This is a genomic window from Roseofilum sp. SBFL (genome assembly GCF_017746885.1).
Taxonomy (GTDB): domain Bacteria; phylum Cyanobacteriota; class Cyanobacteriia; order Cyanobacteriales; family Desertifilaceae; genus Roseofilum.
The window spans coordinates 1-57,671 of sequence record NZ_JAGHZH010000159.1 but is presented as its reverse complement, the minus strand read 5'-3'; the positions used below and the strand labels follow the sequence as shown (position 1 = coordinate 57,671).

Sequence of the window (57,671 nt, the reverse complement as noted above, 5' to 3'; positions counted from 1 at the left end):
CAATTTTTTCACCAGGGCGAATGGTAAAATCTAGATTTTTAATCACAAATTCATCTTTTTTGTAAGCAAACCAAACTTCTTCAAAGCGAATTTCACCTATTTTTAGCTCCGATAGTTCTGTAGGGGGGGATTGAGCGAGTTTTTCCTTTTCCAAGGCAGATCTGAGTGAATCTACCCCTACTTGTAGATTTTGGCGTTTTTCGACTTCTGGATCGCGAATATCAATGGGTTGACTCATAAGTTCATGAATCCGTTCAATGGCTGTAAATCCCGATTGAAACATGGTGAATTTTTCCGCGAACCGCCGCAGGGGGTCAAAAAAACGAGGCGCAAAGAGGATAAATTCAGAGAGGATACCAAACGTGAGTTGATCTTGTAGAATGAGCATTCCGCCTAAACCGAGAACGCCTGCAACGGCGACAAGGGCAATCCATTCTAAGGTGGCAGAAACTCCAGAATTATAGAAGATGGTTTTATCAATGGCTTCAATAAACCGTTGATTGTTTTTACGAAAGAGTTCTTGATTAAACCGCTCGCGGCGAAAGAGTTGGACGACATCGATGCCGATAATATTTTCTTGGAATTGGGCGTTGAGTTTGGAGAGTTCTTCTCTAGCGATATAGTTAGCAGCTCGATATTGCTGTTGAAAATAAATAATCAGTAAGGTGACTGGAATCAGTAGACTAATTAACAGAAGCGCCAGTTGCCATTGCTGGCGAAACATCACTACACCAATAACCATAATGGAGACAATATCATTGATAATGCCGATCGCTCCCGTGGAAAAGACCTCTCCGAGGGCTTCCACGTCATTGGTTAACCGGGTAATCAAACTACCGACGGGGGTTCGGTCAAAAAATTTAACAGCTAAGGCAGTAACATGGTCAAATAAATCATCGCGGATATCTGCGGTTAACTGTTGTCCCACCTTTTGAATCATAAACCCTTGTACGCCAGCAAATAGGAGGCGAAAGAGAATCGTAACCAGAAGCAAACCCCCTAAGAGATTAATACTGTTAGACACCGATAAGGAATCTAAAATAGCCCAAGTGGGTTCGCTCTTAAGTTTAGAAACGGCTTGTCCAATAATCAAAGGCTGAACTGCGCCAGCCAACGAAAGAGGCAATAAAAGGATTAAGGATGCTGTCAGCAATCTGCCATGGCGACGAGCATAGGGAGCCAGTCGCATTAAAAGCTGCCAGTCGTTTTGTTTACGGTGAGGTTTCTCTCGGGAAGTGGGAGGAGAAGTCATAAGGTTATAGCGCTTCGCCCTGGTAATGGGTAATGGGTAATTGGATACTGCTGGCTATTTTACAAATACTTTAGCCTACCTCCTTAGCTGAGGAAGGGACGGGCTAAAACAAACGCAGAAATGGATTTGGCATCAACTTGTTCCCCGTCTACAATGGCTTGTTCTAATTCTTGCGGAGTCATTAACACCGTTTCTATATCTTCATCTTCGTCTTGCTCGGGAGGGTTAGGCAAGAGTTCGAGATCTTCGGCTAAAAAGGCATAAATAATTTCATCGGAATAGCCAGGAGCCAGAAAAAATTCACCCAGTTTACGCCATTTATGACTTCGATATCCGGTTTCTTCTTCAATTTCCCGTTTAATGGTTTCGGCGGGATCTTCATGCACTTCTACGGTTCCAGCGGGAAATTCAAGCAGTCGTCCCTGTGCTGCAAAGCGGTATTGACGCACCAGGACTAATTTTCCTTCTGGGGTGACGGGTACAGCAAGAGCGCCTCCAGGATGATGAATGCATTCCCAGTCACCGACAACGCCATTGGGAAGGCGCAGGGTTGCGCCCTCGAAGCTGAATTTACGTCCTTGGTAGAAGAAGCGTTGTTGGATTTTTTCTGCGGGTTCCGGTTGCAACGGCATGGTTGGGTGTATGGTTAGAGTCTGTTTCAAACCTTGCCACAGTCTTAGAGGAAGAGCAAGTTAGATCAATATAAAAATTAAAAATGGGTAGGGGTTGGGGGCAATTGCCTCTAAAGGTTGTCTGTTTCATAACAATATGACTTCCCGTTTGACGAACAACTTCAAAACCTAAATGCTCAAGCGCCCGAATTGCTTCTCTACTAGAAATTCGTGGTAACTTAGGCATAGTTAACCTCAATGGTAGTCACAAAGCGAGGTGAAGTTTTCGGGAGGGGAAATTCTTCTAAATAGAGTTGTGTGGCTTGTTTTAAACCGGCGATCGCCTGTTCTATGGTCTCTCCTTGATCTACTGTACCGACTTCTGGACATTCGGCAATATACAGGTTGTTTTCTTTATAGACAATTACAGTTAAGTGACGACTGTTCATAATACTACCTCTTTTAGCCAATCATCGTAGTGGCGATCGCCTCAGCATCAAGTCCCATTGCTACTGAGGCGATCGCCCAAATCCTATCCTTATCGGTTGATACGGTGCAAGATTATCTGTAATCAAACAGTTAATTAGGCTTGCAGCTCGTCCAAACGGGTGAGAACTTCTTGGGAGTGAATGGCAGGACGAACGCTGGTAAACGTGGCGCGGAGAATACCATCGGGATCGATAATAAACGTATGGCGCATGGAGATAAACCGTAACCAGGAACCATAGGCTTTGCTCACTGCCCCAGTGGTATCGGCAAGTAGGGGGAATTTTAACCCTTCACTGTCGCAAAAATCAGCATGGGATTTAATATCATCAGCGCTAATACCTAAAATTTGGGTATTGCGCTCTAAGTATTCTGGTAAATCTTGTTGAAAACGCCGGGCTTCTAGGGTACAGCCCGGGGTAAAGTCAGCAGGGTAGAAGTAAACCACGATCCATTGTCCTTGATAATCAGAAAGGGAAATTTCCCCTTCTCCGGTATTGGTGGGTAGTTGGAAGGAGGGGGCAGGTTGTCCGATTTCGGGGAGTTTACCCCCTAGGGCGAAGGTGGGCGCTCCGAAGGGTAAGGAGAGTGCCAGAAGGAGGAAACTGGTGAGGATCAGCCGTAAGAGCGATCGCCGATTCAATGAATTCATGGGGATGTATGTTGAATTATGTTGAATTAGGAGTTCAATTGCACACTGTAGCAGTTTCTTTCTGAGGACAGGGGGTGTACTCTTAAAAGTGGTGTACCCTAAAGGCAAGTCAATCGTGGCTCAAACCTATCGTGCGAAAATTTTTGTCACCCTGCGCCCTTCCGTTCTCGATCCAGCGGGGGTTGCGGTGGAGTCGGGCTTAAAAGAATTGGGATATGAAACCGTAGAAGGGGTGAGAATTGGTAAATATATTGATTTAAAACTGCAAGCGGAGGGAGAGCAGGAGGCTCAGGAGCAACTCGAGCAAATGTGCGATCGCCTGTTAGCCAATCCCGTGATTGAAAATTATCGTTTTGATTTAATTCCAGAGTAGGGGGGAAAGATCGTGAAGTTTGGGGTGGTGGTTTTTCCTGGTTCTAACTGCGATCGCGATATGGTGTATGTATTGCGCGATGTATTAGGTTGTCCAACCCGGTTAATTTGGCATCAAGAAACGACATTAGATGATGTGGATGTGGTGGTACTACCGGGGGGATTTAGCTATGGAGATTATTTGCGCTGCGGGGCGATCGCCCGATTTTCTCCCATTATGGGGGCGATCGTCGAACATGCCAATCAAGGCAAGCTCGTCTTTGGTATCTGCAACGGGTTTCAGGTGTTAACTGAGGTGGGATTATTACCGGGAGCCTTAACGCGCAATCAAGGACTTCACTTTGTTTGCGATCGTATCACCTTGAAAGTAGAAAACAATCAAACCCCCTTTACCCATTTATACGTCAAAGATCGGAGCGTTACCCTCCCCATTGCCCATGGCGAAGGGCACTATTATGCCGATTCCAAAACGCTTAACCAACTCGAAGAAAATCAGCAAGTTCTCTTCCGCTATGTCGGTGAAAATCCCAATGGTTCCCTCAATGATATTGCTGGAATATGCAATCATAACGGCAATGTCATGGGTATGATGCCCCACCCCGAACGCGCCAGCGATCGAGTTTTAGGAGGAACCGATGGATTAGCTCTGTTTAAGGGACTTTTGGAGAGAATGAATAGTTAAAATCAACAATGAAGATAGAGGTGGGGTGGGAATTCTCCACCTTACAATATGACCCATACTAGACATATTTTTGCAAAATATCTTCAATCCTTTCCACATCAAAATTCGCCGCCATTTCTTCCAATTGCTTAACAAAATCTTGATAACTTGAATCGAGTTGTCGAATTCGGCCTAGCTCCGCTTTTATTCCTTCAATATCGCCAATTTTAGCCGCATAGTGTAATTGTTTTAATTCAGTAGATTCCGGTGTTTTTTGTTCCGTAATCATCGCAGAATCAGCAGCCTCACGTACCTCAGTGTCTGTATCGTGAGTTTCATAAATCCATTCTAGCTGTAAATAATGTTCCAACTTATCTAACAATTCGTCAATTTGAACCGGTTTAGACAAAATATCATTAGCCCCTGACTGTAGAAATCGATCTCGATCGGACGCAAATGCTCGCACCGATGAAATTAAAATAATCGTCTTTTCAAATTGGGGCGAGCGCCGTAAATGACGAATCATCTCTAATCCATCCATTACCGGCATCCCCACATCACTAATAATTAATTCTGGATTCAATTTTTCTACCATATCTAAACCTTGTTGACCATTTTCTGCTTCAGCCAATTCAAATCCCAACGGCGATAATATTTCACAGATAATTCCACGATTTTGCCAGCGATTATCAACGATTAAAATACGAGGTGGTTTGCCTTTAACGTGAATGGGATTGTCTCGGAAATGTTTAGCTTTATGACTAAACTTATTATGGCTTTTTAAGTCAAGGTGAAGCTGGAATTTACTCCCTTGCCCCAGCTTGCTGGTTACTTTTATTTCCCCTCCCATTAAATCAATAATTTGCTGTGTAATTGCTAAACCCAAGCCCGTTCCTTCTGCATTTTGACTTTTACTCCCCACTTGCTCAAAAGGCAAAAAAATAGTATTCAATTGATCGGGAGTCATTCCCACTCCAGTATCTTCAATGGTAAAAGCTAGAGGGTTGATTTTAGAATTAGAATCTAAATCAATTACGGATATCCGGCGATAAACATGAAAAATCACGCCCCCTTGATGGGTAAACTTAATAGCATTACTAATTAAATTAATTAAAACTTGCCTGAGTCGTTTTTCATCGAAAAATAGATTTTCTGGCAATTCATCATCAGTTTTATAGATAAACTCAATATTCTTTTGTTCTGCTTTGATACGGCAAATTTCAGCGACTCCAAGCAAAAAGGATTGAAAATGAACATCCATAGGATTTAAGTCCATTTTGCGGGCTTCAATTTTGGCTAAATCAAGAATATCATTGATTAAGTTGAGTAAATGTGTACCACATTGGTTAATAATCTTGATATTATTAATCTGCTGAGAATTCAAGCTGGAGTCTCGACCTAAAAGCTGACTATAACCGAGAATCCCATTTAAGGGGGTGCGCAGCTCATGACTCATGTTGGCGAGAAATTCACTTTTGGCTTTATTGGCATCATCTGCTGCTAATTTAGCGGCTTGTAATTCTTGGGTACGTTCGGCAACTTTTAATTCTAAAGTGTGTAAATAATCTTGTAGTTGTTGTTGGGATTTTCTCAGATTACTCCAGAGGGTATAGCTGGTTTCAAGCAGTGCCGAGCTAGTTAAGCCTAAAACAGAGGGAATCATCGGTATCCACCAGCCGTAGAGAAAGAGAAGATAGCTGATGCCAATAATACTGGCAGCACTGATGATAAAACAGAGGATAGTTCGCCAAATATAAAGTTTAGCAATACCGTCAATTAACCGCCATTGACTAATGTATTGTGCGCCGATGATTGACCAAGAAAAAATCCACAGATATTCCCAGATATCGGGCAAAATTTTTATGGATAACCGACCGTTCATGGCCTCACTGACGATCTGACTGATTAAATTAGCATTTACTTCTACTCCTGCCATGGCTTGAGGAATACCTCGAATCTCATTGCTATAGGGAGTTAAGACCGATTCTTTTAAGCTTTTAGCGGTTGAACCAATTAAAATAATGCGATCGCGCATTAAATCTTCGGGAATTCGATCTTCTAGGACATCCATCAAGGAAACTGTGGTAAAACTGCCCGGTTTACCGCGATAATTTAAGATAATCTGGTAACCAGCATCGTTGCTGCGAATATAGGCCCCATCATTGCTGGAAAAGGGGTAAAAGCTGGCTTCACCCAGGGTAATCTGAAAGTCTTCGGTAATTGTAGGAGAAATATCGTGGGTTTCTAAGTATAACATGGCCAAACGAAAGCCTAGGCTCAAGATGGTATTGCCTTGAGCATCATCAAGATAGAGGAACCCTCGGCGAATTTTACCATCTACATCCCAGGGGAAGTCATTGGCACTAATTTGACTGAGTTCAGCAAGGACGGGAGAGGGGGCGATCGCCAACCCATCACTTTCTCCCACTACTTTTTCAATCCCAATTAAGTTGGAAGTCTCTCGAAATAGAGCGGTTAAATCCTCATAACCTGGCTCAACGGGCAAGTTACGGTATAAATTTAACCCAATAACGCTAGGATTTTGAGCTTTTACTTTTTGTAATAATGTTGTTAAGATGGCATCCGAAACCGGCCAAGTTCCCACACTTTGCAGATCCGTCTCATTAATGCCAACAATGATAATGCGATCGTCTCTAGCTTCTACAGGACGCAAGCGAAACCCTTGATCGAATGCCGCCAGCTCTAAAGGTTGCAATACCCCTGTAAGCCGCACACCAACGATCGCTACAGTCATGCTAGTAGCAGTGAGCCAGACTTTACCCCGTCGCTTGATTATACTGCTCAACTTTGCCCACATTCCTTCAACCTACCAATTAAGGACTTTTGCCACCATCAGTTTCTCTTGAGGCTCTATAGATGGTTAATCATTTCATGTTGATCGTATCTTCCAGTTTACTGCCAAAAGCCAAATATCACAGTTCTTTTCACATCGAATGCCATAGATTATTGTGGCTTTATGCCTTCGAGTGTTGATTTTCTTTGGCTAAACAATCTATGGAGTGTAAGCCTTATAACCAGTTAAATTTTTTCAAATATTACAGGATCTATTGCTTATACAGTTATACCGTCTCGCTTTTAAGCGTCTTCCCTCTTTTAAGTATTTTTTTATACAATAGCTGCCTTGGCAGTTAGTATATCTTGCAATTTACCAAACCTATTCCCTAGTGAGTAACACTGTATGACCTTGAGTCTATAAATCTGCCCACTCTTCCGGTAGAACATTAGCGATTAACCCTCTTCTGTCACTCTCCGAGAATGAAGATAGAATAAAATAGAGTATCAATAGCTAAAAGCGAGATAGATCAATGGATGTAGAGTTACAGATCTTAAAACATTTGCCCAGATCGCCGGACACTAGGGTGTCAGTTTTTTTCCCGGAGCAACAAGAGCAAATACCCCGGAACTGAGACTTGCAATTGGAATAAATATCCCTGATTCGCTCGTAATTCTTGGGTCGGATTATTCGGTTTACCCACCGCAATACAACGGTCTTCCTGGTTGGGAACTAGCTCCAACCATCCAGGTTTCGAGACGACTTGCTTCTGCTTCTGCAACTTCGTAAACCCCCACCGAGGAAAGGCTTTATCCCAGAGCCAATGATAACACCTTTGCCAGGGCGAAACATCCGGCGCACCCCGTTTTTTGAGCTGCAAACCCTCAAGATTGACCCCATCACGTTCCATTTGTTCGCGAAACGTATTGACGATTTGATCGATAACTGCGCCAAGAGTTCCTCCTATGCCATTGAGATTAAATGTACCGTTTAATTCTTTGTCAATTTGTCTAGCAATGGCTGAATTTTTCTTCTCGAAATTATTCGGATGCAAGAGGAATTGTTCTTGCAAGGTCTGCGGTTGAGAATTGACCATGGTTTTGCCCTACCATTTGGTGTTTGAAGAGAGAATTTTGGTGATTTTTATTTCGTTTTGTTTCTCTATATTTTGATTTATTCTTGTCGATTTTCAATGGATGATGAGAGGATTTTTTTTGTGTTTTTCTAAGGCGCTCTACGAGAGGGAAATAATTTTGTGACGATTTATTTGCCTGTTTTTTCTGAGCAGTTTTTTATAAAAATGGAGAGCTAAAAGGGAAGTATGAGCGTCAGAAATTAATGGTTATGACTTCTCAAAAACGACAACAAAAGATCTTAATTCTAATCTCTGAATTTGTGCTTCCCAATTTGGTTGGGTTCATCCTAGATGCTTCGTTAGGCTTTAGCCTGAGCGCAATCGTTGTGGCGTATCATGTGTGGAAAGAGTGCGATCGCCGCACTCTTGCTGATAACGACGAGCATCCTTGACTTGCGTCAGCCATTCCATTAATTTAGGATTACAAAATCCTAGGGGACTTGAACACCAAACCTAGCGCTCTAAGTCCCATCTTCAACTTAAATCCCATGCTCAAACTCAAACCCCATCGACTTTGGCTGATTGGTTTAATGGCGATCGTTGCCCTAGGGTTAATCCTGGGTAACTCCTATGGGTCTCATTCTCAGGGACAACTGGCCCTAGAGCAACCCGCGATCGCGCAAGTCCCCAGTCCTCCAACCCCAGAAACCTTACCGGAACCGCCTCCTTTACCCTCTCCGGACGCTTCTCCATCGCCTCAAGCTTCTCCAAGTCCAGAAGCGCCTTTGGCTCCCACTCCCCTAGCTTCCCCTTCTCCCTTACCTCCCCCTCCCGCTCCTCCAAGTCCAGAACCGACTCCAGCGATTGAAGAGCCAACTGCACCGCCGTTAGAGGTTGGGGGGACGTATGAAGATCCCAATGGCTTTTATCAAATCGCGATCGTTCAAGACTATAAGGTGAGTTCAACTGGCAAAGATCCTCTGTTTGAATCCCCGGATGGACAAATGGCTTATACCGTTGTGCGCTTACCTCGACTGACAAAACAACGGCTCACTAATGGCATTTTGGCCCAAATTGCGGTTGAAGAATTGCAAGGTGGTGAGGGGTTTCTAGCTCAAAGCTATATCCCCCTAGGTGAAGGCATCGTACAAGTGCCTTGGACAGGAAGCTTAACCCAAGGACGTAATAGCCAACCGATGAGTGGTACGCTGATTTCGACTCAACAGGAACAGGATGTCTATTTGGTTTTAATTGCAGCCACGGAAGCAGGAGCCGAGCAAGTACCGAATCTGCTGGCAACTTTGGTTGATGGTTTGGAGGTTACCCCACAATAATGTACCGCGATCGCGACCCGGAACTGTCTCGGCTCATGGAACTGATGCCCGCTTCTGGGCGCATGTTTGTACAATTGATCGGTAAACCGGAACAACCCCAGGTGATTGAGGCCCCCTTTCCTTTGCCCTGGAGGCGATCGCGGCCGATTTATATCAATTTTGACCTTTTGCGCCAATTACCGTTGGCAGAACAAGATTTAGCTGTCCTACAAGCCGTTTGTTGGGTTTGCCAGGTGGAATGGTTTAAACCCAATCTCTATCAAGGATTGGTGACAGTGGGATTCCTGGGAACAGTGATAGAAATGATGCAAGCGGATGCCGTAGGAATGGTCGCCAGTGGAGGACTAACGGCAATGGCAGTGATGCAAATCCGACGTAAAAATCGCCAACGGGATGTGATGATTGAAGGCGATAAAGCGGCAATTCGAGTAGCCAGTCGGCGCGGATATACGGAACTCGAAGCAACTAAATCTTTGTTAAAGGCGATCGAGCATATCGCTCAAATTGAAGGGAGAAATGGTTTATCGGTAGTGGAGCTACTCCGATGCCAAAATTTGCGGGTGATGTTAAATTAAGCAATAGGATAGAATCCTCTGTCTGCTTTTTCCTGCTCTGCAATGGGGAAACTCATCGAGTCAAATCACCCTATTCCCTAGAGTCAATACTCGAAATAGAGATGCTTATAGATTAGAATAGATTAGAACACCAAGGGAAATGCTCCTCTCTATCCTCCCTTATTGCTCGTCAATAGAATCTTCTTGCAACTGAACATCCAAGTTTACAGGAAGCTCTAGATCGTCTTCTTCTGAAGAAAACGCTTTCAATTCTTCAATTTTCAATTCTTCAATATAGAAAGCTTAGTGGTAAATTTAGGGAATGTCTGTAAAGCTTTGATGAAGTTTGACCGTATTTTTATGAAGATTTCATGAAGAAGCGCTGAAACTACGTAACTTCCTTCAGTTAGGCACGGTGAATCTACTGAATTGAGCCATAGAACCCACATTTGACACGACAAAATGTAGTACAAAAGTTGCTCTCAACGTTCCTTTACGCAAGATTTTATAATACCTCTTTTATTCGATAATATAATCAAACCCATCTAGGCCAATCCTAGCCATAATTTGCGATCGCTGTTGTTGAAGGATCTGTTTAAATGCTTCTGCCCCTAAGTTTCCCTTTAGGATGGCGACTAAATTCGCTACTTGCCGTTTCTCTATCGCATTTTTTTGCTCTAATAAATACAGTCCTAAACAAGCGTGGAATACAGCCAAGGGAAGTTGACTGAGTTGATAGTTGACTTCACCGAGATTCGCATGGCTTAAGCCTTCCAATTCCAAATTTCCGAATTGAATGGATAGGGCTAGACTTTTTTCCAAATAGGATTGGGCATTATTGCTCCGATCTAAGATTAAATGAGCGATTCCCATGCCCAAATAACAAAAGACTGCTGAGATCAAATCTTGATGCTTTTCTAATAACTTGATTCCACGTTGAAGCCTTTCGATACAAGCTTCTATGTTTGAGATAGAAACATGTTCTTGTTGTTGAGCTTGACGGACTTCTGCATAGCCTAAATTGGCGATCGCATTAATTTCCCCCAATGGATCGCCAATCTGACGCGCAAACAAGAGTGCCCGTTGTCCGAAATCGATCGCCTCCGCCAATTGCCCTAGACTGAGCTGCAAGCGACTCAAGTGGTTCAAATTTGCCACTTCACAGTTGCGATCGGACTCTTGACGGGCTAAATCGAGGGCTTCTTGGTGTAAAACAAGGGCGCGATCGCGATCGCCCATCCACTGTTGCGAATAGCCCAATACAGTCAGGATACGTGCCTTTTCTTGCTTTTTCTCGATCGTTTTCAGGGGGCGATCGAGATAGGCAATGGTTTCGCGAAACGTTTTACCCGTAAAAGAGGCAAAGACACCACCATAGATGGGGAAATTATCTCGTTGAGCAAAAGAGCGTAAAATTTGCAGCCCAATTTGAAAACAAGCATCCGCCAGGCGATCGCGATCGGAAGCTGAAAGCTGCTCTGCTTGCCGAAATCCACTGCTTAATTCGCACCAGATAATCGCAAACGTGAGAAAGGTGGAGGCGGCGGCATCATTGCCCGCTTTAATATTGTAGGGTTGTTTGTCAAACCAGCTCACTAAACCCTCTTGAATGCCTCGCAATAAGACAATTAACTCTACCCAAGCACTCCAATCTAGACGGGTTTGTTGTTGAGCTACAGATGCCGCCGATTGATTATTCGATTGTTCAGTGAAGAACAATTGGGACAATGGACTGCTCACTTGTTTTGCCCAATATCCCCAAGGATTATTCGCCCCTATTTTGGATGCAAATCCCAATTGACGCTGCTCGTATAACCATCCCATCAAATCCAGAGAAGTAGACGCTGACAATCCTTGTTTCAATCCTGCTGCCAGAGTGTGAAGTTCAGCAACTGTATTGTCATCGGATTCCTGAACTTGTTCTAGCTCTTTTGCGAAAGATGCAATCTCCTTATTGCTGAAGGCATTCGTTTGGTTAGGATCGAGAATATCCAGGAGAACGGATAGGCGCTCTCCATCATCTGCATCGATTAATTTCGTGACAGCATCGCTACAAGCATTTTCCGTCCTTTGAGTCTCTTGATATCGATTCCATGCTTCTTCTAAAGTGCGAAGCGCTCTCACTTGACGCTGGGCTTTTGCTTGCTTTAACTCATCCTGTTCAGCCTCCACTTTATTTTGAGTCAGCGTTATTTTTTCGATTAAACATCGTTCAAAAATCTCCCCCGTACCCCGTACCAATCCTAGCTGTGCTACCACTTGCCGATAAACATACTCTTTTGAACCAATCTTTCCTTTGAGGGTATCGGTAACGATTTTCTCGATAAACGCTGAGTAGCGATCGCTTAAAGATAAAGTTTCTGGATCTTCTGACGGCATGTCTTCTTTAGGTTTTTGATGATGTTCTGAATTATAGCCAGTTCAACGAAAGAGTGGAACCCAGTTTTCCCTATTCCCTATTCCCCATTCCCTATTCTCCATTCCCCATTCCCTATTCCCTATTCCCTATTCTCCATTCCCCATTCCCTATTCCCTATTCCCCATTCTCCATTCCCTAGCAAAGCCCTACAACCCCAAATCTACCGCTATGCGATGAGCGCAAGCAAATCCAGAAAAGGCAACTGCATTCAAGCCTTGTCCGGGAAAAGTGCTATCTCCGACACAATATAATCCCGGAATACTTGTCCGATTAAAAGGCATTCCTAATAATCCTAATAACTTACGTTTGGGAATGGGACCATAGGTTCCATCTTGGCGGTTTAAGAAACGGCGATGGGTGCGCGGGGTCCCGACTTCTTCATAGTCTAATGCCGCTTCTAATCCAGGAAAAATAGCTTCTAATCGTTCAATGATGCGATCGGCAATTTCTTCTTTTTGGGCTTCATATTTTTTCGGAGTTAGTCCTTGCCATTGGTCAATCCAACTGGGGGTAAAGGTGTGGATAATATGATGACCGGGAGGGGCTAAATCAGGATCGAGCAAGGTGGGAATGGAGACAAAAATTGTCCCGTGGGAGGTTTCCATTTTATCCCAATCTTCAAGTAAAATATGATGGCATTCTGTGCCTTCTGGCAAGACAGAAGCGTTTACTCCTAAATGTAAGCTGACGAAACTGGGGGATTTTTGGTAGCGTTCTTGCCAGCTTTGTTCGGCTGGGGGTAGGGTTTCGGAAGGCAGTAAGGATTCAAAGGTGTTCCACCGGGTGGCATTGGAAACAACACGGCGAGCGGTGTAGCGTTTGCCATTGACTAATTCTACCCCGATGGCTTTGTTGTTCTTGAGGAGAATTTGTTTAACTCTGGATTTATAGAGGATTTGACTGCCTTTTTTTTCCAGTCCTTCAGCGAGTTTTTCAGCAATTTGTCCGACTCCGCCTTTGGGATAGTTAATGCCTCCATAATGGCGGTCAGAAAAGACCATCCCGGCATTGATCATGGGGGTGAGTTGGGCGGGGACAACGGACCAACAATAGCATTCAATATCGATGACTTTGAGCAGTTGCGGATCGCGGATATAGCGACGGGCAATGTCTCCCACGTTTTGTGGGAGATATTTCACCAAACCCAGGCAAGCCAAGGGATGCTGGAAAAATACTCGCATTAAATATCGGGGTTCTTCTAAGGAGAGGAGTTCCATGGCGTTGAGGCAATTAAACACGCGCCAGCATTCGTCATAAAATTGGCGGATGCCTTTGCGTTCGTGGGGGAAGAGATCGCCCAATTCTTGTATAAACGCCTCGTACTCCCGATGGACTTTTAGCTCTAAACCCCCTGGAAGATGATAATGGATTTGTACGGGATCGGGATAGGTATCTAAACTCATATCCACTGCATCCAGGGCACGGGTGAGTAAATTGGTCGTTCCCTGTTTGCCGAAGCCAAAAATCATGGAGGCTCCGACATCAAACCGATAGCCATTGCGCTCAAAATAGCCCGCACTTCCCCCTGGAATTAAATAACTTTCCAATACTAAAACGCGAGCGCCTTTAGCAGCGAGTTGGGTCGCGGTGACCAGTCCGCCAATACCGGAACCAATCACGATCACATCACAATCGGGGGAAGAAGACTCAACAGACATGACTATAGGAAGGGAAATAAATATTTAGAAGTCCAACATTTAATTGTAAACTATTCTTTGGTTTATCCTCACACACCCATGACTTTTCAACTGCACGTTCATGTCCCTCCCCATCCCCTAATTCAACATTGGTTGGCTGTTGCTCGCGATCGCCAAACCCCTAGCGCCCTATTCCGGACTTCCATGACGGAACTGGGACGCTGGCTTACCTACGAAGCAGTGCGAGACTGGTTACCCACATTCCAAACCACCATCGAAACCCCCCTAGCTCCCTGTGCAGCCACTCTAGTTAACCCAGAAATTCCCGTGGCTGTCGTTCCTATCCTACGAGCAGGTTTGGCTCTGCTAGAAGGCTCCCAAGCCCTGCTCCCTTTAGCGAAAGTTTACCATCTGGGTCTGGCTCGCAATGAAGAAACCCTAGAAGCAAGTTGTTATCTGAATAAACTGCCCCCAGAGTTTGCCCCAGAAACTCGGATCTTAATTCCAGAACCGATGCTTGCAACCGGAGGCAGCATTACCTTGACCTTACAAGAACTCACCCAACGAGGCATTAATCCGGCATTTGTCCGTATTGTTTCCGTAGTTGCTGCCTCTCCAGCCCTGCAAAAGCTCAATGAAGAGTATCCGGCTCTTAAAGTGTATACCGCCTGTATTGACCCTGAATTGAATCAGCAAGGATTTATTGTACCGGGATTAGGGGATGCTGGCGATCGCACCTTTGGAACCTAACCTAAAGGCGTACTGCTATAAAATCGCTCATTCATCCCCCATAACCGTTAACCTAGAAATAAAGCTTCACCTCACCCGATCCTATGACTCAATCTAATAACAACTTTGCCAGCGGATTTCTACTCGGCTCCATTGTCGGGAGTGTTTTAGGCGGTATCTTAGGGGCAACCCTAGCCAATCGTCGGAATGAAAACCTAGAATCTGAAGAAATCTTAAATGGGAATAGCCCAAATCAATTCCAAAACCCCAATCTTGATGTTAGAGCTGATGCCGAGATTGAAGCAGCTCGTCGCCGCCTAGAAACCAAAATCGCCCAACTCAATGAAACCATTGATGATGTGCGTGACCAACTGGGAACCATGAATAAGGTCTCCTCTGACCCAGAAACTAATGGGTAATCGGGAATGGGGAATGGGTAATTAGGGCATCTCCACGTCCCCCCATCTTCCCCGTCTCCCATCCCTGCGTCTGCATGTCGAACTGTTCTCATCTCCCCATCCCAACCGGTTCGGGAATTGCTCTGCCACTTCTGGGAAGCGATCCGGTACATTAGAAAACAAGTGATCCTGTAAATCTTTAGAGGAATAACATCCCCATGTACTTGCTTGCCAGCACCCTAGCGACATTTTGTAACATTTACTTTGTCCTGCTGATTATTCGAGTTTTATTGAGTTGGTTTCCCAGTATCAACTGGTTTGACCCCCCATTTTCTCTGTTGAGTCAGCTTACCGATCCCTATTTGAATATTTTCCGGTCGATCATTCCGCCCCTGGGGGGATTGGACTTTTCCCCCATTTTGGCGATCTTCTTGCTCCAGTTTTTAGCCAATGTGTTTAATACCCTTGAGGTATCCTTTGCATCAGGAGGGTCATTGGGCTTCTAGCGCCGAACTCGACCCCCAAACCCCGCAGCCTTGAATTGCTCTAGGATTAGGGGAGTCGGTTGATCGGCGGCCACTGAGATTCTCAGTTCAAAGTCACTGACTCCCGGTGGCACTTCTTCAATTAACCCCAAACGAGTCCGATTTTGCATGACAGGGTTGCGGTTGGCATCGTAGACGCGACCAAAAATATCGGCATCATAAACCGTTTTTCCGGTTGGATTCGTTGCTTTTCCATGGATGAGAAAGCAGTTTGCTCTTTGAGAGAAACCCCCGCTGGTGACAGCTCCTTCACCCATTTCTGGAGGGCAAGTTTCGTAAGAGAGGTCAGAGAGTTTAATTTGAGTGAGTGCCAAGGCATCAGGGGCGATGCTCCAAGAGGTAAGGATAAGAAGCAGCGCCACTAGAGCGAGTTGCACAGAACGAAGTAGAGAAGGCGATCGCATAAGTGATTACATCATAGACTTTATCTGATCGATTATTTAGCTTACCCTGGATTGAGCATCAAGCCCAAGGTTAGCCTTAGCCTTGGATTAGAGTTTCAATGGGCCATTTTGGCTAAGGGTGTATTGATATTGGCTGAATAATCGGAGATCTATGGGGGAATAACAAGGATGATGGGGGAAATGAAACCAATCCATACAAAAATCAAAGAAGCTCAATTCCGTTTCTTGATGGAAACTACAACGGATGGGGTTTGGATCTGGGAGGTGGAAGCTGACCAGGTGGTATGGAACGAAAAAATGTATACTCTGATTGGTCTTCCCCCTCAAGGAATTGAAGCCAATTTGGAGAGGGTTCAATCTCTGATTCATCCAGAGGATCTAAAGAAGTATCAAGAAATGATTGATGCAGCTCTAGAAACTGGCAATAGCTATGAACTAGAGTTTCGTATCCGTCGTAGTGATGGTCAATATATTTGGGTACTCGATCGCGCAACCGTATTGAAAGACAATGATAATCGTCCTTATCGGATGATGGGAACGATCGCAGATATTAGCGATCGCAAATATAATGAACTGTGGTTAAATGGGCAAAAACAGATTCTAGAGGCGATCGCCAAAAATGCGCCTCTCCAAGAAACCCTCAGCTTACTGATTAATACCTTAGAAAGCCAAGCTCCAGAACTGTTCGGATCGATCCTATTGAGAGATCCACAAAACAACTGCTTAAGGTTAGGGGTAGCTCCGCAGTTAGACCCCAATTACAACCAAGCCGTTGATGGCGTAGCTATTGGTGAAGGTTCCGGATCTTGTGGTACAGCCGCCTATCGAAAGGAACCTGTGATCGTAGAAAATATTGCCACCGATCCCCTCTGGAAAAACTATAAAGATTTAGCTCTATCCTATGGCTTACAAGCAGCTTGGTCGGTTCCTGTATTATCATTACAAGATCAAGTACTGGGCACATTTTGTTTTTATGCTCAATTCCCCAGTCTCCCCAAAGAGAAACATCACAAACGGATGGAGTCTGCCACCCGGTTAGCAGCAATTGCTATTGAACGATGTCAAAGTGAAGCAGCATTAAGGGAAAACGAGCAACGATTTCGTTGCTTATTTGAAGAAGTGCCTTTAATTTCAGTACAGGGATACGATCGAGACCTCAATATCTTTTTCTGGAATAAGGCAAGTGAAAATTTATATGGATATTCTCCTCAAGAGGCGATCGGTAAAAATCTAGAAGAGCTAATTCTTACCCCAGAAACAGCCGATTATCTACGCCAAGGGTATCATAACTGGATTACCCAAGGAATTCCTATAGCTCCAGGAGAATTAATTGTCAAAAACCATAACCAAGAAGCAATCCGTATTTTCTCTAGCTATGTCCTCCTGTACAATGCTCAAGGACAACCAGAATTATACTGTGTTGATTTAGATTTAACTGAACGCTACCAGCAAGCCGAAAAACTTTCTGAATTGAGTACCCGGCTGAAATATCTCCACCGCCTGAGTACCGGTAATTATCAAGATTTTGAGGAACTGTTTGCGGCTTACTTACAAGCTGGATGTCAACTATTTCGATTGACAACGGGATTTATTGCTAATCTCAATCAAGAGATTATTTGCTTAGAATTTGTGCAAAGTGATTTACCGCTAAAACCGGGAATGTGTTTTAATGTATCCGATACATACTGTTCGGAAGTGGTTGATCATCAGGACACCATTAGTTTTGGGAATATTGAAGACTATCCAAAACTGAAAGAATATTTTCCCTATAAAACGTTCAAGCTAGAATCTTACTTAGGAACTCCAATCATTGTGGAAGATAAAATCTATGGAGTACTGAGTTTTCTCTCTCCGGAAGTCCGCGACCAACCCTTTACCGAAGCCGATCGCGAGATGATTGAGTTAATGGCTAAGGATATTTCTCGCTTTATTACAGATCATCACCAAGAACTGAAACGCCAAGAAGCAGAATTAGCCCTGCGCGAGAGTGAGTTAAAATATCGCAGTATTTTTGAAAATATTAGTCAAGGAATTTTTCAAAGTACACCCGATGGCAATTATTTAAGTGCTAATCGGTTTCTAGCTCATCTCTATGGATATGATAGCCCAGAATCCTTGATCGAGTGCTTGACCGATATCGATCGCCAACTTTATGTCGATCCGACTCGTCGTCAACAGCTCAAAGACCTGACTAAAAAGCAGGGAATTGTTTATGATTTTGAGTCTGAGGTTTATCGACGAGACGGTGAAATAATCTGGATTTCAGAGACTCAAAGAGCGGTTTTCGATGAGGAAGGACATATTATCTATTATGAGGGAACCGTAGAAGATATTAGTGCTCGTCGTCAAGCGGAGGAACAACTGCACTATGATGCCTACCATGATAAACTAACGGGTTTAAAAAATCGGACGTGGTTTATCGATCATCTAGGTCAGACGATCCATGCCTATCAATTGCAAGAGACTGGCTTATATGCCATTCTATTTATTGACTTAGACCGGTTTAAAATTATCAATGATAGTCTGGGGCATTTGGTCGGTGATGATTTATTAAAACAGGTGGCTCAGAGATTACAAACTTCCCTGAGTGGAATTCATGGAGAGTCTTTTTGTCACCTGGATCGGGAGATTCCTAAAGATACATTAGCTCGATTTGGGGGGGATGAATTTGCGGTATTATTAACGTCCCTGAGCGATCCTCAAGAGGCGATCGCCGCTGCCGAACGGTTAGTCTCCCTGATGCGAACTCCCTTCCGGATGGGAGATTATGAGTTTTCTTTGGGCGCAAGTATTGGCATAACCTTAGGGCATCAGGATTATCACTCCCCAGAAGAACTCTTACGAGATGCCGATCTCGCCATGTATCAGGCAAAAGGACAAGGAGGAGGGCAGTTTGTCTGTTTTGAAACAGTCATGCATCCTCGCGCCCTAGCTCGGTTGCAGTTAGAACACGATCTCACTCGTGCCCTAGAGTTAGAAGAATTATCTTTATGCTATCAACCGGTAGTCTGCTTAAGAACAGGGGGATTAAAAGGATTTGAAGTCTTGTTGAGATGGAAACATTCTAAGAAAGGATGGATTTCACCGGGAGAATTTATTCCCGTGGCCGAAGAAATTGGTTTAATTAGCACCTTAGGATGGTGGGTTTTAGAGCAAAGTTGCCGTCAATTGCAGCAATGGAGAGCCGAGATCTCCCAGGGGTTAGAGATCGTGTTGAATGTAAACTTGTCCTTATTGCAACTGAAACAGACGAATTTAGTTGAGCAAATTGAAAAATTATTGCGATCGCATCATATTCCCGGTGATTGCTTAAATTTAGAGGTTACCGAAACGAGCTTTCTGGAAACTTCTCAATTTGATGCGTCCATCTTGCATGAACTCAAAGCATTGGGCTTGCAACTGTCTATTGACGACTTTGGCACCGGGTACTCCTCCCTCAGTCGCTTACACCAACTGCCCATTGATATGATTAAAATTGACCGGGAATTTGTTGATGGTATAGAAACAGATATTAGCAAAGAGGCGATCGCCCAAACCATCATCACCCTCGCCCATAACCTAGGGGCACAACTCGTTTGTGAAGGGATTGAAACTCCAGCTCAATGCTGCAAACTGCAACAGCTTGGGTGTGAATATGCACAAGGTTATCTCTTTTCTCGCCCCCTGATCCCCCGATCGGCTACCCAATTACTGAAACATCCCCATTTTCAACAAGCCATCAATTGGTCATCTTGTGGTTGCTCTATAGCCTCATATAACACGTAGAAATAGGGAATGGGGAATGGGGAATGGGGAATGGGGAATGGGGAATGGGGAATAGGGAATAGGGAATGGGGAATAGGGAATAGGGAATAGGGAATGGGGAATAGGGAATGGGGAATAGGGAATGGGCTTAGAGTTGCTAAGGAGTCAGAATTTCAGTAACTCCTAACCACCTTGGCCGTTGCTATAATGCTTATCACCCTACCAGAACCCCATGATCGGAGAGTATATTAAAAACACTAACCCTATGATCCATTACTTATTACCGATTCCCCATTAACGATTCCCCATTACCCATGAGCCATTCTGCTCAACTTACCCTAAATTCCTGTTTACTAGACTTAAATCTCCAAGATTTTCAAGTCAGTCCGACAACTTTAACTCAAGTTGTCTTAAATCAGTTCGATCAACGTCCAGACCTTGCCGGTGTAATTATTTCCAGTTCTGAGCGACTATTGGGCATGATTTCCCGGCGTTTATTTTATGAACATTTAAGTGAAAGCTACAGCACACAAAAAATATTACAAACCCCCATTCATTTTTTTTTGAATAATATGAAAACCCAAGGGAAATGTTTGCAGCTTTCCTATACTGAAAAAATTGGTACAGCCGTTAACATTGTTCTATCCCGCGATCCCAAAGTTATTTATGAACCCATTGTAGTTGTTTTCCAAGAAGCTAGTGTCCCCGGGATAGCTGCCTATTTTTTATTGGAATTTCAAACTCTTATTTTAGCTCAATCTCAAATTTTGTCTGACTTAAACCGGGAAATAGAAAATAAACAACTTGAAGGTCAACGAAACACGATAAAACTAGAGCGAGAGCATCAAAAAGTAGAAGCCTATGCTCGACTACTTGAAGATCAATTGGCTGCGATCCATGAACGCAATCAGCTCCTGGAATTACAGCAGCAAGAATTAGTGCAAAAAAATGAAGAGGTTGCTGATTTAAATCATCGATTTATTCAAATTGGAAAACTTTTATCCCAATCCGGTAAACGAGCATTTCGAGCTACCTCCTCTGGCGTAGGTGTGATTTGTAATCAAACCGATAAAATTGTGAAAACTGGAGACCTGTTAGAAGAAGAACTTAAAACGATTGATGAAACCTCAAAATTGATTGAAAGAGTCAGTCAACAGGTGCGACACCTAGCCGTACAACTGGCCATTATCGCCAATCAAATGAGTTCAGAAATGAGAGGCTTTAGTAGCGTCAGTTCAGAAATTAGTCAATTGGTTACCCAAACTTTTGAAGCGGGGCAACAAATGAAACGGTTCGCGAATCGATTTCGCCAAAGAATTCAAGAGTTTACCGAATTTGCCCAAACGGGAAGTCAAGTGGCTACTTCTTTAGTGGATAAAGTCGAGAGTGCTGAAAAATCCCTCAAAGATTTAGAATTATTAGTTCAATTTCAAGCGAATAAAAAAAGATCTGTTCCTAGACCCGCCCCCCCGAAATCTCGCCCCAATCCAACTGATAGTAATTCCAGGGCTTCTGAAGAGAAAAATCAGAAGAATGGCTCTGAGTCCCCTAGGAGTGATAAACTGTAGAGGAGTGTTACCTCATAATTAAAATATGATCAAAACAGGAATCAAAATAGCTTTAAGTTTATCTTTCTTTTTATCTATGGGGATGAATGCGGTCAGTCAAACCCCTCCTGCAAATACCTATCAAGAAGGATTTTGGCAACCGATCGCCCGGGTTGACAATCCCCAATTTCCGATGACTGTTGAGCTGGTCAACCAAACCGGTCTAAATCTAGATTATGGCTTGACTACTGACTCGCCAATACAAGTACCAGAGTCCTTACGTTCAGGGGAAACAACGAGTATAGTTCTTGCCGATCCAGAGGCGAATATTTCCATTGGTTATATTCCTCTAGATCCCAGGAATGAAGAGATTAGCTTTGAATACAAAATTACCATAAACTCTAGTTCATCTATTCGGTTTGAAATTCTTCGCACGAACCAACCGGATCGGGTAGGCGATGGCATTGGTCGGGTGATTGATATTCAAAGTACGGGGGGGATTTTTATTTATTAATTTCATAAAATTCGCTTACCCATCTCTCTCAAATATTAAAAAAAATGGCAGCCGATCATCACTTTATCCTAGACTTAACTCTTGTTTTAGGTGCTTCTGCTCTTGGAGGATATGTAGCTACTCGCCTACGACAACCGGTACTGTTAGGATATCTGGTGAGTGGGTTTGTGGTGGGGCCTTTTGGCTTGCAATTGCTGGCAGAAACGGAACAGATTAAACCCTTAGCGGAGATCGGAGTTGCATTTTTATTATTTGCGTTGGGAGTAGAATTTTCCCTTGCAGAATTAAAGCGGGTGAAAGAAATTGCCATTCAAGGGAGTTTGTGGCAAATTGGCTTAACCTTAAGTTTAGTGGCGATCGCCTCAACGGTCCTCGGTTGGGTCAGCGGTTGGACGCAAGGAATTTTCTTGGGGTCAATCTTGTCACTTTCTTCAACAGCGGTTGTACTGAAAACGCTCGCCGAGCGAGGAGAAGTTAATACCCTTCATGGGCAAGTGATGTTAGCGATTTTAATTGCCCAGGATTTAGCTCTGGGGTTAATGTTAGCCATTTTACCTGCATTAGATGCCCCTGAACATATCTGGTCTACATTAGGAGCAGCTTTACTCAAAGTATCCATCTTTTTGGGGTTGGCGATCGCCTTGGGACGATGGGTTGTTCCTCCCCTGATCAAAAGCATCGCCCGCACCGAAAGCAGCGAACTCTTCCTCTTAACTACCATTGCTCTGTGCTTAAGTGTTGCCCTGGTTACTGCCCATCTGGGGTTATCCATTGAAATGGGAGCCTTTGTGGCTGGCTTAATGATGGCCGAAATTGATTATGCCGATCAAGCCCTCGCTAAAGTTCTCCCCTTACGCGATACCTTTGCCAGCCTCTTTTTTGCCTCCATCGGCATGTTAATCGATCCGCAAATTTTGCTCGATAACTTCGGCATTATTTTAGGATTAGTGCTGATGGTGATGTTCGGGAAAGCCCTGATTATCTTCCCCATTGTCCTCAAATTTGGCTACTCCTTAAAAACTGCCGCGATCGCTGCCTTGGGTTTAAACCAAATCGGTGAATTTTCCTTTGTCCTCGCCTTAGAAGGATTCGATCTGGGACTGTTAACAGAGGAAAAATATCTCCTGATCTTAGGCACAACTGCCATTACCTTAATGCTCACCCCCATTAGCATTCGCTTTGCCCCCCGGTTAGCCCAATTTATGGATAGAATCCCTGGACTCAACCCACTCCTACGTCAACAAGAAATTAAAGCTCTCTCCTTACCAGAAACGATTAAAAATCATGTTGTCATCGCTGGCTATGGGCGAGTCGGACAAGCCCTAATTAGAATATTGCATAATCAAGGACATCCCCTCTTAGTTATTGACAATAGTGAAGCTGCGATTCAACGATTAAGACATCACAATATTCCCTATATTTTTGGTGATGCTGACTCCGAATTGGTCTTAGGCAAAGCTCATTTAGAAACGGCTAAAGCCCTAGCCATCACCCTCCCCGATCCCGGCACGACCAGACTCTTGCTCAAACATGCCCTAGAATTTGCACCGGAATTGGATGTGGTTGCCCGATCCCATAATAATAGTGAAATTGATGTCCTCACCCAACTCGGGGCCCAAGAAGTCGTGCAACCGGAATTTGAAGCAGCCCTAGAAATGGGGGCCCATTTACTTTCTACATTAGGTGAATCTCAGTGGGCAATTCAATCGGTTATTCAAGCGATTCATCGCGATCATTATCGCAGTGTCCGTCCAGAAAATTTGATGGGTCTGCAACAGAAATGGCTGGATGATGCCACTGAATCTTTGCACCATGAATGGGTAAAACTTTCAGAAACGTCATCCTTAGATTGGATGACCCTAAGTGAAACCGATATCCGTCATTTAACCGGAGTGACAGTGATGGCTATTCAGCAAGGTGACGATCGGGTCTATTATCCAAAAAATAAAATGACCTTGCGTTCCGGTGACCAATTATTAGTCGTCGGAAAACCGGAAGAAATCTTAGCTTTTCGAGATTTAGTTGAGGGACGTAGCGCCCTTGCCGAGGGGATCAGTCATTGGTTAACTCTTTCTGAGCTATCTCCCTTGATTATGCTCACTCCCCGTGACATTTGGCAAAAATATCAGGTGGTCATTCAAGCGGTACGTCGCCATGGAAAACTTTATAATCCGGTGGATTCAGCTATGCAATTAGAAGCAGATGATTGTTTATTATTGCGAGGGGAGAGCGATCGCATCCAAGACGCGATCGCTGATGATATCCTCTTGAACCCAAACGAGTTAAACTGATCTCTATTACCGATTACCCATCCCCTATGTCCCTCGATTATCTTGAATTTGCTTCTTCTAGCCAACCTCCCCAGGGTTTAGTGATTTTTCTCCATGGTTGGGGGGCAAATGCACCGGATTTATACCCCCTAGCTGAAACTCTGAATTTACCGGAATATCAGTTTATCTTTCCCAATGCTCCTTTTGCCCATCCCGAAGTTCCAGGAGGGTTAATGTGGTATGGTTTAGACTTAAATAATCCTGAAAAAATATTTAGCGATTCTCAAAGAATACAAGCCTCCTATAAACAACTTAAAGCCTTTTTAGAAGGGTTATCTCAACAAACTGGAGTCCCTTTAGAAAAAACCGTTTTAGCTGGATTTTCTCAAGGGGGAGCAATGACGCTCCACGTGGGATTAACCCTGCCGTTAGCAGGGTTAATTGGCTTGAGTGGTTATTTGCATTCAGAAGTAGAATATTCCTATGAGCTTCCAGTGTTTCTCTTTCATGGTCGTTTCGATCCGATGGTTCCCCTGGAGAAAGGAAAACAGGCCAGAGATACGTTACAAAAACAAGGAATTGCAGTAACCTATGAAGAGTTCGACATGGCTCATCAAATTATTCCAGAAGAGTTGGAGCGGGTGCGCCAAATTTTGGTGGATGTGTTGGCATAGAGCGCTAGGTATTAGGGAATGGGGAATGGGGAATTGAGGCTGAGGATCGTCAAGCCTAAATTATGAATCTTACCCTTGTAAGATTCCTTTATCTCCCTATCCCCTCAACGGTTATAGTAGCTAGGTTCCTCTCATTGAAATACAGTCCTATGGTGAACTTAAGACAAAAAATCTGGAATTGGGGAGCGATCGCCGCTTTAGCGATCTCCATCACTGCTTGTGGTTCTTCTCCAGAGGAGATTGGCTCCTCTCCTTCTCCGGTTAATCCCGTAACTCTCACCCCAGAAGAAGTGCAAAATTATGCCAGAGTTATCCTAGAACTTGAACCCATTCGCCAAGTTGCTCTCGGCCAAGTACAAACTTTAGTTGATAGTGGTGTAGCGCCGATTATTATTTGCACCGATCCCCAGAGTCTTGCCGGTTTATCTTCTGAGGTGACGGAAGTGGTGGTTAATTTCTGTACTCGAGCTAAAGAGATTAATGCCAAATATGGCTTTACTCCTACACGCTTTAATGATATTACCCGTAATTTACCGACGAATGCAGAATTGAAAGCACAAGTTGATGAAGCACTGTTAGCGCAAGTGATGAACCCAGAGACAACTGCACCGGAAACCACTGACTTAGGACAGTAATTTTAAGTTGGGAATGGTTCCATTAACCAAGCAGGAGTTACTGACTGGTTTTGTTGGCGGGATCGCTCTAAAACTTGCCTAAGTATTTTCAATGATAATATAAGTAATGTTTACGATGTTTAAAGGGGGGCGAGAACTGCGATCGGGGGCGATCGTAAAGCCAAACATTTTCCCCTCTTGCACATTCACAATCCAATAGTCTCGAATCCCTACTTTCGTTCTAAATCACTGAATCCTTGAAAACTTCCAGCCACCAGGTCTTGCATCTTGTCTGCAAAATTGGTATAAGATAGTCGCAAACTCCTAAAAAACAGATAACTCTCGCCTTTTATGACTATTGATGAGCTATGGGTATTAATAGGCGCTAAATACCACAAACAATTAAGACCAGTACAAAAAATAGTGCTTTATCAATCCTGGGAGGGATATTCCTTTGCTCAAATAGCCAAACAATCTGGATTTACACAGGATCACCTCAAGAATATCGCATCCAAGTTGTGGTCGCTGCTTTCAGACCTGTTTAACGAGACTCTGACTAAAAAGACCTTCCGTGCCATTCTGGAACCGCGCTCCCTGAGCGTCCTCGAACGAGAACTAATCGCACAAGCAACCCCTCTAATGCGGGAATACCCCCTAGAATCCCCCGATGGTCCCGTTCCCCTAGAGTCTCGGTTTTACATCCAGCGTACCCCGATTGAAGAATTGACCTGCACGGCAATTTCGACACCGGGAAGCCTGATCCGACTCAAATCACCTAAACGCATGGGAAAAACCTCCCTGATGGTGAGGGTATTAGCTCATGCTCGGCAGTTAGGCTACCGCACTGTCTCTCTAAACTTGCAGCAAGTCGATCGGGCGTGTTTAACAGATCTAGATTCTTTCTTACGCTCGTTTTGCCTGATGCTCTCGCGCCCACTGAAGTGGGAATCCAAACTCGACGATTACTGGGACGATTTTTTGGGGAGTAAAAGTAATTGTACCATCTATCTTGAAGATTATTTACAAGCTCACCACAATTCGCCTTTAGTCATTGCTTTAGATCGGGTTGAGGAGCTATTTTTATATCCAATAATTGCCGCTGAATTTTTTGCCATGCTGCGTTATTGGCACGAAAAAGCGAGTTTTGGAGATGGCGAAAGTGAACTCTGGAAAAACTTACGTTTAATCCTGGTTTACTCTACCGAAGAGTACCTCGCTTTGAAGACGAATCACTCGCCGTTCAATGTTGGTTTTGTGCATAAGTTGCCGTTGTTTACGTCGTTTCAGGTTGAAGAATTAGCGGAGCGCCACCAACTCGACCTCTCAGTGGAACAGATAGAGCAATTCATGGAATTAGTTGCAGGTCATCCCTATCTAGTGCGACTGGGATTTTATCATCTTGCTCAACAGACTGTCACTTGGGAAGAATTGATGCAAACGGCAGCAACTGATACTGGTATCTATCACAATCACCTGCACCAACATCTGGCTAGCCTGAAAGTAGATCCCGATTTAGCCGTGGCTTATAAAGAGGTATTGAAGGCAAACCAACCTATAGAGTTAGAGCAGCAATTAGCGTTTAGGTTGCACTGTTTGGGATTGGTGAATTTGCAAGGTTCTGTTGTGTGTTCTAGTTGTCAGTTATATACTGACTATTTTCGAGACTTAAGGTTTGAGTCGATGCAAGGTTTTTTCTATCCAAGCTCGATCAAAAATTGATTCATAAATGCGGTTGCCAACTTGGAGAACACCCCCTTGGTTGATGACTAACCCAGACATGAGCAAGTCTGCTTGTTCGACCTTATCAATAGTGATAACCTCTGTTTTCTCTAAGATTTTCCCATAAATTTCGAGCAGTCTAACCGCTTTTTGTTTATCTTGGAGGAGGTAATCGCGAATGGTTCTTAAATGTTGGGGTTCGTCTTGAGTTTCCCAGTCGGTGAGAATGTGCGATCGCACTAATTCTTCTACCCATTCTCCTTCGCGGTTGCTTGGAACAGTGGAGGAATCGTTGCGGATTAGCTGACAGAGTTTTTGGGTGAGAAAGGGTTGACCTCCCGTCCAAGCTAAGATTTCTGTCAGTAGGGTTTGGGGGTTGGTCACCCGTTCGCTTAACCCATAGAGTAAGGGTTGGACTTCGTGCTTTCTAAAATAGGCGAGTTCAATTTTTTGACCGATGTTAAATGGGGTGCTGCTTTTGGATTGAATGAGTTGATAAGGAGAGGCGGCACCGAGTAAGATGAAAGTGAGGCGGTTATAATCGGGAATTTCGGCTCTTTGATTATAGCAGTAACGGAGGATTTTGAATAAGGGATCGGTATCGAAATCTAGGTTGAGGACGGTGTCTATTTCGTCGATGAAGATGGCAATTTTTCCCGGAATGTTGGGGAGTAAGACGGTTTCGATGAATTCTGAAAAACGTTGGCTCGAGGATAAGAGATCGCGATCGCGCCACCAACTGCGAAGATTAACAGTATCTGAGAGACGAAACGCTTTGACCAATAAATAGGCTAAACCCGCATACCACTGTTCCGGACGGACTTGGCGATCGCTAATTCCAGTCAGATCGATCGCTACGCAGTTAATGCCTGCCTTTTTCAACTGTTTCACCATCTGCACGCGCAAGCTAGATTTTCCCATTTGCCGAGAATTGAGAATCGTGCAGAATTCTCCTTTGATTAAGGCTTTGTAGAGTTGTCTGTCGGCAGAACGGACGACGTAAGTCGGCGCATCCATTGGCAGGCTTCCACCGACTTGATAGTCAAAGGTTGAGGGTTCTTCTCCACTTCTGAGTAACTCGTTTTCGATTTTTAGTTCCGCCTGAGTTAATTTCAGAACTTCTACAGTTTGAGACAGTTCTTGAGTTCGTTCTTCTACTTTTTGTTCGAGACTTTCGCTGTAGTCTTCTAATTGAGCGTAGAGGCGAGCATTTTCAATGGAAATCGCAGCTTGGGAGGAGAGGATTTTTAACAGTTCCAGTCGATCCTTTGTAAAAGTATTAGTCGCCAGACTATTTTCCAGGTAGAGAATTCCGCTAATGTTACTTTGGTTGATCAGGGGAGCACAAAGAATAGATTGGCATTGATACTGTTGAATATAGGGATCGTTCGTAAAGTCTCCTTCGTTCATCGCATTGTTTAAAACCACTGTTTCGCCAGTGCGGGCGACATAACGCACTATTTTTGAGGATAGCTTTGGAAACGCCTCTATGGGAATGGACTGCAAAACCAGAACTTGCTCAGAATCAGTTTCTTTGATTGCTTCGATTAATAAATCTTCGTTACTAGGTAAAATGAGAATCCCTCGTCCTGCCCCAGCATTTTCAATGAGAATATTCATTAAAGTTGCGAGTAACTTTTCTAAAGCAATTTCACTGGAAAGAGCATTGGTAGATTTGATTACTGTAGCTATGTCCAGTAACTCCGTGCTACCGGAACTAGTATCTCTGCCCGAAGTATTGGAGATGGTTAAGGTTGAGGATTTGGTAGAAAGAAAAAATTCTGGGTAGCGGGTTTCTATATCTCGTACTTTGGCTACTGCACCCCAGCGCTGGTAGGCGTAATGGGCTTCTTTGAGGTAGAGTTGGGCAATAGGATTTTGGTTTCTACTCAGATAGTATCTGCCTGCGAGTTCGTTGGCGAGGGCTTCTTCGTTCAGGTATTCGTTTTCTTTGGCTAGGGCTATGGCGCGATCGTAGTATTCTCGGGCATCTCCGTTGTTGTCAAGTACTCGAGCGCGTTCGGCTTCCACGAGATAGTATTTGTGCTGGAAATTCATCGGGGCGTGGTGCGCCCAGTTTTCCATTTTGGTTTGATTTGCTGCAACTGTTGCGAGTATTTGTTGGCGATCGTCTTCGTTGAACCTAGGATACACTGCTAGCCGAGCCAAGGAGTCATACATTTGTTGTATTCCTGTCAATATTCCTGCTGGAACATCCATGTATTCTTCTAACTTGACAGCATATTCTAAAGATTCTTTTTCTTGTTGAAATAGAAAGTTAAGCATGAGTTTATTAAAATAAATATGAAGAAATGAACCACTATCCTTTGCTTCTATATGAACAGGCATCATTCTTTGTTCATCATAAACCTCGCCCTTTAAAAGGGTTTTTCCTTCGCTTTTACCCATCAAATTTAGAATGCTTTGCCAGTATATTTTTTGCCAATTTAAAACTATTCCTTGTTTAATCTTATCAATAGCATGAGCATATTGGGCGAACTCTTGTTCCAGAGAACTTAACTCCACACCAATTATGTAGGCATGGAGGCAAGAACAATAACCCGACATTGCTGCAAATGGAAAATCTCCTGTTTCTACTCCCATTTGATAGCCCAAAACCAGCGGAGATAAGGTTGATTTGATATGCTCTTTCAAAAGTATGACATGATCGTAAACCATCAGCAGTACTCTTGCTGCTATTTTTTTGGCATCAAAATGCGACAGAAAATCTAAGGCTAATTGAGCATATTCATAGCCCCGATCTATATCTTCCCAAAAATTACAGAGCCTTTGAGCATAACAAGCATAGCCAAAACCGGTCTCAGTAGAATTACCATATTTTAGAGATAGCCTGATTGTTTGTAAAATAATTAACGAACAGAGATTTGGATCTATAATATAACTAGCAGCAAATGATGAGTTTAGTACTTTCATAGCTGTCAAGCGTAATTTATCGGTCATGATCGGCATTTCCAGCAAATTCGAGTAATTGTGCTTTGCCAATGCCGATTGTGTTTCCTGAAAGGCTTGCGTAACATCCGATTGACTTGGTTTTTCCGGAAAGTAAATCTCTAATAAGTCTAACAGGTATAAAGCGGTATTAAGAGCTTTTTCTGGTTGATTGCGAGCGTAGTATGATTCTATTTTAACTTTATATACTCTAGCTTTATCTAGAAGCGTCTTTGCCTCTTGTTTGACTATTTCAGCTAACGACTCCATATCATCAAAGTTGCCAGATAGGTAAGCTGCTTCAGCAGCTTCTATATATAGCTCTAACGTCAAATCGTAATTATTTTGCCAGCTATCATGTTCTAGCGTTGTCAGACCGATTTGTAGATAGTTAAACGCAGGTTGATAAGCTGCTGAGGCTTTTGCTTTTTTCCCTGCCAGTAGATTTAGGGTTGCTAATTGATCTAGACTCGATCGTTCGCCGATTAATATGCGACCCTTGTTAAGTTGGTTGACAATATCGAATATTTTCCGATCGCGCTCCCCATCGCTCATACTTGCCAAGAGTAACTGTCCCAAGCGCAGATGCACGGCTTGTCGATCGGCTTCTGGAATTAAGGAGTAAACGGCTTGCTGAATGCGATCGTGAACGAACTTATATTCTGCGACTAGCTGATTGAAGAGACCCTCAACCTCAATTTCCATCAGCTTGTAAGCATCGCCGATGGGGACAATAAAACCCTCTCTGAGAGCAGTTCTCAAAACGATTGCTGTTTCTCTGGGCGATCTTTCAAAAACGATCGCTAGGGTTTCTAAATCGAACTGATTGCCTGTGCAAGCTGCTAACTTCAAAACGGTGAGGGTTTCTAGCGGCAACTTTTGTACCTTAAGAGCCATTAATTTGACGACGTTATCTGTTATCTGCCGACCTTGAATTTGCTCTAAATCCCATTGCCACTCGCAGCGATCGCGATTGAAACTCAGCAAGGATTCCCCATACAAATTCTTTAAAAACTCAGTGACAAAAAAGGGATTTCCTCTGGTTTTTTCTCGTACCAACTCTGCTAGGAATTTTACTCGCTCTGCTGCTAAATTGAGGGTATCTCCGATTAACTGAGTTACTTCTTGCAACTCCAAAGGTTGTAGATAAATATTGCTTACTGTCGCTCCTGCCTTTCCAATCTCTTCTATAGTCTGACTTAACGGGTGCGTTTCGCTTACTTCGTTATCTCGATACGCTCCTATGAAGAAGAGATACAGGCTATCTGGGGCAGTTATCAGCCGTTCTAGCAGTTGCAGGGATGCTCTATCCGCCCATTGCAAATCATCTAAGAAAATGACTAGGGGATGTTCAGGTTGGGTAAAAACTGTAATGAAGTTTTGGAAGACGAGGTTAAAGCGGTTTTGGGCTTCGGCTGGCGGAAGTCCTATTACAGGTGGTTGCATGCCCAATATTGCTTCGACTTCGGGAATAACTTCGATTATTACCCCAGCATTGATTCCTAAAGCATCTATAAGCTTCTGCTTCCACTGAGCCAATTTTGCCTCGCTTTCGGTGAGCAGTTGTCGAATTAGAGATCGGAATGCTTGAATAATAGAAGCATACGGAATATTGCGTTGAAACTGGTCGAATTTTCCCGCGATAAAGTATCCATTAGTTTCGGTAATGGGCTTATAGACTTCTCGAACTAAGGCAGATTTACCAATACCAGAATAGCCGGAAACCAGCATCATTTCCCTAGTACTCCGACCAACGCGATTGAATGCGTTTAACAAACTGTTAATTTCTCTGTCCCTTCCGTAAAGTTTTTGGGGAATTTGAAATCTCTCGGAAACATCGTTGCGACCCAGGGGAAAAGTGTCGATCTTGCCTTTTTCTTCCCACTGTCTTTGACATTCCTCTAAATCTGCCTTGAGACCGGAGGCTGAATTGTAGCGGTCTTCGGCATTTTTTGCCATTAGTTTCAGCACGATATCCGAAACGGTTTGGGGAATTTCCGATTTTATTTGGTGGGGGGATACTGGTTGTTTAGCGATATGCGAATGTACGATTTCTAAAGGATCGTCGATGGGAAAAGGCAATTGCCCGGTCAGTAACTCGTAGAAGGTCACTCCCAAAGAGTAAAAATCCGTTCGATAGTCGATCTCTCGGTTCATCCTCCCAGTTTGTTCGGGAGAAATATAGGCTAAAGTTCCTTCCAATGTATTGGGGTTGCAGAAAGTTGTCGTTTCTCGCGACAGCACTGTAGAAATGCCAAAATCGATTACCTTAATTTCACCTGTAGTGGGATTGAGGACGATATTTGAGGGATTAATATCTTTGTGAATAATATATCTTTGGTGAATTTGCCCTATGATGTCAGTAACTAGAGTAGCCATAGTAAGAAAGTTGCTTACCTCGATATGACCAGCTAACTTCAGTTGAACCAAAGATTGACCTCCGAAGTCTTCCAAGACGATCATCAATCGGTCGTGACTTTCTAAGTTATAAACTCTTACGATTCCCTCTAATCCTTCCCCGTTCAGATTTTTGATAATTTCATACTCCCGCTTAAACCCTGCAATTGTTTCTGGTGGGGGATAAGCGTGCTTTAAAATTTTGATTATAACAGGTTGCTGATTTTTTTTATCAATAGCTGAATAAACGATTGAGTTGCTACTTTCATATAATTTTACTCCTACTTGATAGTTGGACCAGACAAATATCATAATTTTTTTCTATATTATATTCAAATCTGTCTATCGTAAGTAGAATGATTCCTATATTGCTAGCGAAAAGCATCCTTAAAAATCAAGAAATCTCCTAGACTTGTGGTAGAATTCAATACGATACAAATAATTGGGATGCTAACGGTAAAACCATCGATATCGCCTTAAAAAGAGATCGTATTGCTACCAAGATCTAGGAGAAGCAAATGAAGCTACAAACGCATGAGCGCCATTAGGTTTTTAGAGTTGCAACCTTGACTTTACAATTCTGAATTTAGCCCCGATAGTTTTGGATCGAATCCGAATCTGATGGCTCTGATGGCTCTGATGGATCGGGATCTGGAAATGGATCTTCAACTGGGTCTGCGGCGGTTATAGCCAACACGGATAGATCCCGACCTAAGGCTATAGCAATGTCGTCCTTCTGTCCCCTCTTGATGAGCTGTTTATCCAATTCTGCTAATCCTGATGCCTCCAGTAATTGCTTTGGAGTGCCAGCAAAAGCTAATTGTTTTTCGGGAGCTACAGCTAAGTCTGCCAAGAAATTGACTAAATTGTTCAACTTTATGCCTCCTTTTGAACTGTTTAAATGTTTATTTTCCTTGATGCCAAGATAGCATTAACATTGATGCTCAAAGATTTTATTATAGGTTAGTGTCTTCGAGCATTCGTATTAGAATCTCTCTTTTCTACCTTCTTATGAAGTCTTTTGATTCCTTCGATCCTCCATCATTTGTATTTCCTCTAATAACTTTATAGAGAATTTATGGCTGGTTACAGCTATGCCCTGGTCATGTTGTATGCTAGCAGCCTGAGCAGAAACCTGCTGACTGATTGGATCGTAGATGGTGTTATCTAGCCGAACGGCAATGAGCATATCAGTCGTTACTTTCTGATATTTTTCTACTACGAACTCATAGGCTTCTATTTTCTCGCGAGCATTTGTCATATCTTGAATTTCTGCGAGCTTCTTTGATATCATTCGCCCATGAGTTGCCGCACGCATGGCAAAAGCAAACGCATAATTGCTCGCTCGGTTAATAGCTTCTGAAAAATCCCGTTCTGCACTATCGTAATCATTAAGATAATAGTAAGCCCAACCACGATGAGCGAGAGCCCAAGCGTAATCGGGGTTATTTTCAAGGGCTTTATTGTATGTGGCGATCGCTTGTTCGTAGTTGTTCGCCTGGAACCAATACTGACCTAGCTTCGCGAATGCCCAAGGATAACTATCTTTTCTGAGTGAGATTGCCCTGTCTAAATCATCTTTGCCGCCAGGAAATTCGATGCCGAATTGCTCTACCTTTGCTGCTCCTCGGTGAGCCCAAGCCCAAGCATACCCAGAATCTTCATCAATTGCTTGTGTAAAAAAGTTTATTGCGCTGTCATATTCTTTGAGCAGACGACGCCTCTCACCTTCCATCGCCAAAGCTAATGCTGTTCGTGACATTTATAACCTCCCTAGTGTGATGCTTGTCTTTGTCCTACTTGCTCAACATTATAGAATGACTCTTGGCCATTAGAACAAATATTTGTAACCTTTTGAAAACGAGGTTCTTGATGTAAATCAAGCCAGGCAAAATCGTGACAAGCTCTGCGCCTGGAAAAATAATCTCCGACTATGGATTCTTCCAGGTAAGCAAGGGCTTCGTCCTTTCTTCCCTGAGTAGCTGCCAAACCCCCAAGCTCGTAAATAATAGCACTAGCTTCCGAACCACTAGCAGCCAATTTAGCTTGCAAAACTGACTTGGCTCGCTCTATTTCTGGCAAAGCCTCGTCTAATCCCTTCCAGCGAGCTTTGAGAGTTGCAATCCAATAAAGAATTAAACCATCTTCTGGGTCTTTTTCTAAAGCTTGCTGGTAGTGTTCCATTGCTTCAGCATATCGTCCAACAAAACTGAGAAACAACCCTCTTTCGGCGAGCCAATTTTCTTTAATAATGCTCTTGTCTAGAGCAATGGCCCGGTCGAATTCCACCAGAGCTTCCTCGTAGCGCCTCAGCATTTCGTAAGTTCGGCATCTATAGGCGATCGCCCAAGCATAATCGGGTTGCAATTCGATCGCGCGATCGAGGTCTACCAAAGCTTCCTCATAATGTTCGATGCGCTCATAAGTTACGCCACGATGGGCTAGCGCCCAAATGTAGTTGGGCTGTAGCTCTATTGCTCGATTAAAATCCTCTATAGCTCCCTCAAAAGCGTCCATCAAAAAAGAAGTTTCTCCCCGGTGAGCCAACGCCCAAGCATAGTCTGGCTTTAACTCTATTGCTCGGTTAAAATCTTCCAGAGCTTCCTGATAGCGCTTCATGAGCCGATAGGTTTCGCCTCGCCCCGCCCATGCTTTAGCATTTTGGGGATCGTTAGTGATATCCCTATCTAACTCCTCTAAAGTTTGTCCATTGTTTCCCATCATTTCTTTCTAGGTCTATTTTGTCCCTAAAGATCCATTCCCAAACGCTCTACCATCTCCATATCTATGGCCAATGGTGGGTTGGGCGGCATGTATAGAGTGGAGCTTTCCGTCACCTTCGCTTCCGGTAACTTCTCCAAAGGTATTCTCTGGATCGATGGCTCGCAAACTGGGTGATAAACTGCTGCTTCATAGACTATTGCCTCGCTATCGGAAGCGTAATAATTTTGCAAAACTTCTGTCAATACGTGTAACCCGCGTACATGCCCTCCTTGCTCATAAAAACCACGATTTCCTACCAAAGCAATCTGCCACAAAATCAGAGCGCTAGTTGGGTCAAACTTGCGCCGCCTAATCAGGAAATCTGTTGCCTCAAAACTCTGACAGCCGCGCTTGCCCGGATCTAGACTTAAATCAGCAAACAAGCAATCTTCTGCTGAAATACCCGGCAGCATCTGTGCTCTAAATCCTTCTTGTCTGGCTCGTCTGAGAGCCTGATGAGCTGAATCGGCAAAGACACCGGGATGACCGTAGAAAACCACACAAACATTTAGACCGCGATGCACTTCTGCCAAAATGCACTCTACCATCTGGACATAAGTCTCTTTACGCTGCCGATTGTTTCGATTGTAAGGTAATGCTTCTGCTGTAGAGTTGACGGAGACTAGCCATTGTGCTGTTGCCGGATCGGCTACAGCATATAACACTTTATCAGCCTGTTCGATCCAAGCTTTTGCCGCCAAGGTTACTTGACCGACAAATTGGATTCCCGTCCCGACAATCGTTAAACACCCCGATTTCACACTCAACCTACTTAGTTATTTTTCCGTATAATTTTACTTGGGAGGCGATCGCCCTCTAGCCCTATGTCCCCAACCTTGTCACTCAAAGGCTTCTGCCCAAACCCACTCCACAAGAGTCCAATCTGCTGGCTTTTCATCTTAATTCACCATCCCCAAACGTGCCATCATTTCCCGATTGAAAGGAATTTGTCCTTGCGGAGGAACATAAAGGGTGGACACCTCACTCACCAGGGCTTCTGGTAACTTAGATAAGGGCATCGGCTCAATAATCGGCTGACAAACCGGATAATAAACAGCGGCTTCATAGACAATGACTTCATGGTCGCGATCGTAATGCTTTTCTAACACCTCCGTCAAAACTTTTAGACCCTGGGAACCCCGTTCGGCTTCAAAAAAGCTAAAATTCCCAATCAACCCAATCTGCCACAAGATTAACGCGCTCCTGCGGTCAAATTGGCGATCGCGAAGCAGAAAATCCGTCGCTTCAAAACTCTGACATCCATACTGTCCCGGATCGACTCCCACATCGGCAAATAGACAATCGGATGCCGATATTCCCGGTAGCATTTGTGCCCGGAATCCCTCCTCTCGTGCCTGCCGAATCGCCTCACGAGTTGGATTAGCAAAAACTCCAGGATGACCGTAGAAAACTGCACACACATCCAATCCTTGGCGAACAGCATTGAGCATCACCTCCACCATTTCACCATAGGTTTGTTTGCGCCATTGATTGTTGGTATTGTACGGAAGACTTTCGGCGGTTTCGTTGAGCGATCGCAGCCATTCAGCCGTTGCCGGATCGGCTACAGCATACAAGACTTTATCAGCCTGTTCGATCCAAGCCTTTGCCGCCAAGGTTACTTGACCGACAAATTGGATTCCCGTCCCAACAATCGTTAAATAACCCGATTTCAAACTCGACCTACCTAATCATTATTTCCATATCATTTTGCCTGGGAGGCGATCGCCAGAGAACCAGCGATAGAACCGAAAGCGAATTGAAGCGCGATCGGATTTTAGTTTTAACAGTGTCTCCTCAACCTTGTCACTCGAACGCTTAAAAAATCACACTAGGGTTTGATTTTCAGCCAGTGTTACCAGCCATTTGAATCTCAGTTGCTAGCTGTAAATTTGCGGTCAAGTGATGTCATTTATCTATCTCAACACAAACCCCTGAAAATTGCAAGACCTTTTCCAAATTATTTTTTTTCTAGCCTTGTTGAATGACAAAGTTGAATGTCTGATGACATAATCTGGTCGTACATGTTCAAGACGATTCTATTGATCGGTTTCTGACAAGAATTCTAGAATTGACTCAGGACAAGGGTTTTCTGACAACCGAGAACCGTCTACCTCTAGGGACTGTAAAGCTTTTTAGTTATTTGCCCTGCTTGATAGCACTTTCCAGCTAGCCTCAGCATTCAATAAAGGCGGGATCATACTGGTTCGGCGGATATCCGGACGGAGGATAGCTCGACGGATTTCCTCTGCTGTAGCCTGGGGAAAAAGGGACCATAGCAAGGCAGCCGTTCCACTGACAAAAGGTGCGGCTGCGCTAGTGCCAGTCATTGGCATATATCCGCCACTCGAAGAGGTACTAATCGTATTCACCCCTGGTGCCCTCAGTCCCGATTTCCCTACCGATATGCCGCTATTCGATTTAAAATGCCAGTCTCCTTGCATATTGCAGGCAGCGACTGGAATCGTCCAAGGATGGTCAAACAGAGCCATTTGCCCAATTCGACCTTGATTGCCAGCCGCTCCAACGATTAAGACTCCTTTTTGAAGGGCATAATCGAAAGCCTCCTGGAGAAAAGGTTGCTCTTGGAGCGACGTGGTGGGTAGGCCCAAACTAAGATTGATAATCTTAGCTCCAGCGTCGATCATTTCCCTCAGGGCACAGGCAAGAGTCTCGGGAGTAACTTTGAGGCATTGCTCAAAATCCGCCGTATCGCATAAGATAGGCTTCACCAATACCGTACAATCCGGGCACAGCCCTGGAGCTTGGGAACCTCGTTGGGCACAGATAATTCCTGCGACAAAAGTTCCATGCACGCAGCCGATACTCTCTTTAGTTTGGCCAATCACCTCTGATGCGGCAGGGAGCGTGCGTAGGGAAGCCGCTTGCAAATCTTGATGAGATTCTTCTACAGGGCCATCAATGATTCCTACTACGATTTCAGGTCGCCCAGATGTAGCCGCCAATAGCGGTTTGATATTAATAAGTTCTAAATAATTAGCCATTTTTTGAGACAACACTTTTAGGTTTTGCCAACAACCGCAGGGAACTTCCGAGAAAAGCCGGCAAGAGGGGAATCAAGGTGCGATCGCACTAAAGCCAAATCAGTAGTTTTGAAACCCACGCAGGTAGATTATGTCTGTGTAGCAGTGGTTTTAATCGCCCTACTTTTCTTCTGACTTACCTCCCCATCCGTCCCCAGAAAGTAGCTACTCAACTTCTCTTGGAGGATTTTCCGTGCCAAAGATATCCGCTTGCAAACATTCTCGTAGGTGATACCTTGGACTTCAGCAATTTCTGTATGGGAGAGCTGTTGATAAAAATGCAAGATAAACGTATGGCGCAACCTTTTCGGTAAAGAAGCGATCGCCTCCCGAATCACCATCGCCTTCTCTTCGTTCTCCAAAACCTTTTCCGGGGTATCCACCGCACTTGTCGGGCCCCCATTCTCCGTTTCTCCCACCCATTCAAGACTATCTACACCCGCCGCTTCCCCAGAGCGTTTGCGAATAATATCGATACATAAATTGCGAGTTACCTGCATCAGCCAAGCTTTCAAATTGTGGATTTTCCCCACATACTTCAGCACCTTTTCCCTAGCCTTCAGCATCGCCTGGCTCAAAGCATCTTCCGCATCCGTAGAATTATAATTCATCAACTTCAGACAGCAGCGATACAATGGGTCGTGCATTTCCTGCCAGAGTTGCCAAAACTGGGAGACAATCTCATCGAAGCCCTTCACCGCACTGCGATCTTGATGCAAATTTTCCGTCAGTAAATCGCGCTTTTTTCGTCTCAGTTGTACAGGGTTATCCGAGCCAATTTCACTTGCTTTGGCATACATCATAAGTCTTCTGTCTTTCTGGAATTTGATTAATTTTGGCTAGATTTGGGGAGGAGGGTCAAGATGGTAAAAGTAACGTGTTAAAAGAGCTAAGAATTGGTGAGTTCGTTTGACGGGTCTGGGGCGCACTGCTTCTGAACATAACTCCCTAGGAGCTGCTTGTTTGCGGTATTGATATGAAATTCGCATGGGTTACTTTTTACCCCTTTTTCCTCGGAACCAATCGGGCCAAACTCGACAAAATTCCCAAAAGAACGGACAAGACACCTCTAGATATAATTAGGAATTATGTTTTCTCTCTTTTATGATTACTTTAGTCGATGGCAGACTGATTTTTTTAGGGGTCAAGACGAAAAAGGTAATTGAGGTGTAGCGACCTGCAAGCACGATGAGGTTGATTATAGCTTTACTCCTTAAGATTGCAGCCATGGAATAAGAATCTGGGCAGTTGCTGGAGCGAGTAATACCCCATTACGGTAATGGCCGGTGGCAAGCCATACCTGTTCGTGACCGGGAAGTTGACTAATAACGGGAGCCGGTTGATTGTGGGGACGGGGGCGTAAACCTGACCATTGCTCAGTCATATTTAAATGTTGCAGACCCGGACAAAAGGCGATCGCCGCTTCCTTCACTTCATTGAGCAACTGCTCATCTGCCATCACCTCACCCTGTTCATCGGGAAATTCTACCGTAGCGCCCACCCAATAGCCACCGACTCCTGACGGCACGACATGTACATCACCAGAGGTAATAGCAGGTTGAAAGTCCGGATCGCCTAAAATTTCCCCCTCATAGGCGATCGCCTGGCCCAAAACTGGGCGAATATCTAGAGGAGTCTGTAAATATTGAGCCAGGAATGGACTGCCTAAACCCGCCGCAATAATCACCCGATCGGCTTGCCATTCCTGGGATTGAGTTTGCACGCGATAACCAGAATAACCTGCTACTAAATTAACTACATCCTCGCCAAACTCAAACCGTACTCCTCGCATTTGAGCAACTTTAATCAAACATTCGGTTAAAATTTTGGGGTGAACCTGGCGATCTTGGGGAGAATATACCGCTCCCAGACACTGCTCAACTGCCAAATGGGGACAACGCTCTTGCAGAGTTGCTCGACTCCAAAGTTGCAGCTCCCATCCTTGAGATTGGCGAGTCTTGGCTAATTTCTGTTTTTGCTGCCACTTTTGTTCATCTCTGCATAGCATCAAAATCCCTTGGCGGTTATAGGGAATCGTTTGCTGGCAAAGGGTTTCGAGTTCGGGAATTAAGGTATCGTAGCGGCGAATACTGGTTTCTCGCATTTGCCAGGCTCTACCCTTCGTTTTCTGGCTAATGCATCCCATCATCACTCCCAATGCGGCGCTCGTACAGCCTTGAACCCCAGAAGTGCGATCGATGACGGTCACTTGAACTCCTGCGATTGAGGAGAGTTCATAGGCGATCGTTGCTCCAATTACACCACAGCCAATCATCAGAATTTGCGTCATATATCCTATCCTATTTTTCTCTTTTTTATCATGGTTAGTTATAGACGATCGCAATTAGAAGCACACAAGAAAGTAATCGCTAAGAAATTTCTCTTCTAGCTCCTTGGGTAGTTATGGCATCATAAATCAAGGGACTTTACTTAAAGCTGAATTAACCGGTTCAACTAATTTCTGAGTCGCCATAACCACTAAAAAAATTATAATGAAGCAAAATAGCGTTCAATCAGGATAATTGCCACAATATCATCGATGGGACGGGGAGGTTGGCGCATTCCTTGGGGAACGAGACGAGTTAGGCCTTTGGGGGGATACATTTGCCAGTAGCGATCGCGAGCTTCTAAGGTAGAATATCTCTCATCTACCTTGATAATTTCCAGGGTTTCGGCAAACTCCGGTTTCAGTTTCGCTTCCCAAGCTTTCGAGGTGGTTTGATTTCCCATTACCAACACGGAAACCCCATACTGTTGAGACCAAGCTTTTAAAGTAGCGATCGCCTGCTCCGAAGCAACCACCTCATGCTCGAATACCTGGCGATCTTCAGCCATTACCGCAATGCCACACTTATCTTTACCCGGATCGAATCCCAGAATCATCAACGTTCAACTCTACTCACTTTGTCGTCGTAGAAACGGAATCAGAGCCTCGCACACTTTTTCTGGCCAGTCTTCTTGAGCATAATGCCCAACTTCTTCTAAGGCAATAAATTCGGCTTGGGATACGCTAGAAATCGCCTCTTTTGCACTGGATGACAACAACCAGGGATCGTTTTCTCCCCAGATCACTTGCAGGGGTTTCGACCATTGGGGAAGAGTGCGACTAATATTGGTTAAACTCGATTTCAGGTTCAGATTTCGCAACGTTGCCAGCAGAGCGCGTCCAGCAGCCGAAGTTTCTAAAAAGGGGCGACGATAAACATTGAGGTCTTTTTCATCGACTTGATAGGGCGATCCGCCTTCCAGGGTGCGATCGACAATGAGGGGATCTTGGGTCATCATTTCTCCCGCTAGAGGTAGGGTAAACTGCTGGATTTTCCAGGGTAATTTAGCTTGGGGACTCAGGGGGATATTAATTAAGCTGAGGCGATGGATGCGATCGCTATTTTGCAGAGCATAGAGGAGTCCGGGAACGCTGGTGTAGCCTTGCAGCACGAGGGAAACTTGCTCTAATTCTAGGCTATCGATGAGGTCTCCCAAAGCTTTGACAAACGCTTCTGGAGTATAGGCAAAGTCCCGTTTTTCTGGAAATGCTGATTGTCCGGAACCGATCCAGTCTGGGGCGATCGCCCAAAATCCTTGTTCGGCTAGAGACGGCAGAACTTCTCGCCAACTATAGCTTTGGGAGAGTAACCCATGGAGCAATAGAACTGGGGGTTTGTCGGTTGCTTGCATCGGTTGCGCTTCGCGATAAAACCATTCTAGGGAACCGACGTTAATTTGCTTCTCCTCAATAGACACTCTTGTTGCTTGACTCCGTTTCGTTTCACTGGGATGGAGTTAGCATACCGTGTTTTTACCTCTTTTACTACTATAATTGGCTATTTTAAAAACGAATATCCTGCCAAATTTCAGCGTCAGCAAAGCGCTCTAAATGTTTGCGATTCGTTGTCGCAATCACAACATACTGACCAGGATATTCTTCTTGAATGAGTTTCCATTGAGCGCATATAATCATATCACAATCAATAATCCGACAATGCCTGAATCTAAAAAGACAATCATTCTTGATGATATAACTTAAAGCCTGATGGACGCTCTCGATCGATGATTTCCTTTACCGTTTGCCAATATTGTTCTCGATCGCGCACTTCTTCTGGGGAAGGTTCTTCTTCTATCCACTGTTTTAATAGTGCAAGAGCCGCTTGATTTTTATCTATCTGCTCTTCAAGAGTCTCTCCTTTATGAGGCAAAACGAACCTGGATTGAAGTTTTAATTGTTCTGGCATAAACTAATTTTTGCTGATTGAATCCAAATTTACTGATATTTTAACACGCATCTCCCCATTCACTCACCTTGCTCTGGATATTCGCCGAGAGTTTCAATTTATTGACGGCTGAAGTAACAAAGGATTGAATAAAGGCTGTGCGCTGATTTTGTTCAAAGATAGTTTTGATAATCGAGGTCAATTTATCCAAATTTAAGCCCTGTTCTGGATTAAAGTCTTGGGTTTGGAAATATTCAATTAAACTTAATCCGGCAATGCGAGTTAAATAGGCAGCACTGATGCCTTGTACGAGTCCGCCTGCTGTATAGGTAATGGCATTGGTTTTGAGAACGCTGGTAATCGTTTGGGTGGAGAGTTCGACTAATCCCAGTTTGACGATCAGTTCGCCAACAATACCGGCAATTTTTTGACCGTGTTGGAGGGTAAAGGACTGGTTCGGTTGATAAATTTTGGCTAAGTCTAATATCAGTTGACCGGTAATTGCGCCCGTGGTCAACAGATCGAGGCTGGGAATGGGGTTCGCAAAGGCAGTGGTGGCGGCGATCCATTGATATTGCTCGATCGCCGGCAAAGCGCGATCGCGGCGTTTTTGGTTCCAGACGGCTTGGATCTCGCTCTGTAAGGCTTCTGCTTGGCGCTGGATAGTCCCTAAAATGGGCATATGGGGAGCATCCGCCACTTGCACGAGACGGCTTTTCAGGGATTCAATTTGGGGCGCTGGCTGTTCCATCCATTCCTCTACAGTGCCATCGGGTTGGTGTTTGCGGACTTTGATCGGTTGAGGAATAGCGGCAGTTACGACTAAATCCTCTTTCTCTAGTTTACCGGTCATTCTACTATTGATTTGTTGGAGAAGACTGGGCAGCTCTTGGGGTAAGTATTGGTCTTGTTTATTCAAGACTAAAATAACGTGATGATAGTTATTCTTGAGCTCTTGTAGGGTTTGATATTCAGACTCAGTTAAGTCTCCGGCGATCGCCAACAGAATCACATCACTGTTGCGGAATTGTTCTTCAATCTGGCTTTGAATTGCGTCACTCGGATTGGGCGTAAATAGAGCAGGTGTTTCAATAATTTGCCAATCCTGGGATAGGAGATTAAACAAACTACTTTTACCCACATTTTTACCGCCGGTAATGGCGATTTTGAGAGTTTTGCGGTTGATTTCGGCTCTGAGTTCATTGAGGCGATTTTGCCAACTGGAAATATCAACCTCTTCTGTTGCTAACTCGGCGTTCGCGAAGCGACTCCAAAGGAGTATCGCCCCTTCAACTTGAGTAAACGTCCGCTCTAGAGTTTCCTGGTTTACCGGTGAAGGAAGTGTTTCCACGGGGACAGAGACAGAGTTTTGTCGCCACCACCAAATCCCACCCCAGGCGATCGCCCCTAGAGTAACCCATTCTCCCCATTCACTCACAGAACTTTGGATATTTGCCCACAACCAGAGGAGTGCCCCTAATCCTAAGCCACCAACTAACAGAGGACGACGTATGAGTGTTGCCATCGATTTCTCCACTAAACCCAACCAGATCTCTAGCTTAACTCGATTGGGGGCATTGGGGGGGCGATCGGATACCCTAAACAACAACAACTGTCTGGAAAGATTTTTCTAATTGATGTAAAGAGGTTTCCACCTTTCCTAGAATTTCACTAAATCTGGGTTGAACCAAGTCAGTATTATCAACCACAGACTTAATACTTTGAACAGTTTCTAAAGACGCAAAAAGCATTTGCTCAGAAGGTGGATGAACATGAGGGTTGCTTGGTTCTCCCGCTTCTTGGCGATAACGGAGTATCTCATGGGCAACTACCAGACTATGGAATGCGTTATCAAAAGGACGTTCTATCTTTAAAATGCTGGATTTTGCATAGTTCTTTTTGTTGCTTAACTGCGATCTGTCAGTATAGTGCTGATAACATAATTCATCTAAAACGACAAGATTATGAGTCAGTTCATGGACTAAACACTCTGCAGTATCCATATCTGTCCAGTGGCGTTTGATCGCACACCAGATTGTTCCAGGTGCGTCGGATGTTGAACCACCTCTTGCATTCGGCGATCGCAAGTAAAATAAAGTATGAATCACGAGATCAAATATTGTGCCTAGAGAAGGATTCACTTGATTTAATAGGATCTGACCATTTTTAACATGGCTTAACGCTTCTTCCATTGATGCAAGAGGTGTATTCAAATCAATTTTTGGTTTTCGGCTTCCCTTGCCTTGATGTTTAACCGCTATTTTTTTGATTCGCTCTATATCAACACAAAATTGCTCAAGGTTGCCGTGAGTGGGGATAGGAGTTTCTGAAAAATGTTTATTCAAAAAACAGATATATTGATTTTTTAATTTCTGAAGGCTGTCAATGGTCTGTTGCTGGTGACTACAAGCCAAAAGAAAAACAGTTTTTATACAATTCTCATATCCATCCACGTAAAACATTTTGACTCTCCGATGTTCTCTTGGTATGTTGTTTAGTTTTCATTAATTCAAAAAAAAATGCTAAATGTAGGGTGAATTCGAGAATCGCCCCTACATTTAGCGACGAGATCAAGTTTTACCAAAGCTAAATCATTAGAGCTGATTCCCGAAGTCGCTGAAAGTGCCTAACAGCAAGAGGTTCACTGAAATACTAAGTTGTTCCCAATCAAGGCTAAAACCATTGATATATAAGGATTACAGCCTTTTTAAGATTTCCTTTAGGAATCAGCTCTTAATTAAAACATTTCAGATTCTAAGTCATGGGCAAACTGGATATAGTGGTAAGCGCAATGCTTTGGAACATTATTTTCACCGTTGTCTTGGTGCATACTGCGGACTTTAGTTGCGACGGCTTTTGTCTGCTTAATTTCATCAGTTGATACGGTGTTGGCCAGATTTGCAATTAAATCTTGAACGTTATTTTGCATGAGCATAATTGCGGAACTCCAGTATTGGTAATTTAGCTCCTTTCCAATATTGAAAATAAAATCAGTGCCAGCAATGCTAAAATGTTTTATTGGATCGTGTGTTTTGTAAGGAAATATTTTAATTAAAATCGTGAAATATCGTGGGATGCTGTATTAGACTGAGTTATAATGGTGGAAACCCTTACTCTATCTTGACTCTATGGTTGTTACGGAAATGTTACAATTTGTCGATCGCCTTGTCTTTGACGAAACGGGAAAACACTTAGATGACATTCAGAAAGCTGTAGTGAAAGGGGTTTGGCAAGGGGAAAGTTATGAAGAAATTGCCCAAGAATGTCATCGCAGTGAGAGTCGGGTGAGAGATGTAGGGTATAAGCTATGGCGAATTTTGTCAGAACGGTTAGAAGAAGATGTGAATAAATCGAATTTTCTGGCGACGATTGAAAGATGGAACATTCCAATTAACTCGTCTCAAGTAGTTGGTGTGGGAATCCATAGTCACTTTAATTTATGTCCAGAGACATCAGAAAAAGATCAAACAAATGCTTCTACAAAAAATCAAGCTAGTGTGAATTCTTTTATAGATTTAGCACTCGCCCCAGAAATCACTCACTTCCAAGGACGCAGCGAGGAACTTGAAAAACTTTCTGAGTGTATTTTCAATCAACCCACTTGTCTCATGGCAGTGTTGGGATTAAGTGGTATTGGCAAAACAACGCTGGTTAGGCGATTTATTGACTTACATTTGGATTCCTGGGAGGCTGTAATCTGGAAAAGTTTGAAATTCCCCAAATCTCTAAGTCATCTGCTGCATGATATTTTGACAACTTTCAAGCCAGAAACTGAAAAGAGTCTTGAGCTTGATGAACAAATCACCCAAGTCTTTGAACTGTTATCGACGCGGCGATGTTTGCTGATTTTTGATGATGTCCAAAATCTGTTTATCCCTGGACAATTTGCGGGACAGTATCAACCAGAATATACAGACTATAGAACATTTTTCAAAATGATGGCAGAAGTTTCACATCAAAGCTGTTTAATCCTGATCAGTCAAGAAAAATCGCCAGAAATGATTTCTTTGGATGCAGAGTTATACCCAATTCAGTCTTTAGAACTAGGAGGATTCGATGCTGAAGGTGGAGAGTTTGTGCAATATCAGGGATTATCCTCTGAAGAAAATTTGTTAGACTTAAGCAAGCTATATCAGGGAAATCCTTTCTATTTGCAATCTATCTCTAGTTTGATTAAAGAGGTTTTCTCAGGTGAGGTGAATGAATTTATGGCTGAGGATAGTTTGATATTTACAGAAGAGATGAAATCAGTGTGGAATACCTTGTGGATGAGGCTATCTCAGGTAGAAAAAGATATCATTTTAGAAATGAGTCGAGCAAAAGTACCTATGTATAGAGATGATTTAAGAAATATTTTAACATTGTCTTCTCTAGAAGTTGTCAATAGCTTACAATCGTTGACTAGGCGTTATCTATTAAATTCACTTCAGGGCGATCGACATTCATTTATCCTCAATTCTATTTTTCAAGAATATCTCAAATTATTCTTGATGATATAACTTGATTCTTGACAAAGTCAAGAGTCAGTGAGAAGATGAAGAAATTAGCTAAAATATTTTAGCAAATGACTTAAGCAAAATGGCTAAAGACCGATTCCATGAATCTGTAAAAACAGCCTTAATTAAGGAAGGCTGGACAATTACAAGCGATCCTCTCATCATTCGTATAGATCGGGTTAGACTAGAAATTGATCTAGCAGCCGAAAAAGTATTTGCCGCAGAAAAAGACGGGCGAAAGATTGCTGTAGAAGTAAAAGGATTCATGAATCCTTCTGCGATTTATGACTTTCACGCAGCTTTAGGACAGTTCTTGAATTATCGCCTAGGTTTGCAAATGACAGACCCCTTACGGAATCTTTATCTAGCTGTACCCGTAGATATTTTTAACGATTTTTTTCAAGAGCGTTTTGTCCAAGTTGCTATACTTCAACATCGTCTAAGCATTATCACATATGACCCTGATTTAGAAGAGGTAATAGAATGGAAAAACTAGAAAAGTATCGCCAAATTGTCGAAGAAGTAATCAAAAGTCATGTCAGTCCCGAAGAGCCGGATATTGAATCCCAAGCGATTTGCGATCGCGAACAGGATCATTATCAACTGGTGGATCTCGGTTGGCAAGGCTTCAATCGGATTTATGCCTGCTATATTCACATCGATATTAAAGACGAGAAAATTTGGATTCAGAACAATATGACAGAAGCCGACTTAGGGCAAGAGTTAGTCGATAAAGGCATTCCTCCTTCAGATATTATTCTCGGTTTACATCCCCCATACAAACGCCCTTACACCAAGTATGGTGTTGCTTAAGCTGTTACCCTAAAATGAAAGTGAAACTCTTGAGGAGCCTATGTTACTCAACTATAATCCCAGAGCTTGCTTACCCTCTGCTGAAGATTTACCCGATTCTGACGATACTCCTGTGGATAACGAGCTACAAGATTTAATTCCCAGTTTGCTCAAAGCGATGCTGGCTTTAATTTGGGCAGAGCGGATGGATTGGTTTTTTGGGGTAGACATGGGAATCTATTACGATCCGAACCAACCGGCTATTGTCCCCGATGGCTTTTTGAGTGTAGGCGTTCCCAGAATTATTGACTCTGATTTACGTCTATCTTATGTATTGTGGGAAGAGCAAAAATTGCCCACCCTCGTGTTAGAAGTGGTTTCTCATAAACGGCGGAAAGAATATACTCAGAAAAAAGAAGAATATGCCCAACTGGGAATTTTATATTATGCGATCTATAATCCTTTGCGGAAAAGGAAACAAAAGTTAGAAGTGTATGAACTCAACGGCGGCGAATATGAATTATTATCTGGGCAGGTGGTGTGGTTATCCCAGTTGAATTTAGGCATTGGTAAAGCGGAGGGAACGTATCAAGGAATCACCCGAGAATGGCTCTATTGGTATGATGAGCAGGGAGAGCGCTATTTAACACCGGAAGAGCGAATTATCTCAGCTCAACAACAGCTATTATTAACGGAACAACGAGCATTATCAGCTCAACAACAGGCATTATCGGCTCAACAGAAAACGGAAAAACTCGCCCAAAAACTGAGGGAATTAGGCATCGATCCCGATCGCCTAGACCCATAATCGACGATCGATCGCCGATCGCGCAGTATCATAGACAATAGACTCTAACCTTATCCATATCCATCCGTCCTGTGACTGCGATCGCCCCCACCTCCCTCCTCGAACCCTCCCAACTGCTGCCCTTTGAACAGCTCGAACCTTCCCTACAACAGCGTTTCCAACAGGCTTGGCAACTGGGATTGCCCCTTCCTTCCGTGATATATCCCGAAACTCAAGAACAATTGAGCGAGGTGATGAAACTCGCCAAAGCTAACCAATGGCAGGTTGTACCCTGGGGAGCAGGCAGTAAAATTCATTGGGGTGGCATCGGTAAAGCGGTGGATCTTATCATCAGTACTCAACGCATCAATCAGGTGATTGAACATGCAGCCGGAGACCTCACAATTACCGTAGAAGCTGGGATTACTTTGGCACAGGTGAATGAATTTCTAGCGCCCCACAACCAGTTTTTAGCCTTCGATCCAGCCTACCCCAACCAAGCCACCATTGGCGGTATCATTGCGACAGCGGATACCGGAAGTTGGCGACATCGGTATGGTGGCGTGCGCGATCGCCTAATTGGACTTTCCTTTATCCGCAGTGATGGCGAGATTGCCAAAGCAGGGGGCAGAGTTGTCAAAAATGTTGCCGGTTATGACTTGATGAAACTGTTCATCGGCAGTTATGGCAGTTTGGGGATACTTTCTCAAGCCACGTTTCGCCTGTATCCTATTCCCGAAAGTTCAGCTACAGTAGTACTTTCAGGAAATCCAGAGGCGATCGCCCAAGCCACCCAAACCCTACTGAATTCCAGTTTAACCCCCACTGCCCTCGATTTAAGACCCCAAAATGACCAAATTCTGCTCATTGCTCGCTTCCAAAGTACACCCTTAAGTGTGCAAGAACAAGCCAAACGGGTATCAGATCTTAGCCAAGCATTAGGATTGAGCGCCCAAATATACGAGCAGCAGAACGAAAGCCAACTATGGACAACCTGGCAACATCAACTTTGGGAAACCCACCCCCAAAAGGTTATCTGTAAACTCGGTATTCGTCCCACCGAAGTCGTTAACCTATTGCTAAAAATTGAACAACTTGCCCAAGTGCAAAGTCAATGTGTGCTTCACGCTCGCACTGGCTTAGGTATACTACGATGCAATCAAATTCGATCGACACAACTGTTGGAGTTGCGATCCTATCTTACTTCCCATGGCGGTTTTCTCAGTATCTTAGAAGCACCCCCATCCCTGAAAAAATCCCTAGATGTATGGGGGTATACAGGAAATGCACTTAAAATCATGCAAAATATCAAGCATCAATTCGATCCAGATAACTTACTCAGTGGCGATCGCTTCATTCAATAAACTACATTTCTATAGTATCGATTAGCATAACTCATGTTTTTTACCTTGCACCAGGCTAACCCTTTTTTGCATAATTAAAACCAGATCCAGTCAATTCGTAGGGTAGGTAGTGCCCTATTCCCTATTCCCTATTCCCTATTCCCTCTTTTCATGACTCCCGCCAAAAATAGTAATTTCTTATCTCAAAACCCCCATTTGTCCTCTGGATTTGATCCTCAAAATCCACCCAATCCCGATCTAATTAATACCTGCGTTCATTGCGGATTTTGTCTCTCCACTTGCCCCAGTTATCGCGTTTTAGGACAAGAAATGGACTCTCCCAGAGGACGCATTTATTTGATGGATGCGATTAACCAAGGTGAAGCTCCCTTAGCCCCTGCTACCTCCCAACATTTTGACACCTGTTTAGGATGTTTAGCCTGTGTTAGCACCTGTCCTTCGGGAGTGCAATATGATAAACTCATTTCAGCTACCCGCCACCAAGTCGAACGCAATATTGATCGCAATATTCCCGATCGCATTATTCGCTCTTTAATCTTCAATCTTTTTCCCTATCCCAATCGCTTAGTTCCCTTTCTTTATCCCCTCTATCTCTACCAAAAATCTGGCTTACAATCCCTCATTCGACGCACCAATGTGCTCAAAAAAATATCGCCTAGATTGGCGGCAATGGAATCCATTTTACCCCAAATTTCTCTCTCTTCCCTACACCATTCCTTTACCGATGTCATTCCTGCCCAAGGGAAAAAACGCTATCGGGTGGGAGTCATTCTTGGCTGCGTGCAACGGCTGTTTTTTAATCCAGTAAATGCGGCAACGATTCGCGTTCTAACTGGGAATGGGTGTGAAGTTGTGATTCCCAAAACCCAAGGCTGTTGTGGGGCACTCCCGGAACATCAGGGACAAACCCAATCCGCCCAAGATTTAGCACGCCAAATGATTGATTCTTTTGCCAATTACGATCTGGATTATGTGATTATCAATGCCGCCGGATGCGGACATACCCTAAAAGAATATGGTCATATTTTAGCTGACGATCCCAATTATAGAGATAAGGCAAAGCATTTCGTCAGTAAAGTCAAAGATATTCAAGAATTTTTAGCCATGGTGGGCTTAACTGCACCCTTATCTCCCCTAGCTGAAGAAGAGTTGAAGATTGTTTATCAGGATGCTTGTCATCTATTACATGGACAAAAAATTAGTGTGCAACCGCGCCAATTACTCAAACAAATTCCTGGCATTCAATTAAAAGAACCTGTAGATGCTGCCTTATGTTGTGGAAGTGCAGGAGTTTATAATATGTTGCAGCCAGAGGTAGCAGAAAATTTAGGCGATCAAAAAGTAAATAATTTGCTCAATACGGGAGCTAATTTAATTGCTTCTGCGAATCCAGGCTGTAGTTTACAGATCAAAAAACATTTACAGCAACAGGGTAAGACTGTTTCGATTTTCCATCCCATTGAACTACTCGACTATTCCATGCGAGGCATTATCCTATCTTCCCTCGACAGGACTTAATCTGAGGAGGAGGAAAGGGAGACAGGTAACCAAATTTCAAAGGTTGTACCGCTTCCAATTTGCGATCGCAGTTTCAGATATCCTTGATGTTTTTCAGTTACAATCTGGTGGGAAATGGCTAATCCTAACCCCGTTCCTTTTCCTACGGGTTTGGTTGTAAAAAATGTTTCAAAAATGCGTTCTTGAATCTCTGGAGGTATACCCGTTCCATTATCTTCAACCTCAACTTTAACCCATTCTGACTCATCGGATTCTATTAACCATTGGGTGGTAATCGCAATTTCTGGTTTCCATTGCTCAGATTTTTCCCGTTCATTTAAAGCATCAATAGCATTGGTGAGCAAGTTCATAAAGACTTGGCTCAATTGCCCTGAATAACACTCAACTAAGGGCAACTCTCCATAGCTTTTCACCAAGTGAATTCCATATTTGAGTTTATTCCGTAAAATCAATAAGGTACTATCTAAACATTCATGAAGATTTGCCAGTTGGGGATGGTTTTCACCCATATGGGAAAAATTCCGCATTCCACCGACTAAAGCATTTAAGCGCTCTGCACTCTCCTGCATACTATCAATTAGTTCGGGTAAATCGTTCTGTAAATACTCAAAATCAATATCTTCTTTTATCTCTTCAATGGGTTCTGGATCTTCTCCAGATTCTTCCTCATAAGCTTCTACTAAATCTAGTAAATCCTGACTATAAGTTTTTAAGAACTTCACATTTCCCCATAGAGTATTAACTGGATTTCTGATTTCATGGGCTAATCCAGCTACCATTTGCCCTAAACTAGCTAATTTTTCCGTTTGAATCAGATGAGCTTGGGTGTTTTCGCGTAATAGTTGCGTGGTTAGTTCATGAATTCTAGATTGAGCTAGGAGTAATTGATGAACATCGAGCAAACAATAGCAGTGGCTAGAACACTTGATAACTAAGGGTTCATAGAGTTTTTCTGGAGGACGTTCTAAAGAGCGAACTGCGGCTTCCACAATCGGTTCTGTACCGGGTAAAACTAGGTGATCGGGCAAAAGATGTTGACCGACTTTTTGATTGGCTAATCGATTTAAAACTCTAATTTCTCGCCGAATAAAAACTTCTAAACCATAGGGACGACTCAGTTGTTCTAGAAATCTTCTTCGGGAAATCATCCCAGCAAATTCCCCTTTATCTGTTAAAATCACTCCAGGTAAAAGGGAATATGCTTTGAAGATTTGTGCGACTACACGCCCCGGTTGACTAACATCCACAGAACATTCCCATAACGAGAGGTCTTTTAAGGTTGAATCAAGGTTTACTTCAGTGGCTCTCAGACCGGAGCGAGCCACTACTTCTGTTGGTATCTCTGACACTTTTACCACCATGTTTTTTATTATTCAAAAATTCTTCCCCTATTATAGGAATAAAAACTATAATAGACTATAATGATGGTTTAGGTAAGTCAATTTTTACGATCGCCTTAAACTTTATTTAACCTATTTTAAATTTATTTAACCTACTGATTTATAGGGGCCTATTCCCAGAAAGATAGAGGCGCGATCGCACCCGTTCTAAGCAAAACTCATGAACTAATATCCAGCCCCATTTCGGGGAGATTTCCGGGCGTTTATGGGGAGTGATAACCATCAGGCGATCGCCAATCCAGCTTAACTGATACACTAAGGCTGGTAAGCGCGATCGCTCCACCAAATGCAGCGCAAAACTACACACAATCAACCCATATTCACGCCCCCACAACACTCCCTGCTCAATGTCTTCAAATCGATAACCCTCAGCCATCTGTCCCGTGCGCCCTAGATAAGCCTCCTGAGTATACGGATCGATGCCGTGTATATCCTGCCATCCCAACTGACGCAAGGCCAACGTCACCTCGCCACTCCCACAAGCCAAATCCAAAACGGGTAAACTCCCTCTCGGTACATCGACTAGCCCCTGAGCCAAAACTTGCCCAATCCTCTCCTCATGGGGATTACGATAGGTTGCTCCCTGCTGTTGGTAAAAGTCTTCTACTCCCCAGGTTTCATAAGCCTGACGAATTGATAAATCCATGCAATGAACAATTAACAATTAACAACTACAGTTCTACCCCATCTCCCCGTGTCCCTCCATCCCCCACTGCCACCCTTGCCCCCACTCCCCAGAGAGAGTAAAATTAGAGTATGGGCTGTTCTTAGTTCAGATCTAATCCAGGCTGACGGAAATCCGACCGGTAAGGAAGATGTCAGCTCAATTACAATAAAGAATAAATATTTCGCCAGAGAAGAGGACTCGTCCCCTAATAATGATATCGGAAAAAATCAGCCAACGCTCTGACTTTCTTGGAACCCAAGTCATCACCCGGAATAATGGCAAACGCTTGGGAGTCGTCAGCCAACTGTGGGTCGATATAGACCGGCGGGAAGTGGTTGCCTTAAGTTTGCGAGATAATCTGCTCTCAGGTGTTCTCGCTGGAATTCCCCGCTATATGTACTTGAGCAATATTCGCCAAGTCGGTGATGTGATTCTTGTTGATGATGACGACGTAATTGAAGATGTCAACGTAGAAGTTTACAGCAGCCTCATTGGTAGTGAGGTGATTACCGAAGCTGGGGAAATGCTCGGCAAAGTCAGAGGGTATCGCTTTGATACAGAAGATTATCGAGTCACTTCCTTAATTATTGCCTCGATTGGCTTACCCCTGATTCCCGAACAGGTGGTTAGTACCTATGAACTCACTATCGATCAAATTGTGAGCAGCGGGCCAAACCGCCTGATTGTGTTTGAAGGTGCAGAAGAGCAGATGGTGCAGTTAAGTGTGGGGGTACTAGAGAAGCTCGGTATTTCCCAAGCACCTTGGGAAAGAGAAGGCGCTGAACCCTACACTATGCCAATCATTGACACCGGAAATCAGTTAGGTACAGGCACTCCCATACGCACAACAGAAGAACCCATCCGAGAGATGGAGCCAGTCATGGAAGAAGCCTGGAATGCGGATGAATGGCAAAAACCGCAACCGGCTCCCATGCGGCAGTTCCAGCAACCCGAACCTCGGTATGAGCAAAGCTATGAGGAAGATAACTGGGGAGGTGATGGGGACGAAGATCGTAGCTATCGAGAACCAAGCTATCGGGTCGATCCTCCGGAAGTAGAGAACGAAGAGATTCCAGAGGCTCCTTATGAACCCTCCTATCGGGAGATAGAAGAGGATGCTTGGGCTGATAAAGACCAGGATGAACCCTTAGATTTGCCAAAAGTTAATATTCCAGAAACTCTGAAAAAACCAGAGTATGAAGGATAACGGTTTGTGTGAGTTGTGAATGAAAGAATCCTCTAGCCTTAAATCCCTTGTTGAAGGCTCTCAAGGCAAGGGGCTTTGGCCTCTTGTTAGACCCTCCTTTTTCTGATGAGTATCCAAAAAATTCCCCTGGCATCTATCCAAAAAATCCGTACCTATCTCACGAGTCTGCTGGTGCTTCCAGAGTCTGAAAACTGCGGGCGATCGCTCTCTTTTAATGAATCTGACGATCTCCCAGAACCGGAATCTCTCGATGAGCTAGGGGGATTATTTGATTTGGGGCCAGCAGAAGAGGATGAGGAGGCGATCGCCACATCCCTTTCTAGTCCCTGGTTAATTAGCGCTGTTAATCCTGCCACTGCCTTACGAAAATTACCTGGACTGCGCTTAAAACTGGGTCTGCGCTGGGTTAGCTATATCTATCGTGACCCCAATAAACCCAAAAGTGGCACGGGAATAACTTGGGCTGTACCAGAAGACTATTGTGCGACGGCTACCCTCGAAGAAGCCCTAGCCGATGGCTGCGATCCAGAGCATCCCCCCCGGCCCCAAGGGGCATTAGATAATTTTATGGCTGCCATTGAAGGCGATCGCAGCGCTCCTTCTTTTATGGTTGCTGCCCTCCTGCGCCGAGAAATTCAAGAATTTGTCTGTGCAGAAGCGAACCGAGATTGGAGTCACCACCGCTTGATTGACTCCCCTCCCAAACAAGTCAAATGGCAATGGAAAGGCCAAATCAAAGACTTATCCCCCAAAATCCGTAAGCTGGATGAGGGCAAAATTGCCGTAGAATTTTTCACTTGCCGCACCAGTGCCCCGATCGCCATTTTTCGCCACGTTGAACAATATCCCCCATCCAGTTATCAGAGCAAGGCGATCGACCAACCCGTAGCGATTCCCATCCGTACAAAATCAATTAAAAATTAAAAATTAAAAATCAAAAATCAACAATCAGGATCTGGTAGCCTGGTACGTGCTTAACCGAACACCGGTAAGCATAAACCCTTAATTTCAGCAAGGATTACCCTATGTACGAAAAAATCAGCCCTCCTGAAACCGGCGAAAAAATTACCTTTGCTGAAGGTAAACCCATTGTTCCCGACCATCCTATCATTCCCTTCATTCGTGGAGACGGTACGGGGGTAGACCTTTGGCCCGCCTCTCAGAAGGTCTTTGATGCTGCCGTTCAAGCAGCCTATGGTGGAAAACGGAAAATTTCCTGGTTCAAGGTGTACGCTGGTGATGAAGCTTGCGAACAATATGGAACGTACCAGTATTTACCTGAAGATACCCTAAAGGCGATCGAGGAATATGGAGTCGCCATCAAAGGCCCCTTAACCACCCCCATTGGTGGCGGTATTCGCTCCCTCAATGTTGCTCTGCGGCAAATTTTTGATCTCTATGCTTGCGTGCGTCCCTGTCGTTACTATGCTGGAACCCCCTCCCCCCACAAAACGCCAGAGAAAATGGACGTAATTATCTATCGGGAAAATACCGAAGATATTTACCTCGGTATTGAATGGCGCGAAGGCACAGAAATCGTCAAGAAACTGATTGAATACCTCAATACCGACCTCATTCCTTCTACTCCTGAGCATGGGAAAAAACAAATCCGTCTCGACTCTGGTATTGGCATTAAACCCATCAGTAAAACCGGAACTCAACGACTGGTGAAGCGGGCTATTCAAAACGCCCTTCGTCTGCCCAAGGAAAAACAAACGGTCACCTTGGTTCATAAAGGCAATATTATGAAATATACCGAGGGAGCCTTCCGCGACTGGGGTTATGAATTAGCCACCACTGAGTTTCGCCAGGAGTGTGTAACTGAGCGCGAATCCTGGATTTTGAGTAATAAAGAAGAAAATCCAGATATTAGTTTAGAAGACAATGCTCACAAACTCGAACCCGGTTATGATGCTTTAACTGCCGAGAAAAAAGAAGAAGCTTGCGCTGAAGTAAAAGCCGTTCTGGATGCGATTTGGGAAAGTCACGGCAATGGCAAATGGAAAGAGAAAATCATGGTCAATGACCGGATTGCCGATAGTATTTTCCAACAACTACAAACCCGTCCTGGAGAATATTCGATCCTTGCCACCATGAATTTAAATGGGGATTATCTCTCGGATGCTGCTGCCGCCATTGTCGGAGGTTTAGGCATGGGGCCAGGAGCAAACATTGGCGATACTTGTGCTGTTTTTGAAGCCACCCATGGCACTGCCCCCAAACACGCCGGTTTGGATCGGGTCAATCCTGGATCGTTGATTCTTTCTGGAGTCATGATGTTAGAATATATGGGCTGGCAAGAAGCCGCAGACTTAATTAAAATGGGCATAGAAAAATCAATTTCTAATCGGGAAGTGACCTATGATTTAGCTCGTTTAATGGAGCCTCGTGTTGACCCACCCCTGAAATGTTCGGAGTTTGCTAACGCGATTATTCAATACTTTGGCTAAGGTCTTGCTTTGGTAATACAGCCCACTTTTCTTTTCTGTGGATGCGTTAGTATAGCGCTGCGTGCTAGGGAATAGGTTATGGTAGCTAGGTTTTAGTATTGAACCGGAGTCCTAACTGACTCTTTCTCTGCTACAACAGCGCAGGGCAACCTACTGGACTTTCTCCGCTAATTTGATGCATTAGAAAAAGAGGGGGGAGAGGGACAGGACTTACTCATACCCTTTCCACACCTCATGCCCTATTTTAGCTGAGACAGTCCACTATTGCTGAGTTTCATAATCGGACACCCTTTCAAGCCTTAGCAATGCAGGGTGATGTAGCGCGGGGTTTAGAAATTCAGGTAACAAGCGATGGTACAAGGAACATACCCCTCTTCTGTCACTTTCCCAAAAAGAGGCCTCAAACCCTCATTCTTTCGTTGGCGATCGCAGGCTGTAATGACGGAAATTCTAACGAATTTCCAAGAGTGACAGAAGAGGGATACAGCGCTTCGCGCTGCTATGAGGTACATTGTTGATCGTAGATGTGAGTTGTCATTGCGACCGCAGGGAAGCAATCGCCAAGATTGGGGGATTTTGCGATTGCTTCATTCCACTTCGTTCCATTCGCAATGACTGATC

General features: G+C 44.0%; 51 protein-coding genes and 1 pseudogene (1 of these 52 running past the window's edge). 24 read left to right on the top strand and 28 right to left on the bottom strand.

What is annotated here, in order from left to right; translation table 11 throughout:
* The 5 genes and pseudogenes from J7545_RS16955 to J7545_RS16935 all read right to left on the bottom strand — a co-directional run.
* Positions 1 to 1,252, bottom strand: partial view of an ABC transporter ATP-binding protein gene (locus J7545_RS16955; protein WP_318698853.1) — the 5' portion only. 629 nt of this gene lie to the left of the window's left edge; the window shows 1,252 of its 1,881 coding nt (coding positions 1-1,252); the start codon lies at positions 1,250 to 1,252; its stop codon lies off the left edge, out of view.
* Positions 1,253 to 1,335: 83 nt separating this feature from the next.
* On the bottom strand, positions 1,336 to 1,884 hold the full coding sequence (locus J7545_RS16950) for an NUDIX hydrolase (protein ID WP_318719899.1): 549 nt from the start codon (positions 1,882 to 1,884) through the stop codon (positions 1,336 to 1,338).
* Positions 1,885 to 1,972: 88 nt separating this feature from the next.
* Positions 1,973 to 2,110 (bottom strand): annotated as a pseudogene (locus tag J7545_RS24155) (type II toxin-antitoxin system HicA family toxin); the annotation flags it as partial.
* Positions 2,103 to 2,312: a type II toxin-antitoxin system HicB family antitoxin gene (locus J7545_RS16940; RefSeq protein WP_318698858.1), complete on the bottom strand. Its 210-nt coding sequence runs from the start codon at positions 2,310 to 2,312 to the stop codon at positions 2,103 to 2,105. The pseudogene J7545_RS24155 and the gene J7545_RS16940, both read right to left, overlap by 8 nt.
* Before the next feature lie 134 nt (positions 2,313 to 2,446).
* The gene (locus tag J7545_RS16935; RefSeq protein ID WP_413038598.1) at positions 2,447 to 2,992 is read right to left on the bottom strand and encodes a peroxiredoxin; all 546 of its coding nucleotides are present in this window, start codon (positions 2,990 to 2,992) and stop codon (positions 2,447 to 2,449) included.
* 124 nt (positions 2,993 to 3,116) lie between these two features.
* On the opposite strand from J7545_RS16935, the gene purS reads away from it, so the two are divergent.
* Together purS and purQ are read left to right on the top strand one after the other, a co-directional pair.
* Complete coding sequence (gene purS / locus J7545_RS16930) at positions 3,117 to 3,374, top strand: phosphoribosylformylglycinamidine synthase subunit PurS (RefSeq protein ID WP_318698860.1); 258 nt, start codon at positions 3,117 to 3,119, stop codon at positions 3,372 to 3,374.
* A 12-nt stretch (positions 3,375 to 3,386) separates the two neighbouring features.
* The gene (gene purQ, locus J7545_RS16925) at positions 3,387 to 4,055 is read left to right on the top strand and encodes a phosphoribosylformylglycinamidine synthase subunit PurQ (protein WP_318698861.1); all 669 of its coding nucleotides are present in this window, start codon (positions 3,387 to 3,389) and stop codon (positions 4,053 to 4,055) included.
* Between the two features lie 58 nt (positions 4,056 to 4,113).
* On the opposite strand, the gene J7545_RS16920 is transcribed toward purQ, so the two are convergent.
* Together J7545_RS16920 and J7545_RS16915 are read right to left on the bottom strand one after the other, a co-directional pair.
* Positions 4,114 to 6,852 (bottom strand): CHASE2 domain-containing protein, encoded by a 2,739-nt coding sequence (locus J7545_RS16920; RefSeq protein WP_318719898.1) that lies wholly within the window; start codon positions 6,850 to 6,852, stop codon positions 4,114 to 4,116.
* A 565-nt stretch (positions 6,853 to 7,417) separates the two neighbouring features.
* A complete protein-coding gene (locus J7545_RS16915; RefSeq protein WP_318698589.1) occupies positions 7,418 to 7,924 on the bottom strand; it encodes a hypothetical protein in 507 nt (168 codons plus the stop codon).
* Between the two features lie 248 nt (positions 7,925 to 8,172).
* On the opposite strand from J7545_RS16915, the gene J7545_RS16910 reads away from it, so the two are divergent.
* The 3 genes from J7545_RS16910 to J7545_RS16900 all read left to right on the top strand — a co-directional run bounded on the left by J7545_RS16910 (position 8,173) and on the right by J7545_RS16900 (position 9,812).
* Positions 8,173 to 8,355, top strand: coding sequence for a hypothetical protein (locus tag J7545_RS16910; RefSeq protein WP_318698590.1), 183 nt, complete (start codon positions 8,173 to 8,175; stop codon positions 8,353 to 8,355).
* A 96-nt stretch (positions 8,356 to 8,451) separates the two neighbouring features.
* Positions 8,452 to 9,237 (top strand): hypothetical protein, encoded by a 786-nt coding sequence (locus tag J7545_RS16905; protein ID WP_318719897.1) that lies wholly within the window; start codon positions 8,452 to 8,454, stop codon positions 9,235 to 9,237.
* Positions 9,237 to 9,812, top strand: a complete 576-nt coding sequence (locus J7545_RS16900; RefSeq protein ID WP_318698592.1) for a DUF3318 domain-containing protein — start codon at positions 9,237 to 9,239, stop codon at positions 9,810 to 9,812. Before J7545_RS16905 ends, J7545_RS16900 begins: the two co-directional genes overlap by 1 nt.
* Positions 9,813 to 10,310: 498 nt before the next feature.
* On the opposite strand, the gene J7545_RS16895 is transcribed toward J7545_RS16900, so the two are convergent.
* Together J7545_RS16895 and crtH are read right to left on the bottom strand one after the other, a co-directional pair.
* Positions 10,311 to 12,170, bottom strand: coding sequence for a tetratricopeptide repeat protein (locus J7545_RS16895; RefSeq protein WP_318719896.1), 1,860 nt, complete (start codon positions 12,168 to 12,170; stop codon positions 10,311 to 10,313).
* Positions 12,171 to 12,356: 186 nt separating this feature from the next.
* Entirely contained in the window at positions 12,357 to 13,868 is a 1,512-nt protein-coding gene (crtH, locus tag J7545_RS16890; RefSeq protein ID WP_318698594.1) for a carotenoid isomerase, read from the bottom strand.
* A 78-nt stretch (positions 13,869 to 13,946) separates the two neighbouring features.
* On the opposite strand from crtH, the gene upp reads away from it, so the two are divergent.
* The 3 genes from upp (at position 13,947) to J7545_RS16875 (ending at position 15,480) form a co-directional block, all read left to right on the top strand.
* Positions 13,947 to 14,597: a uracil phosphoribosyltransferase gene (gene upp, locus J7545_RS16885; protein WP_318698595.1), complete on the top strand. Its 651-nt coding sequence runs from the start codon at positions 13,947 to 13,949 to the stop codon at positions 14,595 to 14,597.
* Between the two features lie 83 nt (positions 14,598 to 14,680).
* Complete coding sequence (locus J7545_RS16880; RefSeq protein ID WP_318698596.1) at positions 14,681 to 14,995, top strand: hypothetical protein; 315 nt, start codon at positions 14,681 to 14,683, stop codon at positions 14,993 to 14,995.
* 197 nt (positions 14,996 to 15,192) lie between these two features.
* Positions 15,193 to 15,480, top strand: coding sequence for a YggT family protein (locus tag J7545_RS16875; protein WP_318698597.1), 288 nt, complete (start codon positions 15,193 to 15,195; stop codon positions 15,478 to 15,480).
* On the opposite strand, the gene J7545_RS16870 is transcribed toward J7545_RS16875, so the two are convergent.
* A complete protein-coding gene (locus J7545_RS16870; RefSeq protein WP_318698598.1) occupies positions 15,477 to 15,923 on the bottom strand; it encodes a hypothetical protein in 447 nt (148 codons plus the stop codon). The two genes, J7545_RS16875 and J7545_RS16870, sit on opposite strands and share 4 nt — an antisense overlap.
* A 180-nt stretch (positions 15,924 to 16,103) precedes the next feature.
* Between J7545_RS16870 and J7545_RS16865 the strand changes: the two genes are divergently transcribed.
* The 7 genes from J7545_RS16865 (at position 16,104) to J7545_RS16835 (ending at position 27,005) form a co-directional block, all read left to right on the top strand.
* Entirely contained in the window at positions 16,104 to 19,688 is a 3,585-nt protein-coding gene (locus J7545_RS16865; RefSeq protein ID WP_318719895.1) for an EAL domain-containing protein, read from the top strand.
* Between the two features lie 293 nt (positions 19,689 to 19,981).
* Positions 19,982 to 21,235 carry a hypothetical protein gene (locus J7545_RS16860; protein WP_318719894.1) on the top strand — a complete coding sequence of 418 codons (1,254 nt, stop codon included), beginning with the start codon at positions 19,982 to 19,984 and terminating at the stop codon, positions 21,233 to 21,235.
* 25 nt (positions 21,236 to 21,260) lie between these two features.
* Complete coding sequence (locus J7545_RS16855; protein ID WP_318700112.1) at positions 21,261 to 21,728, top strand: hypothetical protein; 468 nt, start codon at positions 21,261 to 21,263, stop codon at positions 21,726 to 21,728.
* A gap of 44 nt (positions 21,729 to 21,772) precedes the next feature.
* On the top strand, positions 21,773 to 24,019 hold the full coding sequence (locus J7545_RS16850; protein ID WP_318719893.1) for a cation:proton antiporter: 2,247 nt from the start codon (positions 21,773 to 21,775) through the stop codon (positions 24,017 to 24,019).
* A gap of 26 nt (positions 24,020 to 24,045) precedes the next feature.
* The gene (locus J7545_RS16845; protein WP_318700114.1) at positions 24,046 to 24,672 is read left to right on the top strand and encodes an alpha/beta hydrolase; all 627 of its coding nucleotides are present in this window, start codon (positions 24,046 to 24,048) and stop codon (positions 24,670 to 24,672) included.
* 149 nt (positions 24,673 to 24,821) lie between these two features.
* On the top strand, positions 24,822 to 25,307 hold the full coding sequence (locus tag J7545_RS16840) for a DUF4168 domain-containing protein (protein WP_318700115.1): 486 nt from the start codon (positions 24,822 to 24,824) through the stop codon (positions 25,305 to 25,307).
* 402 nt (positions 25,308 to 25,709) lie between these two features.
* Positions 25,710 to 27,005 carry an AAA-like domain-containing protein gene (locus J7545_RS16835; RefSeq protein WP_318719892.1) on the top strand — a complete coding sequence of 432 codons (1,296 nt, stop codon included), beginning with the start codon at positions 25,710 to 25,712 and terminating at the stop codon, positions 27,003 to 27,005.
* Here J7545_RS16835 and J7545_RS16830 read toward each other — a convergent pair.
* The 16 genes from J7545_RS16830 to J7545_RS16755 form a co-directional block, all read right to left on the bottom strand.
* Positions 26,952 to 32,663 (bottom strand): AAA family ATPase, encoded by a 5,712-nt coding sequence (locus J7545_RS16830; protein WP_318719891.1) that lies wholly within the window; start codon positions 32,661 to 32,663, stop codon positions 26,952 to 26,954. The two genes, J7545_RS16835 and J7545_RS16830, sit on opposite strands and share 54 nt — an antisense overlap.
* Positions 32,664 to 32,937: 274 nt before the next feature.
* Positions 32,938 to 33,225, bottom strand: a complete 288-nt coding sequence (locus J7545_RS16825; RefSeq protein ID WP_318719890.1) for a hypothetical protein — start codon at positions 33,223 to 33,225, stop codon at positions 32,938 to 32,940.
* A 135-nt stretch (positions 33,226 to 33,360) separates the two neighbouring features.
* Positions 33,361 to 34,113, bottom strand: a complete 753-nt coding sequence (locus J7545_RS16820; RefSeq protein ID WP_318719889.1) for a tetratricopeptide repeat protein — start codon at positions 34,111 to 34,113, stop codon at positions 33,361 to 33,363.
* An 11-nt stretch (positions 34,114 to 34,124) separates the two neighbouring features.
* Positions 34,125 to 35,075 (bottom strand): tetratricopeptide repeat protein, encoded by a 951-nt coding sequence (locus tag J7545_RS16815; protein ID WP_318719887.1) that lies wholly within the window; start codon positions 35,073 to 35,075, stop codon positions 34,125 to 34,127.
* A gap of 23 nt (positions 35,076 to 35,098) precedes the next feature.
* Positions 35,099 to 35,875, bottom strand: a complete 777-nt coding sequence (locus J7545_RS16810; protein ID WP_318699567.1) for an SAM-dependent methyltransferase — start codon at positions 35,873 to 35,875, stop codon at positions 35,099 to 35,101.
* 138 nt (positions 35,876 to 36,013) lie between these two features.
* Positions 36,014 to 36,790, bottom strand: a complete 777-nt coding sequence (locus tag J7545_RS16805; protein WP_318699565.1) for an SAM-dependent methyltransferase — start codon at positions 36,788 to 36,790, stop codon at positions 36,014 to 36,016.
* Between the two features lie 459 nt (positions 36,791 to 37,249).
* Positions 37,250 to 38,119 carry a S8/S53 family peptidase gene (locus tag J7545_RS16800; RefSeq protein WP_318699564.1) on the bottom strand — a complete coding sequence of 290 codons (870 nt, stop codon included), beginning with the start codon at positions 38,117 to 38,119 and terminating at the stop codon, positions 37,250 to 37,252.
* Positions 38,120 to 38,247: 128 nt separating this feature from the next.
* Complete coding sequence (locus tag J7545_RS16795; RefSeq protein WP_318699563.1) at positions 38,248 to 38,961, bottom strand: sigma-70 family RNA polymerase sigma factor; 714 nt, start codon at positions 38,959 to 38,961, stop codon at positions 38,248 to 38,250.
* A gap of 410 nt (positions 38,962 to 39,371) precedes the next feature.
* The gene (locus tag J7545_RS16790; RefSeq protein WP_318699562.1) at positions 39,372 to 40,448 is read right to left on the bottom strand and encodes an FAD-dependent oxidoreductase; all 1,077 of its coding nucleotides are present in this window, start codon (positions 40,446 to 40,448) and stop codon (positions 39,372 to 39,374) included.
* A 197-nt stretch (positions 40,449 to 40,645) separates the two neighbouring features.
* Positions 40,646 to 41,041 carry a pre-16S rRNA-processing nuclease YqgF gene (locus tag J7545_RS16785; protein WP_318699561.1) on the bottom strand — a complete coding sequence of 132 codons (396 nt, stop codon included), beginning with the start codon at positions 41,039 to 41,041 and terminating at the stop codon, positions 40,646 to 40,648.
* A 12-nt stretch (positions 41,042 to 41,053) separates the two neighbouring features.
* Positions 41,054 to 41,902 (bottom strand): alpha/beta fold hydrolase, encoded by an 849-nt coding sequence (locus J7545_RS16780; RefSeq protein WP_318699560.1) that lies wholly within the window; start codon positions 41,900 to 41,902, stop codon positions 41,054 to 41,056.
* Positions 41,903 to 41,987: 85 nt separating this feature from the next.
* Positions 41,988 to 42,119 (bottom strand): hypothetical protein, encoded by a 132-nt coding sequence (locus J7545_RS16775; protein ID WP_318699559.1) that lies wholly within the window; start codon positions 42,117 to 42,119, stop codon positions 41,988 to 41,990.
* A 43-nt stretch (positions 42,120 to 42,162) separates the two neighbouring features.
* Positions 42,163 to 42,390 carry a hypothetical protein gene (locus J7545_RS16770; RefSeq protein WP_318699558.1) on the bottom strand — a complete coding sequence of 76 codons (228 nt, stop codon included), beginning with the start codon at positions 42,388 to 42,390 and terminating at the stop codon, positions 42,163 to 42,165.
* Between the two features lie 40 nt (positions 42,391 to 42,430).
* Positions 42,431 to 43,894, bottom strand: a complete 1,464-nt coding sequence (locus J7545_RS16765) for a DUF697 domain-containing protein (protein WP_318699557.1) — start codon at positions 43,892 to 43,894, stop codon at positions 42,431 to 42,433.
* Positions 43,895 to 43,967: 73 nt separating this feature from the next.
* The gene (locus J7545_RS16760) at positions 43,968 to 44,831 is read right to left on the bottom strand and encodes an aKG-HExxH-type peptide beta-hydroxylase (protein ID WP_318699556.1); all 864 of its coding nucleotides are present in this window, start codon (positions 44,829 to 44,831) and stop codon (positions 43,968 to 43,970) included.
* A gap of 275 nt (positions 44,832 to 45,106) precedes the next feature.
* Positions 45,107 to 45,304, bottom strand: coding sequence for a hypothetical protein (locus tag J7545_RS16755; protein ID WP_318699555.1), 198 nt, complete (start codon positions 45,302 to 45,304; stop codon positions 45,107 to 45,109).
* Positions 45,305 to 45,497: 193 nt separating this feature from the next.
* On the opposite strand from J7545_RS16755, the gene J7545_RS16750 reads away from it, so the two are divergent.
* The 6 genes from J7545_RS16750 to J7545_RS16725 all read left to right on the top strand — a co-directional run bounded on the left by J7545_RS16750 (position 45,498) and on the right by J7545_RS16725 (position 51,326).
* Positions 45,498 to 46,868, top strand: a complete 1,371-nt coding sequence (locus J7545_RS16750) for an ATP-binding protein (RefSeq protein WP_318719886.1) — start codon at positions 45,498 to 45,500, stop codon at positions 46,866 to 46,868.
* Positions 46,869 to 46,947: 79 nt separating this feature from the next.
* Positions 46,948 to 47,361 carry an element excision factor XisH family protein gene (locus tag J7545_RS16745; protein ID WP_318699553.1) on the top strand — a complete coding sequence of 138 codons (414 nt, stop codon included), beginning with the start codon at positions 46,948 to 46,950 and terminating at the stop codon, positions 47,359 to 47,361.
* On the top strand, positions 47,349 to 47,678 hold the full coding sequence (locus J7545_RS16740; RefSeq protein ID WP_318699552.1) for a XisI protein: 330 nt from the start codon (positions 47,349 to 47,351) through the stop codon (positions 47,676 to 47,678). The genes J7545_RS16745 and J7545_RS16740 overlap by 13 nt, the downstream gene beginning before the upstream one ends.
* Before the next feature lie 40 nt (positions 47,679 to 47,718).
* On the top strand, positions 47,719 to 48,465 hold the full coding sequence (locus tag J7545_RS16735) for a Uma2 family endonuclease (RefSeq protein WP_318699551.1): 747 nt from the start codon (positions 47,719 to 47,721) through the stop codon (positions 48,463 to 48,465).
* A gap of 71 nt (positions 48,466 to 48,536) precedes the next feature.
* Positions 48,537 to 49,808: an FAD-binding oxidoreductase gene (locus tag J7545_RS16730; RefSeq protein ID WP_318699550.1), complete on the top strand. Its 1,272-nt coding sequence runs from the start codon at positions 48,537 to 48,539 to the stop codon at positions 49,806 to 49,808.
* Between the two features lie 150 nt (positions 49,809 to 49,958).
* Positions 49,959 to 51,326: a (Fe-S)-binding protein gene (locus J7545_RS16725; RefSeq protein WP_318699549.1), complete on the top strand. Its 1,368-nt coding sequence runs from the start codon at positions 49,959 to 49,961 to the stop codon at positions 51,324 to 51,326.
* Here the strand turns inward: J7545_RS16725 and J7545_RS16720 are convergent.
* Positions 51,323 to 52,687, bottom strand: coding sequence for an ATP-binding protein (locus J7545_RS16720; RefSeq protein WP_318719885.1), 1,365 nt, complete (start codon positions 52,685 to 52,687; stop codon positions 51,323 to 51,325). The genes J7545_RS16725 and J7545_RS16720 overlap by 4 nt on opposite strands.
* A gap of 139 nt (positions 52,688 to 52,826) precedes the next feature.
* Positions 52,827 to 53,372 (bottom strand): class I SAM-dependent methyltransferase, encoded by a 546-nt coding sequence (locus J7545_RS16715; protein ID WP_318699547.1) that lies wholly within the window; start codon positions 53,370 to 53,372, stop codon positions 52,827 to 52,829.
* Between the two features lie 232 nt (positions 53,373 to 53,604).
* Between J7545_RS16715 and J7545_RS16710 the strand changes: the two genes are divergently transcribed.
* From J7545_RS16710 to J7545_RS16700, 3 genes are all read left to right on the top strand, one after another.
* A complete protein-coding gene (locus J7545_RS16710; RefSeq protein ID WP_318699546.1) occupies positions 53,605 to 54,600 on the top strand; it encodes a PRC-barrel domain-containing protein in 996 nt (331 codons plus the stop codon).
* A gap of 105 nt (positions 54,601 to 54,705) precedes the next feature.
* Positions 54,706 to 55,524, top strand: a complete 819-nt coding sequence (locus J7545_RS16705; RefSeq protein ID WP_318699545.1) for a hypothetical protein — start codon at positions 54,706 to 54,708, stop codon at positions 55,522 to 55,524.
* Positions 55,525 to 55,625: 101 nt separating this feature from the next.
* Positions 55,626 to 57,050 (top strand): NADP-dependent isocitrate dehydrogenase, encoded by a 1,425-nt coding sequence (locus J7545_RS16700; RefSeq protein ID WP_318699544.1) that lies wholly within the window; start codon positions 55,626 to 55,628, stop codon positions 57,048 to 57,050.
* Positions 57,051 to 57,671: the final 621 nt, after the last annotated feature.

Excerpts from the sequence above, each read along its gene's own strand:
- J7545_RS16950 (WP_318719899.1), bottom strand. The coding sequence starts at position 1,884 with ATGCCGTTGCAACCGGAACCCGCAGAAAAAATCCAACAACGCTTCTTC.
- J7545_RS16940 (WP_318698858.1), bottom strand. The coding sequence starts at position 2,312 with ATGAACAGTCGTCACTTAACTGTAATTGTCTATAAAGAAAACAACCTG.
- J7545_RS16920 (WP_318719898.1), bottom strand. The coding sequence starts at position 6,852 with ATGTGGGCAAAGTTGAGCAGTATAATCAAGCGACGGGGTAAAGTCTGG.
- J7545_RS16915 (WP_318698589.1), bottom strand. The coding sequence starts at position 7,924 with ATGGTCAATTCTCAACCGCAGACCTTGCAAGAACAATTCCTCTTGCAT.
- J7545_RS16910 (WP_318698590.1), top strand. The coding sequence starts at position 8,173 with ATGACTTCTCAAAAACGACAACAAAAGATCTTAATTCTAATCTCTGAA.
- J7545_RS16905 (WP_318719897.1), top strand. The coding sequence starts at position 8,452 with ATGCTCAAACTCAAACCCCATCGACTTTGGCTGATTGGTTTAATGGCG.
- J7545_RS16900 (WP_318698592.1), top strand. The coding sequence starts at position 9,237 with ATGTACCGCGATCGCGACCCGGAACTGTCTCGGCTCATGGAACTGATG.
- J7545_RS16895 (WP_318719896.1), bottom strand. The coding sequence starts at position 12,170 with ATGCCGTCAGAAGATCCAGAAACTTTATCTTTAAGCGATCGCTACTCA.
- crtH (WP_318698594.1), bottom strand. The coding sequence starts at position 13,868 with ATGTCTGTTGAGTCTTCTTCCCCCGATTGTGATGTGATCGTGATTGGT.
- upp (WP_318698595.1), top strand. The coding sequence starts at position 13,947 with ATGACTTTTCAACTGCACGTTCATGTCCCTCCCCATCCCCTAATTCAA.
- J7545_RS16880 (WP_318698596.1), top strand. The coding sequence starts at position 14,681 with ATGACTCAATCTAATAACAACTTTGCCAGCGGATTTCTACTCGGCTCC.
- J7545_RS16875 (WP_318698597.1), top strand. The coding sequence starts at position 15,193 with ATGTACTTGCTTGCCAGCACCCTAGCGACATTTTGTAACATTTACTTT.
- J7545_RS16870 (WP_318698598.1), bottom strand. The coding sequence starts at position 15,923 with ATGCGATCGCCTTCTCTACTTCGTTCTGTGCAACTCGCTCTAGTGGCG.
- J7545_RS16865 (WP_318719895.1), top strand. The coding sequence starts at position 16,104 with ATGAAACCAATCCATACAAAAATCAAAGAAGCTCAATTCCGTTTCTTG.
- J7545_RS16860 (WP_318719894.1), top strand. The coding sequence starts at position 19,982 with ATGAGCCATTCTGCTCAACTTACCCTAAATTCCTGTTTACTAGACTTA.
- J7545_RS16855 (WP_318700112.1), top strand. The coding sequence starts at position 21,261 with ATGATCAAAACAGGAATCAAAATAGCTTTAAGTTTATCTTTCTTTTTA.
- J7545_RS16850 (WP_318719893.1), top strand. The coding sequence starts at position 21,773 with ATGGCAGCCGATCATCACTTTATCCTAGACTTAACTCTTGTTTTAGGT.
- J7545_RS16845 (WP_318700114.1), top strand. The coding sequence starts at position 24,046 with ATGTCCCTCGATTATCTTGAATTTGCTTCTTCTAGCCAACCTCCCCAG.
- J7545_RS16840 (WP_318700115.1), top strand. The coding sequence starts at position 24,822 with ATGGTGAACTTAAGACAAAAAATCTGGAATTGGGGAGCGATCGCCGCT.
- J7545_RS16830 (WP_318719891.1), bottom strand. The coding sequence starts at position 32,663 with ATGATATTTGTCTGGTCCAACTATCAAGTAGGAGTAAAATTATATGAA.
- J7545_RS16820 (WP_318719889.1), bottom strand. The coding sequence starts at position 34,113 with ATGTCACGAACAGCATTAGCTTTGGCGATGGAAGGTGAGAGGCGTCGT.
- J7545_RS16815 (WP_318719887.1), bottom strand. The coding sequence starts at position 35,075 with ATGATGGGAAACAATGGACAAACTTTAGAGGAGTTAGATAGGGATATC.
- J7545_RS16800 (WP_318699564.1), bottom strand. The coding sequence starts at position 38,119 with ATGGCTAATTATTTAGAACTTATTAATATCAAACCGCTATTGGCGGCT.
- J7545_RS16795 (WP_318699563.1), bottom strand. The coding sequence starts at position 38,961 with ATGATGTATGCCAAAGCAAGTGAAATTGGCTCGGATAACCCTGTACAA.
- J7545_RS16790 (WP_318699562.1), bottom strand. The coding sequence starts at position 40,448 with ATGACGCAAATTCTGATGATTGGCTGTGGTGTAATTGGAGCAACGATC.
- J7545_RS16785 (WP_318699561.1), bottom strand. The coding sequence starts at position 41,041 with ATGATTCTGGGATTCGATCCGGGTAAAGATAAGTGTGGCATTGCGGTA.
- J7545_RS16775 (WP_318699559.1), bottom strand. The coding sequence starts at position 42,119 with ATGATTATATGCGCTCAATGGAAACTCATTCAAGAAGAATATCCTGGT.
- J7545_RS16770 (WP_318699558.1), bottom strand. The coding sequence starts at position 42,390 with ATGCCAGAACAATTAAAACTTCAATCCAGGTTCGTTTTGCCTCATAAA.
- J7545_RS16765 (WP_318699557.1), bottom strand. The coding sequence starts at position 43,894 with ATGGCAACACTCATACGTCGTCCTCTGTTAGTTGGTGGCTTAGGATTA.
- J7545_RS16760 (WP_318699556.1), bottom strand. The coding sequence starts at position 44,831 with ATGTTTTACGTGGATGGATATGAGAATTGTATAAAAACTGTTTTTCTT.
- J7545_RS16755 (WP_318699555.1), bottom strand. The coding sequence starts at position 45,304 with ATGCTCATGCAAAATAACGTTCAAGATTTAATTGCAAATCTGGCCAAC.
- J7545_RS16750 (WP_318719886.1), top strand. The coding sequence starts at position 45,498 with ATGGTTGTTACGGAAATGTTACAATTTGTCGATCGCCTTGTCTTTGAC.
- J7545_RS16745 (WP_318699553.1), top strand. The coding sequence starts at position 46,948 with ATGGCTAAAGACCGATTCCATGAATCTGTAAAAACAGCCTTAATTAAG.
- J7545_RS16740 (WP_318699552.1), top strand. The coding sequence starts at position 47,349 with ATGGAAAAACTAGAAAAGTATCGCCAAATTGTCGAAGAAGTAATCAAA.
- J7545_RS16735 (WP_318699551.1), top strand. The coding sequence starts at position 47,719 with ATGTTACTCAACTATAATCCCAGAGCTTGCTTACCCTCTGCTGAAGAT.
- J7545_RS16725 (WP_318699549.1), top strand. The coding sequence starts at position 49,959 with ATGACTCCCGCCAAAAATAGTAATTTCTTATCTCAAAACCCCCATTTG.
- J7545_RS16720 (WP_318719885.1), bottom strand. The coding sequence starts at position 52,687 with ATGGTGGTAAAAGTGTCAGAGATACCAACAGAAGTAGTGGCTCGCTCC.
- J7545_RS16715 (WP_318699547.1), bottom strand. The coding sequence starts at position 53,372 with ATGGATTTATCAATTCGTCAGGCTTATGAAACCTGGGGAGTAGAAGAC.
- J7545_RS16710 (WP_318699546.1), top strand. The coding sequence starts at position 53,605 with ATGATATCGGAAAAAATCAGCCAACGCTCTGACTTTCTTGGAACCCAA.
- J7545_RS16705 (WP_318699545.1), top strand. The coding sequence starts at position 54,706 with ATGAGTATCCAAAAAATTCCCCTGGCATCTATCCAAAAAATCCGTACC.
- J7545_RS16700 (WP_318699544.1), top strand. The coding sequence starts at position 55,626 with ATGTACGAAAAAATCAGCCCTCCTGAAACCGGCGAAAAAATTACCTTT.